General features: G+C 70.3%; 54 protein-coding genes, 1 tRNA gene and 3 pseudogenes (2 of these 58 running past the window's edge). 40 read left to right on the top strand and 18 right to left on the bottom strand.

What is annotated here, in order from left to right; translation table 11 throughout:
- Together ACWDEN_RS25020 and ACWDEN_RS25015 are read right to left on the bottom strand one after the other, a co-directional pair.
- Positions 1-425: the beginning of an alpha/beta hydrolase gene (locus ACWDEN_RS25020; RefSeq protein ID WP_450860163.1), read on the bottom strand. It extends 1405 nt beyond the left edge of the window; the window shows 425 of its 1830 coding nt (coding positions 1-425); it begins with the start codon at positions 423-425; its stop codon lies beyond the left edge, outside the window.
- A 9-nt stretch (positions 426-434) separates the two neighbouring features.
- Complete coding sequence (locus tag ACWDEN_RS25015; protein ID WP_450860162.1) at positions 435-875, bottom strand: hypothetical protein; 441 nt, start codon at positions 873-875, stop codon at positions 435-437.
- Positions 876-1150: 275 nt separating this feature from the next.
- Between ACWDEN_RS25015 and ACWDEN_RS25010 the strand changes: the two are divergent.
- Positions 1151-1274: pseudogene (locus ACWDEN_RS25010) on the top strand (IS5/IS1182 family transposase); the annotation flags it as partial.
- Positions 1275-1760: 486 nt separating this feature from the next.
- A pseudogene (locus ACWDEN_RS25005) lies at positions 1761-2170 on the top strand (tyrosine-type recombinase/integrase); the annotation flags it as partial.
- 138 nt (positions 2171-2308) lie between these two features.
- On the opposite strand, the gene ACWDEN_RS25000 reads toward ACWDEN_RS25005, so the two are convergent.
- Positions 2309-3538, bottom strand: coding sequence for a S53 family peptidase (locus tag ACWDEN_RS25000; RefSeq protein WP_450860161.1), 1230 nt, complete (start codon positions 3536-3538; stop codon positions 2309-2311).
- A 788-nt stretch (positions 3539-4326) separates the two neighbouring features.
- Positions 4327-4398, bottom strand: a tRNA-Arg gene (locus tag ACWDEN_RS24995).
- 176 nt (positions 4399-4574) lie between these two features.
- Between ACWDEN_RS24995 and ACWDEN_RS24990 the strand changes: the two genes are divergently transcribed.
- The 26 genes from ACWDEN_RS24990 to ACWDEN_RS24865 all read left to right on the top strand — a co-directional run bounded on the left by ACWDEN_RS24990 (position 4575) and on the right by ACWDEN_RS24865 (position 32549).
- Positions 4575-5159 (top strand): response regulator, encoded by a 585-nt coding sequence (locus tag ACWDEN_RS24990; protein ID WP_450860160.1) that lies wholly within the window; start codon positions 4575-4577, stop codon positions 5157-5159.
- 119 nt (positions 5160-5278) lie between these two features.
- Positions 5279-6340 (top strand): ArgS-related anticodon-binding protein NrtL, encoded by a 1062-nt coding sequence (nrtL, locus tag ACWDEN_RS24985; protein WP_450860159.1) that lies wholly within the window; start codon positions 5279-5281, stop codon positions 6338-6340.
- 53 nt (positions 6341-6393) lie between these two features.
- Positions 6394-7785 carry a diaminopimelate decarboxylase gene (gene lysA, locus ACWDEN_RS24980; protein WP_450860158.1) on the top strand — a complete coding sequence of 464 codons (1392 nt, stop codon included), beginning with the start codon at positions 6394-6396 and terminating at the stop codon, positions 7783-7785.
- Between the two features lie 143 nt (positions 7786-7928).
- Positions 7929-9221, top strand: a complete 1293-nt coding sequence (locus tag ACWDEN_RS24975; protein WP_351612741.1) for a homoserine dehydrogenase — start codon at positions 7929-7931, stop codon at positions 9219-9221.
- A 6-nt stretch (positions 9222-9227) separates the two neighbouring features.
- The gene (gene thrC / locus ACWDEN_RS24970) at positions 9228-10286 is read left to right on the top strand and encodes a threonine synthase (protein ID WP_351612744.1); all 1059 of its coding nucleotides are present in this window, start codon (positions 9228-9230) and stop codon (positions 10284-10286) included.
- 239 nt (positions 10287-10525) lie between these two features.
- Positions 10526-11443 carry a homoserine kinase gene (gene thrB, locus ACWDEN_RS24965; protein WP_351612746.1) on the top strand — a complete coding sequence of 306 codons (918 nt, stop codon included), beginning with the start codon at positions 10526-10528 and terminating at the stop codon, positions 11441-11443.
- A 404-nt stretch (positions 11444-11847) separates the two neighbouring features.
- Entirely contained in the window at positions 11848-13830 is a 1983-nt protein-coding gene (rho, locus tag ACWDEN_RS24960) for a transcription termination factor Rho (RefSeq protein WP_450860157.1), read from the top strand.
- 116 nt (positions 13831-13946) lie between these two features.
- Complete coding sequence (locus ACWDEN_RS24955) at positions 13947-15869, top strand: trypsin-like serine protease (RefSeq protein WP_450860156.1); 1923 nt, start codon at positions 13947-13949, stop codon at positions 15867-15869.
- A gap of 196 nt (positions 15870-16065) precedes the next feature.
- Positions 16066-17193 (top strand): LCP family protein, encoded by a 1128-nt coding sequence (locus ACWDEN_RS24950; RefSeq protein ID WP_351616390.1) that lies wholly within the window; start codon positions 16066-16068, stop codon positions 17191-17193.
- Between the two features lie 177 nt (positions 17194-17370).
- Positions 17371-17595 carry a 50S ribosomal protein L31 gene (gene rpmE, locus ACWDEN_RS24945; protein ID WP_014675000.1) on the top strand — a complete coding sequence of 75 codons (225 nt, stop codon included), beginning with the start codon at positions 17371-17373 and terminating at the stop codon, positions 17593-17595.
- A 105-nt stretch (positions 17596-17700) separates the two neighbouring features.
- Entirely contained in the window at positions 17701-18768 is a 1068-nt protein-coding gene (gene prfA / locus ACWDEN_RS24940) for a peptide chain release factor 1 (protein WP_351616388.1), read from the top strand.
- 39 nt (positions 18769-18807) lie between these two features.
- Entirely contained in the window at positions 18808-19653 is an 846-nt protein-coding gene (gene prmC / locus ACWDEN_RS24935) for a peptide chain release factor N(5)-glutamine methyltransferase (protein WP_351616385.1), read from the top strand.
- A 61-nt stretch (positions 19654-19714) separates the two neighbouring features.
- Positions 19715-20362: an L-threonylcarbamoyladenylate synthase gene (locus tag ACWDEN_RS24930; protein WP_351616382.1), complete on the top strand. Its 648-nt coding sequence runs from the start codon at positions 19715-19717 to the stop codon at positions 20360-20362.
- The gene (locus ACWDEN_RS24925) at positions 20359-21036 is read left to right on the top strand and encodes an arsenate reductase/protein-tyrosine-phosphatase family protein (RefSeq protein WP_351616380.1); all 678 of its coding nucleotides are present in this window, start codon (positions 20359-20361) and stop codon (positions 21034-21036) included. Before ACWDEN_RS24930 ends, ACWDEN_RS24925 begins: the two co-directional genes overlap by 4 nt.
- Positions 21037-21119: 83 nt before the next feature.
- Positions 21120-22358, top strand: coding sequence for a serine hydroxymethyltransferase (locus ACWDEN_RS24920; protein ID WP_351616377.1), 1239 nt, complete (start codon positions 21120-21122; stop codon positions 22356-22358).
- Between the two features lie 151 nt (positions 22359-22509).
- Positions 22510-23829: an MraY family glycosyltransferase gene (locus tag ACWDEN_RS24915; RefSeq protein ID WP_351616375.1), complete on the top strand. Its 1320-nt coding sequence runs from the start codon at positions 22510-22512 to the stop codon at positions 23827-23829.
- Positions 23830-24131: 302 nt separating this feature from the next.
- On the top strand, positions 24132-24578 hold the full coding sequence (locus tag ACWDEN_RS24910) for a hypothetical protein (RefSeq protein ID WP_351616374.1): 447 nt from the start codon (positions 24132-24134) through the stop codon (positions 24576-24578).
- A gap of 225 nt (positions 24579-24803) precedes the next feature.
- Entirely contained in the window at positions 24804-25628 is an 825-nt protein-coding gene (gene atpB / locus ACWDEN_RS24905) for a F0F1 ATP synthase subunit A (RefSeq protein ID WP_351616371.1), read from the top strand.
- Positions 25629-25702: 74 nt separating this feature from the next.
- On the top strand, positions 25703-25927 hold the full coding sequence (gene atpE / locus ACWDEN_RS24900) for an ATP synthase F0 subunit C (RefSeq protein ID WP_228623583.1): 225 nt from the start codon (positions 25703-25705) through the stop codon (positions 25925-25927).
- A gap of 41 nt (positions 25928-25968) precedes the next feature.
- Entirely contained in the window at positions 25969-26514 is a 546-nt protein-coding gene (locus ACWDEN_RS24895; RefSeq protein WP_351616368.1) for a F0F1 ATP synthase subunit B, read from the top strand.
- A complete protein-coding gene (locus ACWDEN_RS24890) occupies positions 26511-27326 on the top strand; it encodes a F0F1 ATP synthase subunit delta (protein WP_351616365.1) in 816 nt (271 codons plus the stop codon). The genes ACWDEN_RS24895 and ACWDEN_RS24890 overlap by 4 nt, the downstream gene beginning before the upstream one ends.
- 157 nt (positions 27327-27483) lie before the next feature.
- On the top strand, positions 27484-29076 hold the full coding sequence (atpA, locus tag ACWDEN_RS24885) for a F0F1 ATP synthase subunit alpha (protein WP_351616363.1): 1593 nt from the start codon (positions 27484-27486) through the stop codon (positions 29074-29076).
- A gap of 21 nt (positions 29077-29097) precedes the next feature.
- Positions 29098-30015 (top strand): F0F1 ATP synthase subunit gamma, encoded by a 918-nt coding sequence (locus tag ACWDEN_RS24880; protein ID WP_450860155.1) that lies wholly within the window; start codon positions 29098-29100, stop codon positions 30013-30015.
- Positions 30016-31452, top strand: coding sequence for a F0F1 ATP synthase subunit beta (gene atpD, locus ACWDEN_RS24875; protein ID WP_450860154.1), 1437 nt, complete (start codon positions 30016-30018; stop codon positions 31450-31452).
- Positions 31453-31582: 130 nt separating this feature from the next.
- The gene (locus ACWDEN_RS24870) at positions 31583-31957 is read left to right on the top strand and encodes a F0F1 ATP synthase subunit epsilon (RefSeq protein WP_031171909.1); all 375 of its coding nucleotides are present in this window, start codon (positions 31583-31585) and stop codon (positions 31955-31957) included.
- 145 nt (positions 31958-32102) lie between these two features.
- Entirely contained in the window at positions 32103-32549 is a 447-nt protein-coding gene (locus tag ACWDEN_RS24865) for a DUF2550 domain-containing protein (protein ID WP_351616353.1), read from the top strand.
- Between the two features lie 75 nt (positions 32550-32624).
- On the opposite strand, the gene ACWDEN_RS24860 is transcribed toward ACWDEN_RS24865, so the two are convergent.
- From ACWDEN_RS24860 to ACWDEN_RS24850, 3 genes are all read right to left on the bottom strand, one after another.
- Entirely contained in the window at positions 32625-34445 is a 1821-nt protein-coding gene (locus ACWDEN_RS24860; protein WP_351616350.1) for a glycoside hydrolase family 18 chitinase, read from the bottom strand.
- A gap of 138 nt (positions 34446-34583) precedes the next feature.
- Positions 34584-35234 carry a response regulator transcription factor gene (locus tag ACWDEN_RS24855; protein WP_351616349.1) on the bottom strand — a complete coding sequence of 217 codons (651 nt, stop codon included), beginning with the start codon at positions 35232-35234 and terminating at the stop codon, positions 34584-34586.
- On the bottom strand, positions 35231-36403 hold the full coding sequence (locus ACWDEN_RS24850) for a sensor histidine kinase (RefSeq protein ID WP_351616346.1): 1173 nt from the start codon (positions 36401-36403) through the stop codon (positions 35231-35233). Before ACWDEN_RS24850 ends, ACWDEN_RS24855 begins: the two co-directional genes overlap by 4 nt.
- Before the next feature lie 162 nt (positions 36404-36565).
- Between ACWDEN_RS24850 and ACWDEN_RS24845 the strand changes: the two genes are divergently transcribed.
- From ACWDEN_RS24845 to ACWDEN_RS24825, 5 genes are all read left to right on the top strand, one after another.
- On the top strand, positions 36566-37108 hold the full coding sequence (locus ACWDEN_RS24845) for a hypothetical protein (protein ID WP_351616344.1): 543 nt from the start codon (positions 36566-36568) through the stop codon (positions 37106-37108).
- A gap of 280 nt (positions 37109-37388) precedes the next feature.
- The gene (locus ACWDEN_RS24840) at positions 37389-38084 is read left to right on the top strand and encodes a response regulator transcription factor (protein WP_351616342.1); all 696 of its coding nucleotides are present in this window, start codon (positions 37389-37391) and stop codon (positions 38082-38084) included.
- Positions 38081-39544, top strand: a complete 1464-nt coding sequence (locus ACWDEN_RS24835; RefSeq protein ID WP_351616341.1) for a HAMP domain-containing sensor histidine kinase — start codon at positions 38081-38083, stop codon at positions 39542-39544. Before ACWDEN_RS24840 ends, ACWDEN_RS24835 begins: the two co-directional genes overlap by 4 nt.
- 60 nt (positions 39545-39604) lie before the next feature.
- On the top strand, positions 39605-40009 hold the full coding sequence (locus tag ACWDEN_RS24830) for a hypothetical protein (RefSeq protein ID WP_450860153.1): 405 nt from the start codon (positions 39605-39607) through the stop codon (positions 40007-40009).
- Positions 40009-40215 carry a hypothetical protein gene (locus tag ACWDEN_RS24825; protein WP_351616336.1) on the top strand — a complete coding sequence of 69 codons (207 nt, stop codon included), beginning with the start codon at positions 40009-40011 and terminating at the stop codon, positions 40213-40215. Before ACWDEN_RS24830 ends, ACWDEN_RS24825 begins: the two co-directional genes overlap by 1 nt.
- Before the next feature lie 141 nt (positions 40216-40356).
- Here the strand turns inward: ACWDEN_RS24825 and ACWDEN_RS24820 are convergent, their stop codons facing one another.
- Genes ACWDEN_RS24820 through ACWDEN_RS24810 form a run of 3 tightly spaced genes read right to left on the bottom strand, consistent with a single transcriptional unit; the run spans position 40357 to position 42501 of the window.
- Entirely contained in the window at positions 40357-40932 is a 576-nt protein-coding gene (locus tag ACWDEN_RS24820) for a cob(I)yrinic acid a,c-diamide adenosyltransferase (RefSeq protein WP_351616334.1), read from the bottom strand.
- A 13-nt stretch (positions 40933-40945) separates the two neighbouring features.
- Complete coding sequence (locus tag ACWDEN_RS24815; RefSeq protein WP_351616331.1) at positions 40946-41695, bottom strand: ABC transporter permease; 750 nt, start codon at positions 41693-41695, stop codon at positions 40946-40948.
- A 20-nt stretch (positions 41696-41715) separates the two neighbouring features.
- Positions 41716-42501: an ABC transporter ATP-binding protein gene (locus tag ACWDEN_RS24810; protein WP_351616328.1), complete on the bottom strand. Its 786-nt coding sequence runs from the start codon at positions 42499-42501 to the stop codon at positions 41716-41718.
- 97 nt (positions 42502-42598) lie between these two features.
- Between ACWDEN_RS24810 and ACWDEN_RS24805 the strand changes: the two genes are divergently transcribed.
- Both ACWDEN_RS24805 and ACWDEN_RS24800 read left to right on the top strand, forming a co-directional pair.
- Positions 42599-43246, top strand: a complete 648-nt coding sequence (locus ACWDEN_RS24805; RefSeq protein ID WP_351616325.1) for a TetR/AcrR family transcriptional regulator — start codon at positions 42599-42601, stop codon at positions 43244-43246.
- A gap of 55 nt (positions 43247-43301) precedes the next feature.
- Positions 43302-43865: a dihydrofolate reductase family protein gene (locus ACWDEN_RS24800; RefSeq protein WP_351616322.1), complete on the top strand. Its 564-nt coding sequence runs from the start codon at positions 43302-43304 to the stop codon at positions 43863-43865.
- Between the two features lie 7 nt (positions 43866-43872).
- Here ACWDEN_RS24800 and ACWDEN_RS24795 read toward each other — a convergent pair whose 3' ends face one another.
- Both ACWDEN_RS24795 and ACWDEN_RS24790 read right to left on the bottom strand, forming a co-directional pair.
- Positions 43873-44142, bottom strand: a complete 270-nt coding sequence (locus ACWDEN_RS24795) for a DUF397 domain-containing protein (RefSeq protein ID WP_351616320.1) — start codon at positions 44140-44142, stop codon at positions 43873-43875.
- The gene (locus ACWDEN_RS24790; protein ID WP_351616317.1) at positions 44124-44966 is read right to left on the bottom strand and encodes a helix-turn-helix domain-containing protein; all 843 of its coding nucleotides are present in this window, start codon (positions 44964-44966) and stop codon (positions 44124-44126) included. Before ACWDEN_RS24790 ends, ACWDEN_RS24795 begins: the two co-directional genes overlap by 19 nt.
- Before the next feature lie 249 nt (positions 44967-45215).
- On the opposite strand from ACWDEN_RS24790, the gene ACWDEN_RS24785 reads away from it, so the two are divergent.
- The 3 genes from ACWDEN_RS24785 (at position 45216) to ACWDEN_RS24775 (ending at position 49274) form a co-directional block, all read left to right on the top strand.
- On the top strand, positions 45216-46064 hold the full coding sequence (locus ACWDEN_RS24785; RefSeq protein ID WP_351616315.1) for a 3-hydroxyacyl-CoA dehydrogenase family protein: 849 nt from the start codon (positions 45216-45218) through the stop codon (positions 46062-46064).
- 164 nt (positions 46065-46228) lie between these two features.
- Positions 46229-46552 carry an STAS domain-containing protein gene (locus tag ACWDEN_RS24780; protein WP_228623601.1) on the top strand — a complete coding sequence of 108 codons (324 nt, stop codon included), beginning with the start codon at positions 46229-46231 and terminating at the stop codon, positions 46550-46552.
- A 310-nt stretch (positions 46553-46862) separates the two neighbouring features.
- Positions 46863-49274, top strand: coding sequence for an ATP-binding protein (locus ACWDEN_RS24775; protein ID WP_351616396.1), 2412 nt, complete (start codon positions 46863-46865; stop codon positions 49272-49274).
- Positions 49275-49326: 52 nt separating this feature from the next.
- Here ACWDEN_RS24775 and nucS read toward each other — a convergent pair whose 3' ends face one another.
- Complete coding sequence (gene nucS, locus ACWDEN_RS24770; RefSeq protein WP_351616312.1) at positions 49327-49998, bottom strand: endonuclease NucS; 672 nt, start codon at positions 49996-49998, stop codon at positions 49327-49329.
- A gap of 276 nt (positions 49999-50274) precedes the next feature.
- Here nucS and ACWDEN_RS24765 point away from each other — a divergent pair, with 276 nt between their 5' ends.
- Positions 50275-50667 carry an SCO5389 family protein gene (locus tag ACWDEN_RS24765; protein ID WP_190188623.1) on the top strand — a complete coding sequence of 131 codons (393 nt, stop codon included), beginning with the start codon at positions 50275-50277 and terminating at the stop codon, positions 50665-50667.
- Between the two features lie 116 nt (positions 50668-50783).
- Here the strand turns inward: ACWDEN_RS24765 and ACWDEN_RS24760 are convergent, their stop codons facing one another.
- Positions 50784-51812, bottom strand: a complete 1029-nt coding sequence (locus tag ACWDEN_RS24760; protein WP_351616309.1) for an LLM class flavin-dependent oxidoreductase — start codon at positions 51810-51812, stop codon at positions 50784-50786.
- 222 nt (positions 51813-52034) lie between these two features.
- Here ACWDEN_RS24760 and ACWDEN_RS24755 point away from each other — a divergent pair, with 222 nt between their 5' ends.
- Positions 52035-52367, top strand: coding sequence for an ATP/GTP-binding protein (locus ACWDEN_RS24755; protein ID WP_351616307.1), 333 nt, complete (start codon positions 52035-52037; stop codon positions 52365-52367).
- Positions 52368-52386: 19 nt separating this feature from the next.
- Here the strand turns inward: ACWDEN_RS24755 and ACWDEN_RS24750 are convergent, their stop codons facing one another.
- The 4 genes and pseudogenes from ACWDEN_RS24750 to ACWDEN_RS24735 all read right to left on the bottom strand — a co-directional run.
- Positions 52387-53277 carry an ABC transporter permease gene (locus ACWDEN_RS24750; protein ID WP_351611909.1) on the bottom strand — a complete coding sequence of 297 codons (891 nt, stop codon included), beginning with the start codon at positions 53275-53277 and terminating at the stop codon, positions 52387-52389.
- Positions 53278-53672: 395 nt separating this feature from the next.
- A pseudogene (locus ACWDEN_RS24745) lies at positions 53673-54917 on the bottom strand (ATP-binding cassette domain-containing protein); the annotation flags it as partial.
- 96 nt (positions 54918-55013) lie between these two features.
- Positions 55014-55781, bottom strand: coding sequence for an ABC transporter permease (locus ACWDEN_RS24740; RefSeq protein WP_351611911.1), 768 nt, complete (start codon positions 55779-55781; stop codon positions 55014-55016).
- A gap of 5 nt (positions 55782-55786) precedes the next feature.
- Positions 55787-56104 carry the final stretch of an ABC transporter ATP-binding protein gene (locus tag ACWDEN_RS24735; protein WP_351611914.1) on the bottom strand. The gene runs 636 nt beyond the window's last position, so 318 of the gene's 954 nt are visible here — the last part of the coding sequence; the start codon falls outside the window, past its right edge — the gene reads right to left on this strand; it ends in the stop codon at positions 55787-55789.

Here is a 56104-nt window from a genome sequence, read left to right as displayed (position 1 = left end):
AACAGGCCGCCCGCCGTGCCGCTGACCGTGCCGCCGCCGGGGACCTTTCCGTCCGTATCCTTCTCCCCGCCCGCGGGATAGGTGATCGAGCCGTCGGCGTTCACGGTGAGCTTCGCCGCCTGCGCGCCGTCGATGGCCGCTTGAAGCTTCTTCTTGGCCGCTTCGATCTCGTACGAAAACGCCTCGAGAGCCGTACTGACCAGTCCGCATTCGATCTGGATGTAGTGGAAGTTCTTGCCCAGCTCCGACAGTTGGCCGATCGCCGCGGTCGCGGCCTCGCTGCTGAGGGAGTTCCTCATGGCCACGGAGATCTCGTTCTCGATGCGGTCCTTGGCCGCGCCGGCCATGTCACTGGTGCTGCGGTATCCGTCGGCCGCGTCCAGAAACTCTTTGGGGTCGAGCGCCTTCAGGGTTGCAAGGTCCATGACTTCTGGTCACCGCCCCTTGTCCTGGCCGCCGACCGCCGGCGTATCCGCGTAGTCCACCTTGAGGTTGCCGATCTCGGCCTTGACGGACTCATCGGTCTTCAACTGGTCATTGCCGACTTTGTCCAGCAGGTCCGAAAGCCTGCCGCAGCGCCCGCTCACAGCCTTGACGTAGCGATCCCACGAGTCGTGGACTTCCTTCTGAGCCCCGGACGTCTGGCAGCCGCTCTCCGCGACAAAGCCCTTCTGCCCGTCCGTCAGCTTTCCGAGCGCCGTGGTGATGGAGCCGCTGAGCGAGCCGACGGCCTGGCCTGCCTTGGACCAGGCCGGCTTGTTCGACACCAGAGTGCCGGATCCTCCCGGGTCCGACGGCACATGGTTCAACTGCATGTGCGCACCGTCCCCGTTGGCCGCGGCTGCTTTGAGCTGCTCCCACTCGTCCCACGCCATGCGTGTTTCCTCCCCCGTGTCCGCAGTGCCACAGTGCGGTGATCGACTCACACCGTAGCCGGAAGGTCGCCGTACCGCATCGGCGTCAGTCCCCACGGCGGCTGAGTATCCGTACTCATGTGTGTGGCGAGCGTGGCCGCGTTGCCTGTCGGGCCCTCAGTGAACCTCTTCGGCCTGTCCACCGATCGGGTGACGGCTTTTGGACCGTAACGAGCAGGGCCCCCGGCTGTTGGGCGAGATGTCTGACGTCTCAACCACCCGGCAAGGGAGCCCTGTTGGCCACTCATCCTTGCGCACTGGACCTCACGCATTGCCCTCGTTGAGTGGGTAACGATGCTGATTGTCACCCGCGAGGGTGACCGACGATGCAAGCTCCGCCCCTCCCAGCGGGCCCTGGTGGTCTCCTGACGATATAGCTCGCAAAACGGTCGGCATTACGCCCCGGTACCCGGACTACCCAGGAAAGCCGACCAACGGCAACGCCCTCGATGTCGAAGTCGTGAATGCCTTCCTCTCTCGACCAACTGAGATGGCGGAGGTGGCTCGGCAGATACGGCATGGCCTCACCACGGGTGAGTTTCAGGAAATGCTGCCGGAGGCCGACGAGGAAAGAAGACGACTACAGCGACCCCGAGGGCGGGTTGCTGATCCGCCGCCACAGAACTCGCGAACAGGACAAACGTTTGCGTAACGGAAAGATCGATTCCGTGTTGCGTCAAGGGCGCTGGCTCTTCTGTGAGGCCTGCGGCTGCGACTTCGAGGCGACGTACGGCCGGCGGGGCGTCGGATACATCGAGTGTCATCACTGGTGGGGGTGGCGGCGTGGAGCGGGAACTACTCGAACGGCTGCTGGTTGGCGACCACGAGGCGGCCGCGGCCGCTCTGGGTGCGAAGAATCGGCCGACTGAGGACGTTCGGCGTGTGCCCATTCCGCCTCAGCTTGTCACGGTGCTTCACGATCACTTCGCCACGTTCGGCACGGCGGAAGACGGGCGGCTCTTCTTCAGTGAGAAGGGCTCGGTGGTCCCGTCCTCGACCTACTACCGCGTGTGGCAGAGGCTCGGCTCCTGGCGCTCCCGCCGGCCGTCGCGGCCTCGCCGCTCGCGAGCAGGCCGTACGACCTTCGGCACTCGGCGCTGTCGACGTGGCTCAATGCCGGGGTCGACCCGACTGAGGTCGCCGAACGCGCCGGCAACAGCGTTGAGGTCCTGCTGACCCGGTACGCGAAGTGCCTCGACGGTCGGCAGGACGTGGCCAACCGGCGTATCGAGGACCTGCTTCGCGAGTACGAGTGAATCCGCTTGAACAAGTTCGAGGCCCCTGGAATCCGCCTTGCGTCCAGGGGCCTCGCCGTTGGTACTGCGCGTCAACGTGGCCCGGCGCCCTGGGCGCCGTGGTACGCCGGGCGCCCGCGCCTCGGGGACAGGATGCGGTCAGCCCGCCTTGGCGAGGGCCGGGACGAAGCGGGCCGCGTCGATCGTTCCGACGCCGGTCGCCATGTCGTAGCCCTTCACCGCGGTGTAGCCGGTGACTCCCGCGTAGCTGTTGTTCGTGCCGTCCTTCACGTCCACGATCCCGGTGGACGGGTTCGACGAGGACTTCGCGTACAGCGAGTACAGCGCCTTGTGGATGTCTCCCAGCCGGTGCCCGGCAACCTGGTCGGCCAGGGCCACGATTCCTGCGAAGAGCGGGCTGGCCTCGCTGGTGCCGACGTAGACCTCCCAGCCGACGCGCTTCGGGTCGTAGCTGGAGTACACCCATCCGCCGCCCTTCAGCGCGGCGGACATGGAGACGTCCGGGGTGCTGCGGTGATTGCCGACCACCCCGTTCTGATACGAGGGACGGGCGAAGACGTGGGACTGGCCGCCGCCGCTGGCGCCGTGGTCGTTGTAGACGCTGTCCGGCGCGATGCGGTTGCCGTTGGCGTCCAGGTGCAGCTGGGTGCCGCCGACCGAGACCACCAGGGGGTCGTCGGTCGGCCAGGCGTTGACCCTGTACGGATAGGTTGTCTGGCCGTTCGAGGTGGTGTCGGTGGGTCCGCTGTCGCCGGAAGCGTCGGTGACGGTCACACGGTGCTTGGCCGCGTCCTTGTAGGCGTACCGCAGGTTCTGGATGCTGGAGAAGTCACCCTTGCTGAAGCCGGGGAAGTTGTTCTCCGCCACGCCCCAGCTCTGGCTGATCACATCGCCCACGCCGCGGTCGATGAGCGACTTCTCGGCGTCCATGACCTCTCGCAGGCCGGTGGTGCCGTCCCCGATCCGGCCGACCCCGGTCTCCGCCAGGACGATGTGCGCGTCCGGGGCGACGGCATGTGCCATCTCCACGTCGAGGGTGGTCTCCCCGGCCCAGCCGAGCTGGTCGGAGTCGCTGGGGTCGAAGCGCGGGACGTTGCCCCACTTGACCACGTCGACATGGGTGCTCTTCATGCCGAACCGGGCGCTGTAGACATCCAGGTCCTTCTGGATGGTCGGCGAGCCGAACGGATCCACGATCACGATCGTGCGCCCCTTGCCGGTCACTCCTGCCTTGTACAGCGGGTTCAGGTTGTACGCCTGGCGGTACTGGAGCGCGTTGTAGCAGTCGAACCCCCACTTCTCCCGGCACTGCGCAGTGGTCATCAGGCTGCCGGGCGCGCTCTTCGATTGCTGTCCGGCCGCCGGCACGGGCTTGACTTCTTGCGCCGGTTGCCCGGGTGCAGCGACGGCGACGGAACCAGACAAAAGCCCTGTTATCGCTGCGAGACTGGTGAGGCTGGTGATCCAGGCTGCGGCGGCCGCGGTGCGCCGCCGCGCGTGAATCCTGCGCATAGATGCTCCTCGTAGTGGACTAGACCATGCTCGGCCGTGGTCTGCGATCCCACCGCGAGGCCGTCCGTGAGGCAAGGGATTGACCCTGTGTGGCTTGTCACTGCTTCGTCCGCTTCGATCACCTATGTCCATGCCGAGCGCGTCCCGCGCGGCCTGGGCAACCCATCGACGGCACGCATGCCGGCCTGGCTGTCGCACGGCTTCAGTCCAGGTGGCAGCGGGGCTTTCGCGTGTTGGGTTGTCTCCTGCGCAGTAGCGACTGGTTCGGTGCCCGCTGTGTCGGTTTTATGAGATAGCTCGGCTCTGACCGCTTCATGAGATACGTCACGGTCTGACCTCCGAAGAGGAGGCGACGCTTGAGCGGGATCGGGTGCCGCTGGAGCCGGGCCTGGCGCCACGCGCCCACTTGGTGCCGAGCGGAGCGGTTGGTGGCGTCCGAGCCCTCGGAGGGACGGCGGCCGGATGCAGCTGACGGTCCGTCGAATATGGCGGCTGACCTCGGTGGACGCTGCAAGATCCCGTCCACGCCTCGTCCACAGACCCCGACATGCGGCCGCTTCGGGCCGCATACGGCTGCACAAACGCGAAGACCCCGGCCTCAGCGTTTCCGCTGGTGACGGGGTCTTTGGGCACCTCATGCTGGGTGCCCCCGGCAGGATTCGAACCTGCGCACACGGCTCCGGAGGCCGTTGCTCTATCCCCTGAGCTACGGGGGCGTGTCGGTTGCGGAGCTCTTCGCTCGCGGCGACGGGTAGAACACTATCAGGTCGGGCGGGGTGATCAGGAACCCGTTTCCAGGGGGCGGGCAGGGTGGGCCGGGGCGGGTCCCCTGTACGGGGTGGAAGTGGGGAAAACCCGGACGCGGTGGCCGGTCCGGACCTACTCTCGAGTTGTGCCAGGCGCCTCGGGTCGGGTGCTTGTTGTGGACGACAACAAGGTCATCCGGCAGCTGATCAGGGTCAACCTCGAGCTGGAAGGTCTCGAGGTCGTGACCGCGGCCGATGGTGCCGAGTGTCTGGATGTGGTGCACCAGGTGCGGCCCGATGTCGTGACCCTCGACGTCGTCATGCCCCGGCTGGACGGCCTGCGCACCGCCGCCCGGCTCCGCGCCGATCCCCGTACGCATCATCTGCCCGTCGCCATCATCAGCGCGTGCACGCAGTACGAGGTCGACACCGGCCTCGACGTCGGCGTGGACGCCTTCCTCGCCAAGCCCTTCGAGCCTGCCGAGCTCGTACGACTCGTCAAGCACCTCATCGAGCGCGGGGGCGGGGGCGACGGGGGAGATGAGCGCGGGGGAGGGCAGGGAGGGCACCGCGGCGGTGGCGGTGGCGGGGGTGGTGGCAGTGACGGAGATGGTGAGGGGGGCGGGGGAGGGGACGGTGTCGATGGAGACGCGGGGGACGGCAGGGTTCCCGGGGGCTTCGGCGATGGGATCTCCGATGGCGTACCGGGTGGGATTTCGTCCGGTGGGTAGTTCGTCCGGTGGGTAAGTGGCCGGGTACGGATCCGTCGGGAGTCCGGGCCCATCGGAACGCCGTCCCACAGTGAGAACCACCTCGCCTCCCCACCTCCTTCCTCCCCTACGCTTGTCCCGTGACCCCCGTCGAGTTGTCCCGCACCGTGCTGCACGCGGTGCGTTGTGCTGTCGACGACGGGGAGCTGAGTGTGGCCGTGCCCGATCGGGTCGTGGTGACCGAGCCGGGGCCCGGGGGGTGCGGGGACTTCGCCACCAACGTCGCCCTGCAGCTCGCCCGGCCGGCCGGGCAGCCCCCGCGGCGGGTCGCCGAGATTCTGCGGCCCCGGCTCATCGGTGCCGATGGCATCCGGGACGTCGTCGTGACCGGGCCGGGGTTTCTCAACATCCGGCTCGACGAGCGGGCCGACCTCGTCGCCGGGCTCGTCCGGGAGATCCGGGACCGTGGTGCCGCCTACGGGCACGGGGACGCCCTCGCCGGGCAGGTCGTCGCGCTGCGGGTGCCGTACGAGGTGCGGGCCGAGGTCGTCGCGGACGCCGTCGTGCGGATCATCGCCACGCAGGGCGGGCGTGCCACCGTCGAGCACGGTGAGCCCGTCAATCTGCGGCCCGTGCCCGCGCCGGAGGATCCCGCGCCGCTGGGCCACGACGCCTCCCAGTGGGCCCTGCTGCATCCCGCCCCGCACGACCGGCCCCGGATCACCGCCGATCATCTGATCCAGCGGGAGAGCAATCCGCTGTTCCGGGTGCGGTACGCCCATGCCCGTATCCGGTCCCTCAGCCGCAACGCCGACCGCCTGGGCTTCGCCGCCGAGCCCGGCCCGCTCGACACCAGCCCCTTGGCTGACGCCGCCCTGCCCAACGCCCGCCAGGACCACACCCCCTCGGCCACCCCCGCCGAGGCCGACGGCAATCGCACCCCCCGCGACCTCCTCACCCCCCTGGCCGACCACCCCCGCATCCTCACCGCGGCCGCCACCCACCGTGCCCCGGACCGGCTTGCCCGGCATCTCGTCACCGTCGCCGATGCCGTGCTGCCCTTCCTGCCCTCCGTGTTGCCCTGCGGCGAGGAGAAACCCTCGGCCGCCCACCGCGCCCGGCTCGCCCTCGCCGAAGCCGCCGGGACGGTGCTGGCCGGTGGCCTGTCCCTGCTCGGCATCGACGCACCCGAACACCTCTGAGGCCTCTCGCGAGAGATGCCCGGAGAGAGACAGAGAGTCTGAGAGTCACCGTCATGAGCCGTTCCGCCCATCCCGCCGGGCCCCGCCACGCCGACGTGCTGCCCGAGGGGCACTACTCCGCGCCGCCCGCCGACCTCAACGTCCTCGACCACAAGGTGTGGTCCCAGACCGTCGGGCGCAACGCCGACGGGGTCGTCACCGTCGGCGGCGTGGATGTGAAGACCCTCGCCGAAGAGCACGGCACCCCCGCCTACATCCTCGACGAGGCCGACTTCCGGGCACGCGCGCGTGCGTGGCGTACCGCCTTCGGGGCCGACGCCGACGTGTTCTACGCCGGGAAGGCGTTCCTGTCCCGGGCCGTCGTGCGGTGGCTCCATGAGGAAGGACTCAACCTCGACGTGTGCTCCGGGGGTGAGCTGGCCACCGCCCTGTCCGCCGGTATGCCGGCCGAGCGCATCGCCTTCCACGGCAACAACAAGTCCGTGGAAGAGATCGAACGGGCCATCCGCGCCGGTGTCGGGCGGATCGTGCTCGACTCCTTCCAGGAGATCGTGCGCGTCGCCCACATCGCGCAGTCCCTGGGCAAGCGGCAGAAGGTCCAGATTCGGATCACCGTCGGGGTCGAGGCTCATACGCACGAGTTCATCGCCACCGCCCATGAGGACCAGAAGTTCGGGATCCCGCTGGCCGGGGGGCAGGCCGCGGAGGCCGTGCGGCGGGCGCTGCAGCTCGACGGGCTCGAGCTGATCGGGATCCACTCGCACATCGGGTCGCAGATCTTCGACATGTCCGGCTTCGAGGTCGCCGCCCATCGTGTCGTCGGGCTGCTGAAGGACATCCGCGACGAGCATGGCGTCGAGCTGCCCGAGATCGACCTGGGAGGCGGGCTCGGCATCGCCTACACCAGCGACGACGACCCCCGCGAGCCCCACGAGATCGCCAAGGCGCTCACCGAGATCGTCACGCGCGAGTGCGAGGCCGCCCGGCTGCGCACCCCGCGCATCTCCGTCGAGCCCGGGCGCGCCATCGTCGGGCCGACGGCCTTCACGCTCTACGAGGTGGGCACCGTCAAGCCGCTGGACGGGCTGCGGACGTACGTGTCCGTCGACGGCGGTATGTCCGACAACATCCGCACCGCCCTGTACGACGCCGAGTACAGCGTCGCCCTCGTGTCCCGGACCTCCAGTGCCGAGCCCATGCTCGCCCGCGTCGTCGGCAAGCACTGCGAGAGCGGGGACATCGTGGTCAGGGACGCGTTCCTGCCGGCCGACCTGGCGCCGGGGGATCTCATCGCCGTACCGGCCACCGGTGCGTACTGCCGGTCCATGGCCAGCAACTACAACCATGTGCTGCGACCGCCGGTGGTCGCCGTGAAGGACGGCGAGGCGCGGGTGATCGTGCGGCGTGAGACGGAGGAGGACCTCCTGCGTCTCGACGTCGGATAGCCCACCGACGGGGCTGGAAGATCTCCGGTCTTCCGGCCCCGTGCCCATGAAATACATGTCTCACGATCCGGACGAAGGGTAGAAACTCCCGTCCGGTGAGTGAGACTGGTCCAACCGTAGACGGTATGAGGAAACGAGGTCGGATGATGCGTACGCGTCCGCTGAAGGTGGCGCTGCTGGGCTGTGGGGTTGTCGGCTCAGAGGTGGCGCGCATCATGACGACGCACGCCGACGACCTCGCCGCCAGGATCGGCGCTCCCGTGGAGCTGGCGGGGGTCGCCGTACGGCGGCCGTCCAAGGTCCGCGAGGGCATCGACCCCGGCCTCGTCACCACCGACGCCACCGCCCTCGTCAAACGCGGGGACATCGATGTGGTGGTGGAGGTCATCGGGGGTATCGAGCCCGCGCGGACGCTCATCACCACCGCCTTCGAGCACGGGGCCTCCGTCGTCTCCGCCAACAAGGCCCTGCTCGCCCAGGACGGGGCCGCCCTGCACGCCGCCGCCGAGGAGCACGGCCGGGACCTCTACTACGAGGCCGCCGTGGCCGGCGCCATCCCGCTGATCCGCCCGCTGCGCGAGTCCCTGGCCGGGGACAAGATCAACCGGGTGATGGGGATCGTCAACGGTACGACCAACTTCATCCTCGACAAGATGGACTCCACGGGCGCCGGGTACCAGGAGGCGCTCGACGAGGCCACCGCGCTCGGGTACGCGGAGGCCGACCCGACCGCCGACGTCGAGGGCTTCGACGCCGCCGCCAAGGCCGCCATCCTCGCCGGGATCGCCTTCCACACGCGCGTGCGCCTCGACGACGTCTACCGCGAGGGCATGACCGAGGTCACCGCCGCCGACTTCCGCTCGGCGAAGGAGATGGGCTGCACCATCAAGCTGCTGGCCATCTGCGAGCGCTCGAAGGACGGGGCGTCCGTCACCGCGCGCGTGCATCCCGCCATGATTCCGCTGACCCACCCGCTCGCCTCCGTGCGCGGCGCGTACAACGCCGTCTTCGTGGAGAGCGATGCCGCCGGGCAGCTGATGTTCTACGGCCCCGGCGCCGGCGGTTCCCCGACCGCCTCCGCCGTGCTCGGCGACCTCGTCGCCGTGTGCCGCAACCGGCGGGGCGGCGCGACGGGCCCCGGTGAGTCGGCGTACGCCGCCCTGCCCGTCTCGCCCATGGGCGAGGTCGTCACGCGCTACCACATCAGCCTCGACGTCGCGGACAAACCTGGTGTTCTCGCCCAGGTCGCGACCGTGTTCGCCGAGCACGGGGTGTCGATCGATACGGTGCGCCAGCAGGGCAAGGACGGCGAGGCCTCCCTCGTCGTCGTCACCCACCGTGCGTCCGACGCCTCCCTCACCGGGACCGTCGAGGCGCTGCGCAAGCTCGACACCGTGCGGGGTGTCGCCAGCATCATGCGGGTTGAAGGAGAGTAACCAGCAATGACCCACCAGTGGCGCGGAATCATCGAGGAGTACCGGGACCGGCTGCCGGTATCCGACAGCACGCCGGTCGTGACGCTCCGCGAGGGCGGCACGCCCCTCGTACCCGCGCAGGTGCTCTCCGAGCGCACGGGCTGCGAGGTCCACCTGAAGGTGGAGGGCGCCAACCCCACGGGGTCCTTCAAGGACCGCGGCATGACCATGGCCATCTCCAAGGCGAAGGAGGAGGGGGCCAAGGCCGTCATCTGCGCCTCCACCGGCAACACCTCGGCCTCCGCCGCCGCTTACGCCGTGCGGGCCGGCATGGTTTCGGCCGTTCTCGTCCCGCAGGGCAAGATCGCCCTCGGCAAGATGGGCCAGGCCCTCGTGCACGGCGCGAAGATCCTCCAGGTCGACGGCAACTTCGACGACTGCCTCACCCTCGCGCGCTCGCTGAGCGAGAACTACCCGGTGGCGCTGGTCAATTCGGTCAACCCGGTGCGTATCGAGGGCCAGAAGACGGCCTCCTTCGAGATCGTGGACATGCTCGGGGACGCCCCCGACATCCACGTCCTGCCGGTGGGCAACGCGGGCAACATCACCGCCTACTGGAAGGGCTACAAGGAGTACGCCGCCGACGGGATCGCCACGAAGACCCCGCGCATGTGGGGCTTCCAGGCCTCCGGCAGCGCGCCGATCGTGCGCGGCGAGGTGGTCAAGGACCCGTCGACCATCGCCACCGCCATCCGCATCGGCAACCCCGCCTCCTGGCAATACGCCCTCGCCGCGCGCGACGAGTCGGGCGGCGCCATCGACGAGGTGACGGACCGTGAAATCCTGCGCGCCTACCGCCTGTTGGCCGCGCAGGAGGGCGTCTTCGTGGAGCCCGCCTCCGCGGCCTCCGTGGCCGGTCTGCTGAAGGCCGCCGAGCAGGGCAAGGTCGACCCGGGGCAGCGCATCGTGTGCACCGTCACGGGCAACGGCCTGAAGGACCCCGACTGGGCGGTCGCCGGAGCCCCGCAGCCGGTCACCGTCCCGGTCGACGCGACGGCCGCCGCCGAGCGCCTCGGCCTGGCTTGAACCCCGGAAAACCCTGACAGGGTGCACAGGGGGCTTGCGACACGCATCGTGCGCCTCCTGTGCGCCCTATGTCGCCACAGAACCTTCCTTCGATAGGCTGTACTGAACCCGCCCGCTGCATATGCCTGGCATATGGCTGCGCATATGGGCGACGCCGCGCCGTCTGCGCGGCCGGAGGGTCTCCACGTACGTATCGAATGTCTTCGACAGTCACGCAGCTCAAGGAGAGTCAACGAGCGATGGCCGGTCCAGCGTTCCGCGCCGCCGCCGTCCGGGTGCGCGTTCCCGCCACCAGCGCCAACCTCGGCCCGGGCTTCGACGCCCTCGGCCTCGCGCTGGGGCTCTACGACGACGTGGTCGTCCGGGTGGCCGACTCCGGGCTGCACATCGACATCGCGGGGGAGGGCAGCGAGACCCTTCCGCGTGACGAGTCTCACCTTCTCGTCCGCTCCCTGCGCACCGCCTTCGACCTGCTGGGCGGTCAGCCCCGCGGCCTGGAGATCGTCTGCGCCAACCGCATCCCGCACGGCCGCGGCCTCGGCTCCTCCTCCGCCGCCATCTGCGCCGGCATCGTCGCCGCCCGCGCGGTGACCATAGGCGGCGAGGCCCGCCTCGACGACGCGGCGCTGCTGGAGCTGGCCACCGAGATCGAGGGCCACCCGGACAACGTGGCCGCGTGTCTGCTCGGCGGCTTCACCCTGTCCTGGATGGAGGCCGGCGCCGCCCGGGCGATCAGGATGGAGCCCGTCGATTCCATCGTTCCGGTGGTTTTCGTGCCCGGAAAGCCGGTCCTGACCGAGACCGCGCGCGGCCTGCTCCCGCGCACCGTGCCGCACGTCGACGCCGCCGTCAACGCGGGCCGTGCCGCCCTGCTCGTCGAGGCCCTCACCCGGCGCCCCGAGCTGCTGCTGCCCGCCACCGAGGACCGCCTCCACCAGGAGTACCGCGCCCCGGCCATGCCGGAGAGCGCCGCGCTGGTGGAGCGGCTGCGCGCCGACGGCATCCCGGCCGTCATCTCGGGCGCCGGGCCCACCGTCATGGCGCTGGCCGACGCCGAGAGCGCCGACAAGGTGGCCCACCTCGCGGGTGCGGGCTGGGCCGCGAACCGGCTGGACCTCGATGTCCAGGGAGCGAGCGTGCTGCCGCTTGCGACCTGACACACGGTTGCCGGATTTGGAGAGGGGGAATGTTTGTTGGATCCGGTAGTGTTAACCTCAAGTCTGCACCCGACCCCACCATGGCGAGGTGCCTCGTGTCCCAGTCCGGGACAGACATTCTTCCGGGAGCCCCCCACGCCACTCCGTGTTCCGTACGCCGTACCTGGGCAGTACGTCGTATGCGGGCACTGAGCGGGCCGCCGGGCACGCTCCGGAATCGGTGCTACCACGCCACGTGACACTCGGTGCCACGGCTCGCGGAAGCGCCAATCACCGCACATTTCCTCCGCCGCTTTGGCGGACCACCGCCCCGGCACGGTTCACGGAAGACAGGACCGTAGCCGGACAGCACAACCGGTCGCCGAGCCAGACAGGCCGACGTCCGCTCCAGGGAAGGACCCTTCGTGAGCGACACCACCGATCTGATGGGCGCACGTGTCGAGGAGACCGCTGCCGCGCCCGCCACGGACGCCTCCGCGCCTGCCACCGGTGCCGGCTCCCGGCGGCGCCGCGGTACCGGCCTCGAGGGCATGGTGCTGGCCGAGCTGCAGCAGGTCGCCTCGGGCCTCGGCATCAGGGGCACCGCGCGGATGCGCAAGAGCCAGCTGATCGAGGTCATCAAGGAGGCGCAGGCCGCCGGGGGTGCCGCCCCCAAGGCCGAGACCGCCGCCGAGGCCAAGCCGAAGCGCCGCGCCACCTCCAAGGCCCGTACCGGCGAGGACGCCGAGAAGAAGGCGGAGGCCAAGACCGAGGCCCCCGCCGAGAAGGCCGTAGCCCAGCAGCAGATCGAGATCCCGGGCCAGCCGGCCTCCGACGACGCCCCGACCGAGCGCCGTCGCCGCCGCGCCACCGCCGAGGCCGGCAGCCCCGCCGCGAGCAGCGCCGAGACCGTCGCCGCCGAGGCCAAGGCGGAGCCCAAGGCCGAGACGCCGGCCCAGCAGCCGCAGGCGCAGGGCGAGGCCGCCAAGGGCGACGCCGGTGACGGCGATGGCCGTGGCCGCCGCGACCGCCGTGAGCGCGGCCGGGACCGCGACCGGGACCGTGACCGCCGTGGCAAGGGCGACGAGCAGGGCGGCCAGCAGCGCCAGCCGCAGGGCCAGCCGCAGGGCGGCCGCCAGGACCGCCAGGACCGCCAGCAGGACGACGACGACTTCGAGGGCGGCCGCCGGGGCCGTCGCGGCCGCTACCGGGACCGCCGTGGCCGCCGTGGCCGCGACGACGTCGCCGAGCCGCAGCTCGCCGAGGACGACGTCCTGATCCCGGTCGCGGGCATCCTGGACATCCTCGACAACTACGCCTTCATCCGGACCTCCGGCTACCTGCCGGGCCCGAACGACGTGTACGTCTCCCTCGCCCAGGTCCGCAAGAACGGCCTGCGCAAGGGCGACCACGTCACGGGTGCGGTCCGTCAGCCGAAGGAGGGCGAGCGCCGCGAGAAGTTCAACGCGCTGGTCCGCCTCGACTCCGTCAACGGCATGGCGCCCGAACACGGCCGTGGCCGCCCGGAGTTCAACAAGCTGACCCCGCTCTACCCGCAGGACCGGCTCCGTCTGGAGACGGACCCGGGCGTGCTCACCACCCGCATCATCGACCTGGTCTCGCCGATCGGTAAGGGCCAGCGCGGTCTGATCGTGGCCCCGCCGAAGACCGGCAAGACCATGATCATGCAGGCGATCGCCAACGCGATCACGCACAACAACCCCGAGTGCCACCTGATGGTCGTCCTCGTCGACGAGCGTCCGGAAGAGGTCACCGACATGCAGCGGTCGGTCAAGGGCGAGGTCATCTCCTCGACCTTCGACCGTCCGGCCGAGGACCACACCACGGTCGCCGAGCTCGCCATCGAGCGCGCCAAGCGCCTGGTGGAGCTGGGCCACGACGTCGTCGTGCTGCTCGACTCGATCACGCGTCTGGGCCGCGCCTACAACCTGGCGGCTCCGGCCTCCGGCCGCATCCTGTCCGGTGGTGTCGACTCCACCGCGCTGTACCCGCCGAAGCGGTTCTTCGGTGCGGCGCGGAACATCGAGGACGGCGGTTCGCTGACCATCCTGGCCACGGCTCTCGTGGACACCGGGTCCCGCATGGACGAGGTGATCTTCGAGGAGTTCAAGGGCACGGGCAACATGGAGCTGAAGCTCGACCGCAAGCTGGCGGACAAGCGGATCTTCCCGGCCGTGGACGTGGACGCCTCCGGTACCCGTAAGGAGGAGATCCTGCTGGGTGCCGAGGAGCTGGGCATCGTCTGGAAGCTGCGTCGTGTGCTGCACGCGCTCGACCAGCAGCAGGCGATCGAGCTGCTGCTGGACAAGATGAAGCAGACCAAGTCGAACGTCGAGTTCCTGATGCAGATTCAGAAGACGACGCCGACACCCGGCAACGGCGACTAATCGGTAGAGACCGGGCAGGAGAGAGGGCCGCCCCCCGTCAATCGGTGACGGGGGGCGGCCCTTTGGCGCTGAGAGGTACGGGTGCGCATCACGTGCCCCTTCTGACTCATCGCTCCATGGGGGACTCTTTGTCCACACCTCTGCCCCGCGCCGGTCGGCACAGACGCCGGATACGCATCGGCCTGCCCGTCGCCGCCGCCGGTGTCGCCGCGGCCGTCGCCGCCGCGCTGCTGACCACCTCCGCCGGTGCCTCGACGGCCTCGGCCTCGCCGACCGTCAAGCCGGCCACCAGCTCCGCCTCGCTCACCGAGCTGACGGACCGCGTCGCGGGCGCGCTCGCCACCGACAAGGACTTCAAGAAGGCCTCGAGGACCAAGGACACGAAGACCGGCGGGACGGCTTCCGCGTCTTCTTCGTCGGCCTCGTCTTCTTCGTCGGCCTCGTCTTCTTCGCCGTCCCCGTCGGCCCCGTCGTCCTCGTCCACGACGTCCGGCACCGGCACCGTCAGCCCGATGATCATCGGTGGTACCACCACGACCATCACCTCGGCGCCGTGGATGGCCCAGCTCTGGTACTACGACGACAAGGGCACCACCGACACCTCTGACGACGTCGGCTTCTTCTGCGGCGGTGCCGTGGTGGCGCCGACGAAGATCCTGACCGCCGCGCACTGCGTCAAGGGCTTCGACTGGCACGCCCACGGGTCCATCGTCACCGGCACCGACCAACTGCCCACCACCGACACCTCCGGCAACACCGACCTGCACGGCGGCACGGTCTCCGGTGTCTGGCGGCAGTGGAACCACCCGTCGTACAACGCGACGGCCATCGACAACGACATCGCCGTACTGACCCTGGCGAACCCGGTCAGGGCCACGCCGATCCGCATGACGACGTCGACCGACACGGCGTCCTACGCGGCCGGCACGAGCGCCAAGGTCTACGGCTGGGGCCGCACCAGCTCCACCAGCCAGGACATCTCGCAGACGCTCAGGACGGCGACCCTGCCGATCCAGTCCGACAGCACGTGCTCCGGCGCCTACGGCAGTGAGTTCATCGCGGGTCACATGGTCTGCGCGGGCAACCCCGCGACCGGCAGCGACTCGGGCACCACGGCCACCTGCAACGGCGACTCCGGCGGCCCGCTGATCGTGAACAACCGCATCGTCGGCATCGTCTCCTGGGGCGTGCAGAACTGCGTCGCCAAGGGTGCCTACAGCGTGTTCAGCAAGGTGAAGACGTACGTCGGCGCCGCCTACCCGCGCATCGACGACACCAACCTCAGCGGCGACCACAAGGCAGACCTGTTCATCCGCAGCCAGTCCACGTCCACCGGGTACGAGAAGGACTCCCAGGGCACCTCGTTCGGGGCCCGCATCTCCTGGGGCAGCTTCTCGGGCTACAACACGATCCTGCAGACGGACCTGGACCGGGACGGCTACCAGGACTTCGTCCTGCGCCGCAGCAGCGACGGGGCGGTCTTCTGGCCGCACTACATCCCGGCCACCCAGAGCTGGAGCAAGAAGGAGATCTTCAGCAACTGGTCCACCCGGAAGTTCACCGTCGCCCCCGGTGATGTCACCGGCGACTACCTGCCCGACCTGCTCTCGGTCGACTCCTCCGGCAACCTGTGGATCTACCCGGGCAAGGGCGACGGCTCCTTCGCCACCCCCGTCAAGGTCGGCTCCGGCTGGGGCCAGTACAACTCCCTGCGCGGCCACGGCGACTTCGACGGCGACGGCAGGGCCGACCTGATCGCCCGCCAGAGCAGCACCGGCGACGTCTACCTGTACCGGGGCACCGGCACGGCCGGCTCGGGCGCCTTCGCCCCGCGGATCAAGGTGCGCAGCGCCTGGACCGGCTACAACGCCTTCGACGCGGTCGGCGACGTCACCGGTGACGGCAAGGCCGACTTCCTGGCCCGCAACACCGGCGGCACGCTCTACCTGTACCCGGGCACCGGCAAGGCGACCAGCGAGATCTTTGCCACAAGGATCTCGGTCGGCACCGGTTTCCAGGCCTACGACATCTGGGGCTGAAACCCCAGGTGAGCGAGGCTCACCGGCCGTACATCGATGACGCACAGTGCCCATCGCGCCACGCGATGGGCACTGTGCGTTGTGCAACCCTTGCCCGGGTTTCTCCGTCTGCCCTTACGGGGCGACGATGGAGCGGTAGCGACCGCGCCTGACCCTGAAAGCAGGGGGTAACCGACCGACGAGACCTAGGAGTGATGTGTCCGCCGAGAGCACGCCGGAGCCCGCCATAACCACGCCGGGCGAGGACGGCCCCCGCCGCAGTGGCAAGGGCCGCCGCAGGGCCCGCGGCAAGAGCCGCAAGGCCGTGCGCGTCGCCGCCTGGACGGCCGCCGGTGTGGTGGTGCTGGCGGGTACGGGCGCGGGGTACCTGTACTTCAAGCTCAACGGCAACATCCGCAGCGTCGACATCGACCAGGCCCTCGGCAACGACCGGCCCTCGAAGATCGACAACGGCTCCGAGAACATCCTGGTCCTCGGCTCGGACACCCGCTCCGGCTCCAACAAGAAGCTCGGCGGCGGCACCGACGACGGCAGCGCCCGCTCCGACACGGCGATGATCGTCCACGTCTACGAGGGCCACAAGAAGGCCAGTGTGGTCTCCGTCCCCCGGGACACCCTGATCGACCGCCCGGCCTGCACCGACACCAAGGGCACCACGCACCCGGCCGCGAACGGCACCATGTTCAACGAGGCCTACTCGACCGGCGGTGCGGCCTGCGCGGTGAAGACCGTCGAGTCCCTCACCGGTATCCGCATGGACCACTACCTGGAGGTCGACTTCGCGGGCTTCCAGAAGCTCATCGACGACCTCGGCGGCGTCCCGGTCACCACGTCCAGGAGCATCGACGACCCGCAGAGCCACCTGAACCTCCAGGCCGGCACCCACACCCTCGACGGCCGGCAGGCCCTCGGCCTGGTCCGCACCCGGCACGGCGTGGGCGACGGCTCCGACCTGGGACGCATCCAGCTCCAGCAGGCCTTCGTCAAGGCGCTGCTCAACCAGGTCAAGCACGTCGGTGTCCTCACCAGCCCCAAGAAGCTGTACGACCTCGCCGACACCGCCACCAGGACGGTCACCACCGACTCCGACCTCGGCTCGGTCAACTCCCTGATCGACTTCGCGGACGGCCTCAAGGGCATCGGCGCCAAGAACATGACCATGATCACCATGCCGGTCCAGTACGACCCGGCGAACCCCAACCGCGTGCTCATGGAGAAGCGGAAGGCCCAGCTGGTCTGGGACGCCCTGAAGAACGACCGCCCGATCCCGAGGTCGGCCACGGCGGGCACGGCCACGGGCGAGGCCCAGGGCGTGGTGAGGTAGCCGGCGGCACTCCCGCTCACCCGCGGGAACACTCCGGCTCACCCGCAGGAATAGAACAACCGCACCCCCGGTTTGGGTGGATGGCCCCAGTCCTGGCAGACTGGTACGTCGGCTCCGGTTCACGCTCCCGCACCCCGCGGCAGCGACCCGGCGCCCTCCCGGAACCTAGGAGACACCTTGAAGCGCGACATCCACCCCGCGTACGTCGAGACGCAGGTCAGCTGCACCTGTGGCGCGTCGTTCACCACCCGTAGCACCATCGAGTCCGGCACCATCCGGGCCGAGGTCTGCTCCGAGTGCCACCCGTTCTACACGGGCAAGCAGAAGATCCTCGACACCGGTGGCCGTGTGGCCCGCTTCGAGGCCCGCTTCGGCAAGGCTGCCGCCGGCTCCAAGAAGTAGCGAGCCCCATTTCGCCGGTCCACGGTCACGCCCTCGTGGGGGTGTGCCCGGGACCGGCGTTTTTGGTCGCCCGCCCTTCCCTTCACCGCAGTACAGGAGCCCAAGATGTTCGAGGCCGTCGAGGAACTCGTCGCCGAGCACGCCGATCTGGAGAAGAAGCTCGCCGACCCGTCGGTCCACGCCGACCAGCAGAACGCGCGCAAGCTGAACAAGCGCTACGCCGAGCTCACCCCGATCGTCGCCACGTACCGCTCCTGGAAGCAGACCGGCGACGACACCGAGACCGCGCGCGAACTGGCGGCCGACGACCCCGACTTCGCCGCCGAGGTCAAGGACCTGGAGAAGCAGCGCGAGGAGCTCACCGAGAAGCTTCGCTTCCTGCTGATCCCGCGCGACCCGAGTGACGACAAGGACGTCATTCTGGAGATCAAGGCGGGCGCGGGCGGCGACGAGTCGGCCCTCTTCGCCGGCGACCTGCTGCGCATGTACCTGCGCTACGCCGAGCGCGTCGGCTGGAAGACCGAGATCATCGACGCCACCGAGTCCGAGCTGGGCGGCTACAAGGACGTCCAGGTCGCGGTGAAGGCCCGCGGTCAGCTCGAACCCGGCCAGGGCGTGTGGGCCCGGCTGAAGTACGAGGGCGGCGTGCACCGCGTGCAGCGCGTGCCGGCCACCGAGTCCCAGGGCCGTATCCACACCTCCGCCGCCGGTGTCCTCGTGACCCCCGAGGCCGAGGAGGTGGACGTGGAGATCAACCCCAACGACCTCCGCATCGACGTCTACCGGTCCTCCGGCCCGGGCGGCCAGTCGGTCAACACCACCGACTCCGCGGTGCGCATCACGCACCTCCCGACCGGCGTCGTGGCCTCCTGCCAGAACGAGAAGAGCCAGCTGCAGAACAAGGAGCAGGCGCTGCGTATCCTGCGCTCCAGGCTGCTCGCCGCGGCGCAGGAGGAGGCCGAGCGGGAGGCCGCCGACGCCCGCCGCAGCCAGGTCCGCACGGTCGACCGCTCCGAGAAGATCCGCACCTACAACTTCCCGGAGAACCGCATCTCCGACCACCGCGTCGGCTTCAAGGCGTACAACCTGGACCAGGTCCTGGACGGCGACCTCGACGCGGTCATCCAGGCCTGCGTCGACGCCGACTCGGCGGCGAAGCTGGCGGCCGCGTAAGACACCTACGCAACGACGAGCACGACACGGAGGACTTGCGTGAACCTGCTGCTCGCGGAGGTGGCCCAGGCCACCCAGCGGCTGGCCGACGCCGGCGTGCCCTCGCCGCGCACCGACGCGGAGGAGCTCGCCGCGTTCGTGCACGGTGTGAAGCGCGGCGAACTGCACTCCGTGAAGGACTCGGACTTCGACGCCCGGTACTGGGAGGTCATCGCCCGGCGCGAACAGCGCGAGCCGCTGCAGCACATCACCGGGCGGGCCTACTTCCGCTACCTGGAACTCCAGGTCGGGCCGGGCGTCTTCGTGCCCCGGCCCGAGACCGAGTCCGTGGTCGGCTGGGCCATAGACGCCGTGCGCGCCATGGACGTCGTCGAGCCGTGCATCGTCGATCTGTGCACCGGCTCCGGCGCCATCGCGCTCGCCCTCGCCCAGGAGGTCCCGCGCTCCCGAGTGCACGCCGTGGAGCTGTCCGAGGACGCCCTGGTGTGGACGCGGAAGAACGTGGCGGGGTCCAGGGTCGACCTGCGGCAGGGGGACGCCCTGTCGGCCTTCCCCGACCTCGACGGGCAGGTCGACCTGGTGATCTCCAACCCGCCGTACATCCCGCTCACCGAGTGGGAGTACGTGGCCCCGGAGGCCCGTGACTACGACCCCGAGATGGCGTTGTTCTCCGGCGAGGACGGCCTCGACCTGATCCGGGGCATCGAGCGCACCGCGCACCGGCTGCTGCGCCCGGGCGGTGTCGTCGTGATCGAGCACGCCGACACCCAGGGCGGCCAGGTGCCGTGGATCTTCACCGAGGAGCGGGGCTGGGCCGACGCGGCCGACCACCCCGACCTCAACAACCGCCCCCGGTTCGCGACCGCCCGCAAGGCGCTGCCGTGACCACCCCGACCACAGTCTTTTCCGAAGTCCCGCAGCACGTGTACGAGGAGGCCCGCTAGACATGGCACGGCGATACGACACCAACGACGCGACCGACCGCGTGACGGGTCTGCGCGAGGCCGCGTCCGCCGTCCGCCGGGGCGAGTTGGTGGTCCTGCCGACCGACACGGTGTACGGCCTCGGCGCCGACGCGTTCTCCTCGGAGGCGGTCGCCGACCTCCTCGCCGCCAAGGGCCGTGGCCGCAACATGCCCACCCCTGTCCTCATCGGCTCCCCGAACACGCTGCACGGCCTCGTCACGGACTTCTCCGAGCTGGCGTGGGAGCTGGTCGACGCGTTCTGGCCGGGCGCCCTGACGCTCGTCGCCAAGCACCAGCCGTCCCTCCAGTGGGACCTGGGCGACACGCGGGGCACGGTGGCCGTCCGCATGCCGCTGCACCCCGTCGCCATCGAGCTGCTCACCGAGGTCGGCCCGATGGCCGTCTCCTCCGCCAACCTCACCGGCCACCCGGCGCCGGAGGACTGCGACGCCGCGCAGGAGATGCTCGGCGACTCCGTCTCCGTCTACCTCGACGGCGGCCCGACCCCGGGCAACGTGCCGTCGTCCATCGTGGACGTCACCGGCCGGGTGCCGGTGCTGCTGCGCGAGGGCGCGATCTCCCCGGAGGAGCTGCGCAAGGTCGTACCCGACCTCGAGGTGGCCAATTGACGGCCCCTGAAGCGGGGCGTGGCATAGGCATCGGGGAACGTGCGGCGGAACAGACGACGACGTTCGGCTTTCCGCGCGACACCTTCCGCATCCTCCACGTCAGCACCGGCAACGTGTGCCGCTCGCCCATCACCGAGCGGCTGACCCGCCATTTCGTGGCGGAGCGGCTCGGCGTGCTCGGCGGCGGGCTGATCGTGGAGAGCGCGGGCACCTGGGGCCACGAGGGCGCCCCGATGGAGGCCAACGCGGAGGCCGTGCTGGCCGACTTCGGCGCGGACGCCTCCGGCTTCACCGGCAGGGAGCTACTCGACGAGCACGTCATCATGGCCGACCTGGTCCTCACCGCGACCCGCGACCACCGCGCCCAGGTCATCTCCATGGGCCATTCGGCGGGCCTGCGCACCTTCACCCTGAAGGAGTTCACCCGCCTGGTCCGCGCGATAGACCCGGCCACGCTGCCGCCGCTGGAGGACGGCGTGGTCATGCGCGCCCGCGCCCTGGTCCGCGCGGCGGCGGCGCTGCGCGGGTGGCTGCTCGCGCCCACGGTGGAGGCGGACGAGGTCCACGACCCGTACGGGGCACCCCTGACGTTCTTCCGGTCGATCGGGGACGAGATACACCAGGCGCTGGATCCGGTGGTGACGGCGCTGACCGGGCTACCGGCGCGTACGTAGACGTTCGACGTCGATACCGGGCATACCGCACATCCCCGGCCTACATTGGTCATACGTCACCGTCGACCGCCCGGGAGCCCGCCATGTCGGTCACCCCTACCCTCGAGACCGACGTCCTGCGGCGGCAGGACCCGGCGATGGCCGAGATCCTCCTCGCGGAGCTGGACCGGCAGTCCACCACCCTGCAGCTGATCGCCGCCGAGAACTACTGCTCGCCGGCCGTGCTGGCCGCCCTCGGCTCCGCGCTCGCCAACAAGTACGCCGAGGGCTATCCCGGCGCCCGGCACCACGGTGGCTGCGAGCTCGTCGACCTCGCCGAACGCGCCGCCATCGACCGGGCCAAGGAGCTGTTCGGCGCCGAACACGCCAACGTCCAGTCCCACTCCGGCTCCTCGGCCGTCCTGGCCGCCTACGCCGCCCTGCTGCGCCCCGGCGACACCGTCCTCGCCCTCGGTCTGCACTACGGCGGCCATCTCACCCACGGCTCGCCCGCGAACTTCTCCGGCCGCTGGTTCGACTTCGTCGGGTACGGGGTGGACGCGGAGACCGGGCTCATCGATCACGACCAGGTGCGTCACCTGGCCCTGGGCCACCGTCCCAAGGCGATCGTGTGCGGCTCGATCGCCTATCCCCGGCACATCGACTACGCCTTCTTCCGCGAGGTCGCCGACGAGGTCGGGGCCTATCTGATCGCCGACGCCGCGCACCCGATCGGGCTGGTCGCCGGCGGCGCGGCGCCGAACCCGGTGCCGTACGCCGACATCGTCTGCGCGACCACGCACAAGGTGCTGCGCGGTCCGCGCGGCGGGATGATCCTGTGCGGGAGCGAACTGGCCGAGCGCGTCGACCGGGCGGTGTTCCCGTTCACCCAGGGCGGCGCGCAGATGCACACGATCGCCGCGAAGGCCGTCGCGTTCGGTGAGGCGGCGACGCCGGCCTTCGCCGTGTACGCCCATCAGGTGGTCGCCAACGCACGGGTGCTCGCCGGTCACCTGGCCGCCGAGGGCCTCACTGTCACCACCGGCGGCACGGACACCCACCTGATCACCGCCGACCCGGCACCGCTCGGGGTGGACGGCCGCACCGCGCGCGGCCGGCTCGCCGCCGCCGGGATCGTCCTGGACTGCTGCGCGCTGCCGCACGGGGACGGCCGGGGCCTGCGCCTGGGCACGGCCGCGGTGACCACGCAGGGCATGGGGGAGCCGGAGATGGTGCGGATCGCCGCGCTGATGGCGGCCGTGCTGCGCGACGAGCGGGACGCGGCCGGGGCCCGGGAGGAGGTGCGCGTTCTCACAGGAGGTTTTCCGCCGTACCCGGGCTGAACGGGGGTAGGCGCTGCCCCGTACATCCCGATGTGCGCCAGGATCCACAGCCAGGCGTGCAACCATCGTGGCTACCCGGAAGTCCCCATCCGTATACGTCCATCGCTAGGGTATGGGGCTGTGATGGCCAGCGAGACCCGTGGGGAAGCCTGTGCGTGAATACCTGCTGACGCTCTGCATCACGGCCGCGGTGACGTACCTGCTGACAGGGCCGGTACGGAAGTTCGCGATCGTGGCCGGGGCGATGCCGGAGATCCGGGCGCGTGACGTGCACCGCGAACCCACTCCGCGTCTCGGCGGTATCGCCATGTTCTTCGGCCTGTGCGCGGGCCTGCTGGTCGCGGACCACCTGACCAACCTCAACGAGGTCTTCGCGAAGTCGAACGAGCCGCGGGCCCTGCTCTCCGGCGCGGCCCTGATCTGGCTGATCGGCGTCCTGGACGACAAGTTCGAGATCGACGCGCTGATCAAGCTGGGCGGCCAGATGATCGCCGCGGGCGTGATGGTGGTCCAGGGTCTGACGATCCTGTGGCTGCCCATCCCCGGCGTCGGCAACGTGGCGCTGACCCAGTGGCAGGGCACGCTGCTGACCGTGGCGCTCGTCGTCATCACGATCAACGCGGTGAACTTCGTGGACGGCCTGGACGGTCTGGCGGCCGGCATGGTCTGCATCGCGGCGGCCGCGTTCTTCCTGTACTCGTACCGGATCTGGTACTCGTACGGCATCGAGGCCGCCGCCCCGGCGACCCTGTTCGCGGCGATCCTGATGGGCATGTGCCTGGGCTTCCTGCCCCACAACATGCACCCGGCGCGGATCTTCATGGGTGACTCCGGCTCGATGCTGATCGGCCTGGTGCTGGCGGCGGGCGCGATCTCGATCACCGGTCAGCTGGACCCGGACGCGCTCGCGCTGTTCACGGGGTCGGAGAAGGCGGCGGTGCACCAGACGGTGCCGGTGTACATCCCGCTGCTGCTGCCGCTGACGATCATCGCGGTGCCGGCGGCCGACCTGGTCCTCGCGATCGTACGGCGCACCTGGCGCGGCCAGTCCCCGTTCGCGGCCGACCGCGGCCATCTGCACCACCGGCTGCTGGAGATCGGCCACTCGCACAGCCGGGCGGTGCTGATCATGTACTTCTGGTCGGCGCTGATCGCCTTCGGCGCGCTGGCCTACTCGGTCAACTCGGCCTCGATGTGGATCGTGCTGGGCGTGGTCTTCCTCAGCGCGGTGGGACTGGTCCTGCTGCTGCTCCCGCGCTTCACGCCGCGGGTGCCGGTGTGGGCCCAGCGGTTCGTGCCGCCGCGCTACCGGCTGCGCCGCCGTGCGGCCCGGGCCGCCGTGGCGAGGGAGGCCGAGGAGCCTCAGGAGACGCAGGAGGCCGAGGAACGGGCCCCTGTCACCGCCGGGATCTCGGGCGTCAACGGAGCGACCGCGATCGGCGCTCGTTCGCGTTTCCTTGACCGACACTGAGCCAGTCCAAGGTAAGAATCTAACGAGAGCATTGCCCGCTCATGGGGGAGCAAAGTCCCCTAATACCAGACAAGTGGGTGCCGTTTCTGCACAGACGGGCACTGTCACTCTCATGTGTGACAGCAAGCACACCCACCGGGTAAAGACCTCATCAAATAGTTTGTGATACGGTTCACGAGAACCCGGAGACAGTCGAAGGACCCAAGTGCGTGGGCCCCTCGACCTGAGGATTCGATCACTCAGCCCGGGACTACGCTCGTCCATGACGACACCCTGCCCCCTGTGAAAGCGGAGTTGCCGCCATGCCGTCCAATGACGTCCGGATTCTGGCCCAGGCTGCCGTGCCCACGGCTGCCGTCGGCGCGATTGCCGCCGTCGTCAGCGGTGTGGTCGCGGGCGGCAAGGGAGCGATCGGGGCCGTCGTCGCGACGCTGCTGGTGATTCTCTTCATGGGGCTGGGCCTCTACGTGCTCCAGCGCACCGCCCGATCGCTTCCGCATCTCTTCCAGGCCATGGGACTGATGCTCTACGCGGCCCAGATCCTGCTGATGTTCGTCTTCGTGGCCGCGTTCAAGAACACCACGCTCTTCAATCCCAGGGCCTTCGCGCTCACGCTCGTCGCCGGCACGCTCGCCTGGATCGCCGCACAGACGCGTGCGCACATGAAGTCCAAGATTCTCTATGTCGAGCCCGATTCGACGTCCTCCTCGAGCAGCGAAAAGTCCCACAAGTCGGGGCACTCGTCGTGAGGGGTAGGGCCGGGATAAAGACGCCAGAGAGACCCTGCTATCGTCCGGTGCCAACTGCGGCATCGCGGGCGCGGGCATCCGAGCTGACGCCTGCTCAATCGCGAGGCGAGATGCCCCCCAGCCGCCCCCACATCCGTAACACCAGTCCCGTGCCGAACCGCGGCCGTGCGCCGCGCCGACACAACGAGGTTGCCGTACCTATGCGCCACGCTGAAGGAGCCCGCGGTGAGTGCTGACCCGACGCAGACGCTCGCTTTCGACTCGAGCTGCCACCTGTTCTCCGGGTGCGGTTTCGACACCGTCGCTCCGGGCCTGCACTCGTTCCTCTTCAAGCCGCTCTGGGGCAATACGAACGGCATCTACTTCAACAAGCCGATGCTGCTTGCCCTGCTGGGCTCCATCATCGTGGTGGGCTTCTTCTGGGCCGCGTTCGCCAGGCCCAAGGTCGTCCCGGGCAAGCTCCAGATGGTCGCCGAGGCCGGCTACGACTTCATCCGCCGCGGTGTCGTCTACGAGACCATCGGCAAGAAGGAAGGCGAGAAGTACGTCCCGCTGGTCGTCTCGCTGTTCTTCTTCGTCTGGATGATGAACCTCTGGTCGATCATCCCGGTCGCCCAGTTCCCGGTCACCTCGATCATCGCCTACCCGATGGTCCTGGCCCTGATCGTCTACCTCGTCTGGGTTCCGCTCACCTTCAAGCGGCACGGTTTCGTCGGCGCGTGGAAGAACATCACCGGCTACGACAAGTCGCTCGGTGCGGTGCTCCCGCTGGCCATGACCATCGAGCTGTTCTCGAACCTGCTGGTCCGCCCGTTCACGCACGCGGTGCGACTCTTCGCGAACATGTTCGCCGGTCACACGCTGCTCGTGCTCTTCACGGTCGCCAGCTGGTACATGCTGAACGGCATCGGCATCGCCTACTCCGCCGTCTCCTTCTCGATGACGATCGTCATGACCGCCTTCGAGCTCTTCATCCAGGCTGTCCAGGCGTACGTCTTCGTCCTGCTGACCTGCTCCTACATTCAGGGCGCGCTCGCCGAGCACCACTGAGCTGCCCCGCTCCGCACCCCCTGGTCGTCCGGTGGCCAACCCCCACCGGTCCGTAAAGAAAAGGAAGAACTGGCATGTCCCAGACCCTTGCCGCTGTCACTGGCTCGCTCAGCTCCGTCGGTTACGGCCTGGCCGCCATCGGCCCCGGCGTCGGCGTCGGCATCATCTTCGGCAACGGCACGCAGGCCCTCGCCCGCCAGCCCGAGGCGGCCGGTCTGATCCGCGCCAACCAGATCCTCGGCTTCGCGTTCTGTGAGGCGCTGGCCCTGATCGGCCTCGTCATGCCGTTCGTCTACTAAGACGAACGTCAGCGACAGCCCATTCGACGAAAGGCACTGAGATGACCCACTCATGGGTTCAGTTTGCGGCGGAGAAGGAGAATCCCCTCCTTCCGCCGTGGCCGGAGCTCGTCATCGGCCTGATCGCCTTCGTCATCGTCTTCGGCTTCCTCGCCAAGAAGCTCCTCCCGAACATCAACAAGGTTCTGGAAGAGCGCCGCGAGGCCATCGAGGGCGGTATCGAAAAGGCCGAGGCCGCGCAGACCGAGGCTCAGAGCGTCCTTGAGCAGTACAAGGCCCAGCTCGCCGAGGCCCGGCACGAGGCCGCGCGCCTGCGTCAGGAGGCGCAGGAGCAGGGTGCCGCGCTCATCGCCGAGATGCGGGCCGAGGGCCAGCGGCAGCGCGAGGAGATCGTCACCGCCGGTCACGCCCAGATCGAGGCCGACCGCAAGGCCGCCGCGCAGACGCTGCGTCAGGACGTCGGCAAGCTCGCCACCGAACTGGCCGGCAAGCTCGTCGGTGAGTCCCTCGAGGACCACGCCCGCCAGAGCCGTGTGATCGACCGCTTCCTCGACGAGCTCGAGGAGAAGGCCGAGGCCACGCGATGAACGGAGCGAGCCGCGAGGCCCTGGCAGCCGCACGTGAGCGTCTCGACGCGCTGACGGACTCCACGTCCGTCGACGCCGCTTCGCTCGCCGACGAGCTGGCGGCCGTCACCGCGCTGCTCGACCGCGAGGCCGGCCTGCGCCGGGTCCTCACCGACCCGGCGCAGCCCGCAGAGGCCAAGGCGGAGCTGGTCCAGCGTCTGATCGGTGGCCAGGTCAGCGGCGCGACCGCCGACCTGGTGGCCGGGACGGCGCGCTCCCGCTGGTCGCAGCCCCGCGACCTGGTGGACGCGCTGGAGGAGCTGGCGAGCATCGCCGACCTCACGGCCGCGGAGAAGACGGGCACCCTCGACGACGTCGAGGACGAGCTGTTCCGGTTCGGCCGGATCGTCTCCTCCAGCACCGAGCTGCGCGCCGCGCTGACCGACCGCGCCGCCTCCGCGGCGGCCAAGACCGAGCTGCTGCACCGGCTGCTCGGCGGACGGGCCAAGCCGATCACCGAGCGTCTGGTGACGCGCCTTGTGACCGCGCCGCGTGGACGTAGCCTGGAAGCGGGACTGGAGTCCCTGTCCAAGCTCGCCGCCGACCGCCGGGACCGGATGGTCGCTGTCGTCACCTCGGCGGTGCCGCTGAGCGACGGCCAGAAGCAGCGCCTCGGCGCCGCCCTCGCCAAGCTCTACGGCCGCCGGATGCACCTCAACCTGGACGTGGACCCCGAGGTCATCGGCGGTATCCGGGTGCAGGTCGGTGACGAGGTCATCAACGGCTCGATCGTGGACCGCCTGGACGACGCCGCCCGCCGCATGGCGAGCTAGCAGCAACTCGATATTCGAGACAACTCGATATTTCGAGAAAAGCAGTACGTAATTACGGCCCTGGTTGGGCCGTGCAGAGGATTCACCTCTTATAGGGGGGAGTCCCCATCCCCCCCAAGTGAAACTTCGGGCCCAACAAGGAGAGCAGGGAACCCAGATGGCGGAGCTCACGATCCGGCCGGAGGAGATCCGGGACGCGCTGGAGAACTTCGTCCAGTCGTACAAGCCGGACGCGGCCTCGCGCGAGGAGGTCGGTACGGTCACCCTTGCCGGCGACGGCATCGCGAAGATCGAGGGTCTTCCCTCGGCCATGGCCAACGAACTGCTGAAGTTCGAGGACGGCACCCTCGGCCTCGCCCTCAACCTCGAGGAGCGCGAGATCGGTGCCATCGTCCTCGGTGAGTTCAGCGGCATCGAGGAGGGTCAGCCGGTCACGCGTACCGGTGAGGTCCTCTCCGTCGCGGTCGGCGAGGGCTACCTCGGCCGCGTTGTCGACCCGCTCGGCAACCCGATCGACGGCCTCGGCGAGATCGAGACGTCCGGCCGCCGTGCGCTGGAGCTGCAGGCCCCCACGGTCATGCAGCGCAAGTCGGTGCACGAGCCGATGGAGACCGGCTACAAGGCCGTCGACGCGATGACCCCGATCGGCCGCGGTCAGCGTCAGCTGATCATCGGTGACCGCCAGACCGGCAAGACCGCCCTGGCCGTCGACACGATCATCAACCAGCGCGACAACTGGCGCTCGGGCGACCCCAAGAAGCAGGTCCGCTGCATCTACGTCGCCATCGGCCAGAAGGGCTCCACCATCGCCGGCGTGCGCCGCGCGCTGGAGGAGAACGGCGCCCTGGAGTACACGACCATCGTCGCCGCCCCGGCGTCCGACCCGGCCGGCTTCAAGTACCTGGCGCCGTACACCGGTTCGGCCATCGGCCAGCAGTGGATGTACGAGGGCAAGCACGTCCTCATCATCTTCGACGACCTCTCGAAGCAGGCCGACGCCTACCGCGCCGTGTCCCTGCTGCTGCGCCGCCCGCCGGGCCGTGAGGCCTACCCGGGTGACGTCTTCTACCTGCACTCCCGGCTGCTGGAGCGCTGCGCCAAGCTCTCCGACGACATGGGTGCCGGTTCGATGACCGGTCTGCCGATCGTCGAGACCAAGGCCAACGACGTCTCGGCGTTCATCCCGACCAACGTCATCTCCATCACCGACGGCCAGTGCTTCCTGGAGTCGGACCTGTTCAACGCCGGTCAGCGCCCCGCGCTGAACGTCGGTATCTCCGTCTCCCGAGTCGGTGGTTCCGCGCAGCACAAGGCGATGCGCCAGGTCTCCGGCCGTCTCCGTGTGGACCTCGCCCAGTTCCGTGAGCTGGAGGCCTTCGCCGCCTTCGGTTCCGACCTGGACGCGGCCTCGAAGGCCCAGCTGGAGCGCGGTTCGCGCATGGTCGAGCTGCTGAAGCAGGACCAGTACCAGCCGATGGCCACCGAGGACCAGGTTGTCTCCGTCTGGGCCGGCACCAACGGCCGTATGGACGACGTGCCGGTCGGTGACATCCGCCGCTTCGAGAAGGAACTGATCGACTTCCTGCACCGGAAGTACCAGGGCCTGATGACCTCCATCAAGGAGGGCGCGAAGATGTCGGACGACACGATCCAGGCGATCGACGACGCGGTGGCGGAGTTCAAGAAGCAGTTCGAGACGAGCGACGGCAAGCTGCTCGGCGAGGACACCCCTGCCGCTGCCGCCAAGTGACGTAAGGAAGGGACCTGACTCATGGGAGCCCAGCTCCGGGTCTACAAGCGTCGCATCCGATCCGTCAGCGCGACCAAGAAGATCACCAAGGCGATGGAGATGATCGCCGCCTCGCGCGTCGTCAAGGCGCAGCGCAAGGTGGCGGCCTCCACGCCGTACGCGAACGAGCTGACGCGTGCGGTCACGGCGGTCGGCACCGGCTCGAACACCAGGCACCCGCTCACCACGGAGGCGGAGAACCCGACCCGTGCCGCGGTTCTGCTCCTCACGAGCGACCGCGGCCTGGCCGGCGCCTTCAACTCCAACGCCATCAAGACGGCGGAGCAGCTGACCGAGCGCCTGGAGCGCGAGGGCAAGCAGGTCGACACGTACATCGTCGGCCGGCGCGGTGTCGCCCACTACAACTTCCGTGAGCGCAAGGTCGCGGAGTCGTGGACGGGCTTCACGGACGAGCCGTCGTACGCGGACGCCAAGAAGGTCGCGGCGCCCCTGATCGAGGCCATCGAGAAGGAGACGGAGAACGGCGGCGTGGACGAACTCCACATCGTCTTCACCGAGTTCGTCTCGATGATGACGCAGACGGCGCTCGACGCCCGGCTGCTGCCGCTGCGCCTCGAAGAGGTCGCCGAGGAGGCTCACCCCAAGGGGGAGATCCTCCCGCTGTACGACTTCGAGCCCTCGGCGGAGGACGTCCTCGACGCCCTGCTGCCGCGCTACGTGGAGAGCCGTATCTACAACGCGCTGCTCCAGTCGGCCGCTTCGAAGCACGCCGCCACGCGGCGCGCGATGAAGTCGGCCACCGACAACGCCGGTGAGCTCATCGAGACGCTCACCCGGCTTGCCAACGCGGCCCGTCAGGCCGACATCACCCAGGAAATCAGCGAGATCGTCGGTGGCGCGAGCGCCCTGGCCGACGCGACCGCGGGGAGTGACCGATAAATGACCACCACTGTTGAGACCGCGACGGCTACGGGCCGCGTCGCCCGGGTCATCGGCCCGGTCGTCGACGTGGAGTTCCCCGTCGACGCGATGCCCGAGATCTACAACGCCCTGCACGTCGAGGTCTCCGACCCGGCGAACGCGGGCGAGAAGAAGACGCTGACCCTGGAGGTCGCCCAGCACCTGGGTGACGGCCTGGTCCGCACCATCTCCATGCAGCCCACCGACGGTCTGGTCCGCCAGGCCCCGGTGACCGACACGGGCGCGGCGATCTCCGTCCCCGTCGGCGACTTCACCAAGGGCAAGGTGTTCAACACCCTCGGTGAGGTGCTGAACGTCGACGCAACCTACGACGGCGAGCGCTGGCCGATCCACCGCAAGGCCCCGAACTTCGACGAGCTCGAGTCCAAGACCGAGATGTTCGAGACGGGCGTCAAGGTCATCGACCTGCTGACCCCGTACGTCAAGGGCGGCAAGATCGGCCTGTTCGGCGGCGCCGGCGTCGGCAAGACGGTGCTCATCCAGGAGATGATCTACCGTGTCGCCAACAACCACGACGGTGTCTCCGTGTTCGCCGGTGTCGGCGAGCGCACCCGTGAGGGCAACGACCTGATCGAGGAGATGTCCGACTCGGGCGTCATCGACAAGACCGCGCTGGTCTTCGGTCAGATGGACGAGCCCCCGGGCACCCGTCTGCGCGTCGCGCTGGCCGGCCTGACCATGGCCGAGTACTTCCGTGACGTCCAGAAGCAGGACGTGCTGTTCTTCATCGACAACATCTTCCGCTTCACGCAGGCCGGTTCCGAGGTCTCCACGCTGCTCGGCCGTATGCCGTCCGCGGTGGGTTACCAGCCGAACCTGGCCGACGAGATGGGCCTCCTGCAGGAGCGCATCACCTCGACCCGCGGTCACTCGATCACCTCGATGCAGGCGATCTACGTCCCCGCCGACGACCTGACCGACCCGGCCCCGGCCACCACCTTCGCCCACCTCGACGCGACGACGGTTCTGTCCCGTCCGATCTCCGAGAAGGGCATCTACCCGGCCGTGGACCCGCTGGACTCCACGTCCCGGATCCTGGACCCGCGTTACATCTCCGCGGACCACTACAACGCCGCCATGCGCGTGAAGACGGTCCTGCAGAAGTACAAGGACCTCCAGGACATCATCGCGATCCTCGGTATCGACGAGCTCGGCGAGGAGGACAAGCTCGTCGTCCACCGTGCCCGTCGCGTGGAGCGCTTCCTGTCCCAGAACACCCACGTCGCCAAGCAGTTCACCGGCGTCGACGGGTCGGACGTGCCGCTGGACGAGTCGATCGCCGCGTTCAACGCGATCATCGACGGTGAGTACGACCACTTCCCGGAGCAGGCGTTCTTCATGTGCGGTGGCCTGGAGGACCTCAAGGCCAACGCCAAGGAGCTGGGCGTCTCCTGAACTCCCTGAGTTCGTGTGAGAGGGGCGCGGGCGCACCCTTCCGGGGTGTGTCCAGCCCCTCTCTCCACGCCCACTAGAATTGACCCCAACACCCGGCGCCCCTGCCGGGTGGTGACCCGAGGAGCCACCCTTGGCTGCTGAGCTGCACGTCGAGCTGGTCGCCGCCGACCGCCAGGTCTGGTCCGGCGAGGCCACCCTGGTCGTCGCGCGCACCACGTCCGGCGACATCGGCGTCATGCCCGGTCACCAGCCGCTGCTCGGTGTGCTGGAGTCGGGCCCGGTGACCATCCGTACGAGTGATGGTGGAACGGTCGTCGCCGCGGTGCACGGCGGTTTCATCTCGTTCGCGGACAACAAGCTGTCCCTGCTGGCCGAGATCGCCGAGCTGTCGGACGAGATCGATGTCCAGCGCACGGAGCGGGAGCTGGAGCGCGCGAAGGCGGAGGGCGACGCCGCCGCCGAGCGCCGCGCGGACGTCCGCCTCCGCGCGGCGGCGGCGCGCTGAGTCCAGCGCGCGGTATGACGTCACTCAGCCGCGGTCGGCCCGGAGCAATCCGGTGCCGGTCGCGGCTGAGGCAGATGTGGGTGTTTTTTCCGTTTCATTACTCAGTAACAGAAGCAGTTCCTAGGAGACGAGGAGGTCGGTGCCGATGGTCCTCGCTCTGACTGTGTGCGGGATCGTGGTCGCGCTCGTGGTGGTGGGACTGTTCCTGTTCGGCCTGCGCCGCAGGCTCATCCAGCGCTCCGGCGGCACCTTCGACTGTTCCCTGCGCTGGGACGTCGCCGAGAACCCCGACGCCAGCGGCAAGGGCTGGTCCTACGGCGTCGCCCGCTACAACGGCGACCGCATCGAGTGGTACCGCGTCTTCTCCTACGCCTTCCGCCCCCGCCGCACCCTGGAGCGCGCGCAGATCGAGGTGGCCGGCCGCCGGCTGCCCGAGGGCGAGGAGGAGCTGGCGCTGCTCTCCGACGCGGTGGTCCTCGCCTGTACCCATCGGGGCACGCGCCTCGAACTCGCCATGAGCGAAGACGCGCTGACCGGATTCCTCGCGTGGCTGGAAGCAGCCCCGCCCGGACAGCGAGTGAATGTGGCGTAGCCACATTCACTCGCTGGGTGGGGGTCCCCCCGGACGAAGTCTGGGGGAGCGTCAACGTCGCTTAAGAGCTCTTTTTCACAGGTTGCTGCTGATGGCGTTCACCAGTTCACCGTCGCTGGTGTCGCCGCTGAACTCCCAGAAGAACGCGCCGCCGAGCCCCTGGGACCTGGCCCAGCTCATCTTCCCGGCGATGGTCGACGGGGTGTCGTAGGACCACCAGTTGCTGCCGCAGTGGGCGTACGCGGTGCCGGCGATCGTGCCGGTGACCGGGCAGGACGTCTTGAGCACCTTGTAGTCCTCGATGCCCTGCTCGTAGGTGCCGGCCGCGGGTCCCGTGGCCGTGCCGCCCGGGGCGTCCTGGGTGACGCCGGTCCAGCCGCGGCCGTAGAGGCCGATGCCGATGAGCAGCTTCGAGGCGGGCACACCGACGGACTTGTACTTGGCGATCGCGTCGGCCGTGTCGAACCCGGCCTTCGGGATGCCGTTGTACGAGGTGAGCGGGGAGTGCGGGGCGGTCGGGCCCTGCGCGTCCCAGGCGCCGAAGAAGTCGTACGACATCACGTTGTACCAGTTGACGTAACTCGAGGCGCCCGCGTAGTCCGCCGCCTCGATCTTGCCGCCGGAGGAGCCGTCCGCGGTGACGGCCGCGGTGACCAGGGCGCTGGAGCCGAACTTGGCGCGCAGCGCGGCCATGACGTTCTTGAAGGCCGCGGCCCCGCTGGTGTCGCAGGACAGCCCGCAGGCGTTCGGGTACTCCCAGTCGATGTCGATGCCGTCGAAGACGTCGGCCCAGCGGGAGTCCTTCACCAGGTTGTAGCAGGAGTCCGCGAAGGCGGTCGGGTTGGCCGCGGCCTGGGCGAAGCCGCCGGACCAGGTCCAGCCGCCGAAGGACCACAGCACCTTGATGTTCGGGTACTTGGCCTTCAGCTCGCGCAGCTGGTTGAAGTTGCCGCGCAGCGGCTGGTCCCAGGTGTCGGCGACGCCGCTGACCGACTGGTCGGCGGTGAACGCCTTGTCGTAGTCGGCGTAGGAGTCGCCGATCGCGCACTGGCCGTTGGTCACGTTGCCGAAGGCGTAGTTGATGTGCGTGATCTTCGACGCGGAGCCGGACGTCACCAGGTTCTTGACGTTGTAGTTGCGGCCGTAGATGCCCCACTCGGTGAAGTAGCCGAGCTTGACCTTGTCGCCGGTGGTCGGGGGAGTGGTGGTGCCGCCGGTGGTGTGCACCTTGACGGCGCCGCTGACCGGTCCGGTCTGGTCGGCGGTGTCGCGGGCCTGCACGGTGTAGGAGTAGTCGGTGCCGGCGGTCAGGCCGCTGTCGGTGTACGAGGTCGTCGTCACCGTGCCGACGACCTTGCCGTCGCGCAGGACGTCGTAGTTCTTCACGCCCTTGTCGTCGGTGGCGGCGCCCCAGGAGAGGTTGACCGAGGTGTCGGTGATGTTCGAGGCGGTCGGGGTGCCGGGCGCGGAGGGCGGCGCGTCACCGGGGGCCGTCGTACCGTCGCAACTGCCGCCGTTCAGCCTGCAGTTGGAGGGGGAGCCGGGGCCCGCGCCGTTGAAGCCGAAGGAGACCGAGGCACCGGGGGCGATGGTGCCGTCGTAGGACTTGTTCTTGGCGGTCCAGTGGGTGCCGGAGCTGGTGACGTCCGCGTCCCAGGCCGAGGTGACGGACGTCCCCGAGGGGAAGTCCCACTCGACGGTCCAGGAACTGATGCTGGTGCTGCCCGTGTTCTTGATGGTCCACTGGCCGCCGAAGCCGGTTCCCCAGTCGCTGGTCTTGGTGAAGCTCGCCGTGGCGTTCGTCGCGGCCTGGGCGGGGCCCGCGAGACCGACGAGGCCGGCCAGGGGGAGCAACAGGGTCGCGAACCCTGCCGCGGCTCTGTGTCTGAAGCGCATGCTGCGCCTCCTCGTTATGGGGTTGTGGGGATGGGGATGACAGGGGCATGACTGAGCCTTCACGCCCACGGTGCTGCGAGAGTAGAAAGGTCTGGACCACGGGTCAATAGGTCTGGACCAATTCTCTGGCGACCGCCGCTAGATCCCCAACTCCTGTGCCAGCACCGCCGCTTGGACCCGGCTGCGCAGCTCCAGCTTGGCCAGCAACCGGCTGACGTGCGTCTTCACCGTGCCCTCGGCCATCCCCAGCCGCTCGGCGACCTCCGCGTTCGACAGCCCCTGACCGACGCAGGACAGCACCTCACGCTCGCGCCGGGTCAGACCCTCGAGGACGGCCGGATCGGCCTTCGCCTCCCGCACCGGTACGGCCGCGAACTCGGCGATCAGCCGCCTCGTCACGGCCGGCGCGACGATCCCCTCGCCGCGCGCCACCGTACGGACGGCGGTCACGAGGTCCTTGGCCTCGGCGTTCTTCAGCAGGAACCCGGCGGCTCCGGCCCGCAGGGCCCCGAAGACGTACTCGTCGAGGTCGAAGGTGGTCAGTACGAGGACGTCCGCGAGTCCTTCGGTGACGATCCGCCGGGTCGCCGACACCCCGTCCAGACGTGGCATCTGTACGTCCATCAGCACGACGTCGGGCCGCAGTTCCCGGGCCAGCTCCACCGCCCGCTCACCGTCCGCGGCCTCGCCGACCACCTCGATGTCCGGTGCGCTGCGCAGGATCAGGACGAGCCCGGCGCGCACGGCGGACTGGTCCTCGGCGACGAGGACATGGACGGGCCGGTTCATACGGGGGCTCCTTCGGTGAGCGGAAGACGGGCGTGTACGGCCCACAGCCCGGCCTCGGGTCCGGCCGCGAAGCCGCCGCCGAGCAGCGTCGCCCGCTCCCGCATGCCGGTGAGCCCGGAGCCCGAGCCGGGGGCGCGCGGCCTGTCACCGGGCCGGTAGGGGCTCGTGACCTCGACGTGCAGAGTGCCGTCGGCCTGCCGCAGGGAGACCCGGACGGGCCCCGGCGCTGCGTGCTTGAGCGCGTTGGTCAGCGACTCCTGCACGATCCGGTAGGCGGCCAGCTCCACCGGTGCCGGCACCCGGCCGTGCCCGGCGTCGAGCCGGACGTCCAGACCGTTCGCGCGGGCGCCCTCGACCAGCGCGGCCAGGCCGTCCAGGGTCGGCGTGGCGGCCGGCTCCAGGTCGCCGCTGCTGTCCCGCAGGATGCCGATCAGCCGGCGCATCTCGGCCAGCCCCTCCACGCTGTTCTCCCGGATCACGGTCAGGGCCTGCCGGGAGGTCCCCGGATCGTCGAGGGACAGCGCGGCCGTGGAGTGGATGGCGATCGCCGACAGGTGATTGGCGACCATGTCGTGCAACTCCCGTGCCATCCGGGCCCGTTCCGCCGTCACCGCCTGGGCACGGTCCATCTCGGCGAGCAGCGCGGTCTGTTCGGCGCGCAGCCGGGCGGCCTCGGCGGCGTCACGATGGTTGCGCACCACCCAGCCGGTCGCGGCGGGCGCCAGCGCCACCACGCCGACGCCCACACCGATCAGCAGCGCGGCCGGGTCCCGCCAGACAGCCGCGGGTACGACTCCGCCGAGCACCGTCAGCAGTCCGGTGATCCAGGGGAGGCGGCGGGCCGAGGACGGGGTGCCGTACAGGACGGCCGCGTAGACCAGGTCGGTGTACAGCAGGACGGTGACGACGTTGCCGACCGTCACCGTGTCCACGGCCAGCGCGAGGGTGCCGGCGAGCAGACCGAACCGGGGCCGGGTGCGGCGCAGCGGCTCGCACGCCGCCGTCACCGCCAGCGGCACCAGCGGGGCCCAGGGCGCCGCCCACAGCACGACCGGGGCCGAGGGCACGCGGGGGTGGAGCCCGAGCGCCCACAGCAACACCCCGCCGAGCAGCCCGCCCACGGCGATCCGAACGTCGTCGCGATGGGGGCGGGGGAGTGCGAGGGCCATGCCCCCATCCAACACGGCCCGCTGCCGTGTTGGCCTGCACCCCGGGAAGGGTCCTGAACCGCCCGCGCTGCAACTTTCGCTTACGCCGGGTCTCGCCCGCACCGACGACGATCGGCGCCCCGGGTGCCGGGAGCCTGGAAGGGTGAGCGAGGGGAGTGAACCGTGATCGTCGGGTTGGTCATCGCCTGCGAGGTGGCGTTCTGGGTGCTTCTCGCGGCGGCACTGACCACGCGTTACCTGCTTAAGTGGCGCCGCACGAGCGTGGCGTTGCTGTTGTGCGAGCCCCTGCTGGAGCTGGTGCTTTTCGTCGTGACCGCAATCGACCTGAAGAACGGCGCGCAGCCGGACTGGCGCCATGGCCTGGCCGCCGTCTACATCGGCTTCACGGTCGGCCTCGGCCACTCCACGATCAGATGGGCGGACGCCTGGGTCGCCCACCGCTTCGCCAGTGGCCCGCGCCCGCCCAAGCCCCCCAAGTACGGCACGGCCCGCACCGTGCACGAATGGAAGGTCGCCGCCCGCTGGATCCTGGCCGCGTGCGTCGCCCTCGCGCTGCTCCAGGCCGCCGCCTGGTACGTCGGCGACGGCGACACCAGCTCCCTGCGGACCTGGCAGCGGAGCATGCTCTGGGTGATCGGCATCAACCTGGTGATCGCCGGGAGCTACACCTTGTTCCCCAAGCGCGAGCCGACCGGCCAGCGCTGAGCCCCCCGGGCCGGTGCCGGCATCCGTACGCTGATGGCGTGGACGACTCGGCGCCGCCGCACGTCCTGCACCGCCCGGGTGTCAGCGTGTACGTCGCCGAGGTGGTCCGTCGCCGGGAGAGCCACCGCCGCCGCTGAGCCGCGCCGCCGAGGCGTCCATCGCGGCCCGCTGCCCCGCGAGCCCGGCAGCGCGCCGAGGTGGCCGCGACAGCCCCCCGCCCGCACTGCCGCGCGCCCGGTGCCGGGTCGTACGCTGACCGGCGACGAGGAGGGGGCGGCGTATGACGGACACGGCGAGCCGCGGTGCGGTGCTGGTCGTCGACGACGACGCGGCGATCCGGCGGGCGCTGGAGCGTGGGCTCAGGCTGAGCGGGTTCGCGGTGCGCAGCGCCGGTGACGGGGCGGAGGCGCTGGCGGCGATAGCGGACGCGCCGCCCGATGTGCTGGTGCTCGACGTGTCGATGCCCGGCATGAGCGGCATCGAGGTGTGCACCCGGCTGCGCGCCGAGGGCCGGGACCTGCCCGTCCTGATGCTGTCCGCGCTGGACGAGACCGCCGACCGGATCGCCGGGCTCCAGGCGGGCGGCGACGACTACCTGGTCAAGCCGTTCGCCCTGCAGGAACTGGTGTTGCGGCTGCGCGCCCTGCTGCGCCGCCGCCCGCCCACGGGCCACGCCCAGGTGCGGGTCGCGGACCTGGTGATCGACCCGGACGCCCGCACCGCCGAGCGGGACGGCAGGCCCCTGGACCTCACCCGGCGCGAGTTCGAGCTGCTGGAGGTGCTCGCCCGCAACGCCGGACTGGTCCTCACCCGCGACCAGCTCCTGGAAAGAGTCTGGGGCTACGACTTCGACGTGCGCACCGACGCCGTCGACACCTTCGTCAGCTATCTGCGGCGCAAACTGGAGGCGCAGGGGCAGCCTCGGCTGATCCACACCGTGCGCGGAGTGGGCTTCGTCCTGAGGGAACAGTCATGAGGCTGTCCACCCGTATCGCCCTTGCCGTCGGCTGCACCGTCCCGCTGCTGGTCCTGGCCTGCGGCTGGCTGCTGCTGAACCTGGTCGCCCGCGATCTGCACCGCACCGAGGACCAGCACCTGCGGCAGCGCGCGGTGGCCGTCGCCCCCGAGGCCCGGGCACTGCTGCGGGCCACGGCGAACGGCCGGCCCAAGGCGGCCGACACCCGGGAGAGGGAGCTGTTCAGCGCCGCGCTCGACGTCGGCGTCCGCGTCGTCGGGCCCGGCGCGGACTTCAGCGGCGGACCCCAGCCGGGCCTCGCCGTGGCCCTGCCCGAGAAGTCCTCCGGCTTCGCCACCGTCCGTGACGGCGGGCGCAGTTGGCGCGTCCTGGCCCGGCCCCTGAAGGGCCCCACCGTCTCCGGCACGCTGTGGGTCTTCTCGCCCGACACCGCCGACCGCACCCAACTCCAGCTCGTCCGGCGCCGGGTGAACCTCACCGCCCTACTCGCCGCACCCCTGTCCGGGCTGCTCGCCTGGGGTCTGGCCACCGGTGTGAGCGCACCGCTGCGCCGCCTCACCCGCCGTACCGCCGGCCTCGACCCGCGCACCAGTGCGGCCCGGCTCCCTGAGGAGCGGACCGGGGTGCGGGAGGTGGACGAGCTGGCCGCCACGCTGCGGACCGTGCTCGCCCGCTACGACGAGCAGGCCGCCCGCACCGCCGAGGCCCTCGACACCGCCCGGTCCTTCTCCGCCGCCGCCGCGCACGAACTGCGCACCCCGCTGATGAGCATGGGCACCAACCTGGACATCCTCGCCGACCACCCCCGCCTGCCGGACGCCGACCGCAGCGAGGTGCTCGCCGATCTGCGGCGCGAGCACGCCCGGCTGCTGGGCCTGCTGGTGATGCTGCGCGAGCTGGGGCGCGGGGACCTGGTGGAGGCGGAGGCGTTCCGGGACGTCGACCTGTCCGAGGTCGCCGACGCGGCCGTGGCCGAGGCCCGCCGCCGTGCCCCGGACGCCGACATCACCCTGGACGCGGCACCCGGGCTCACCGTGCACGGCTGGGAACCCGGCCTGCGTCTGCTGCTCGACAACCTGCTCGGCAACGCCCTCGCCCACGGCCGGGACGCGGCGGGCCGGGCACGGGTGCGGGTCGGGGTGCACGGCAGCGCCGACCATGTCCGCATCACGGTGGACGACCACGGGCCCGGCGTACCGGCCGACGCCCGCGCCCGGATCTTCGAACGGTTCCAGCGCGGCCCGGACAGCACGGGTTCCGGGCTCGGCCTCACCCTGGTCGCCCAGCAGGCCGCACTGCACCGGGGCAGCGTCACCGTGTACGAGGGGCCGGACGGCACCGGGGCGCGCTTCGAGGTACGGCTGCCGTCGGGCGGCGCGGTCCTGCCCGGCCGCCGGGACTGGCTGATCGGTACAGCCGGGGCAAACCGGTCACAGAGTTTCCCCAAAGACCCTTCCTAGCCTGACGTCTCGTCGGACGGACGGACGACCGTCACGTCCGGAAAGGGAAGGGAGACACCGATGAACGCACGTCGACGTACGCGCACCCTGCTCGCCGGGTGCGCCGTGGCGGCCGTACTGGCGGGAACCGCCGGGGTGGCCTCGGCCGACACCAGCACCCCCGCGCCCGGGCCCACCGGTGACGGGGCGCACGCCCTGTGCAAGCGGGTGCCGAAGATCGACCGCCGGATCGAGCGCGCCCTGAAGCGGCTGGACGCCGGGCCCGGCACCCGTGGCTCGATCGCCCGCCTGCAGCAGCGCGTGGACAACGCCAAGAAGGCGGGCCACACCCAGGTCGCGACCTTCCTCCAGGACCGGCTGGACTTCCGCAAGTCGCTGGTCATCAACCTGAAGCAGCGCCAGAAGGACCTGAACGACGTGAAGACGTGGTGCCAGGCGGGCGGTGGCGGCAAGGCGGCGAGCTGATGCGGGCACGCCGGGCGGCGCTGCCGGCGGTGGCGCTGCTCGTGGCGCTCACCGCGGGCTGCGCGCACCACGACGGGGCGTCCCCGAAGACGCCGGCGGGGTCCGGCACGCCCTCCGGATACGCGCAGATGCAGAAGAAGGTGAGCGCGGCCGAGTCGGCCGCCGCCGCGGCCGACCGGGACGCGACGAGCGGCACCGACCGCTGACCCGACGGGTCCCCGGGCGGGGGCGCTCAGCGCTCCCCGCCGGGGACCCACAGCACGTCACCGAGGTCCTTGTTGGCGATACGGGCCAGGATGCTGCATTTCCCGGGGGACAACCCCCGGACCCCCGGCCGGGAGGGTGTTTCAGCCACGTTCGCCGCCTGGCACCCACAGGACATCGCCGAGTTCCCCGTTCGCCACCCGGGCCAGGATGAACAGCAGGTCGGACAGCCGGTTGAGGTAGGTCGCCGTGAGCGGGTTCATCGTCTCGCCGTGCACGTCGAGGGCCGCCCAGGTGGAGCGCTCGGCGCGGCGTACGACCGTGCAGGCCTGGTGCAGCAGGGCCGCGCCCGGGGTGCCGCCGGGCAGGATGAAGGAGCGGAGCTTCTCCAGCTGCTCGTTGAAGCGGTCGCAGTCCGCCTCCAGCTTGTCGATGTAGAACTGCTCGACCCTGAGCGGCGGGAACTCCGGGTTCTCCACCACCGGCGTCGACAGGTCGGCACCCACGTCGAACAGGTCGTTCTGGACGCGCGTGAGGACCTTGACCACCTCCGCGTCCAGACCGCCCAGCGCGATCGCGGTGCCGATCACCGCGTTGGCCTCGTTGGCGTCGGCATAGGCCGAGATCCGGAGGTCGGTTTTGGCGACCCGGCTCATGTCACCGAGCGCGGTGGTGCCCTTGTCGCCGGTCCTGGTGTAGATACGCGTCAGATTGACCATGTGGCCAGCGTAGTTACGCTCCGGCCGTACGGAACACTCGTGTGCCCACCGTCACCGCGAGCGCCGCGAAAGCGACGGCGACGAGGACGCCGTAGAGCATGTGCGCGCTCGTGTAGTGCCCGACATATGCGTCACGCACCGCGTCCACCAGGTAGCGGAACGGGACGAAGTGCGACAGGACGTTCAGCCAGGTGGGCGCGAGGGTCATCGGGAGCATCAGGCCGGACAGCAGCATCGACGGCATCGACACCATGTTGATCAGCGGGCCGAACTCCTGCGGGGTGCGGACCTTCATGCCGAGCGCGTACGACAGCGAGGCCAGCGAGAGCGTGAGCAGGGCGACGAAGGCGAAGCCGATCAGCACCCCGGCGAGCGGCGCGCGCAGGCCCAGCACCAGCGCGGCCAGCACCAGCAGCACCGCCTGGAACACGAAGACCGTGGCGTCGCGGAGCACCCGGCCGAGGAGCAGGGCGAGCCGGCTGACGGGAGTCACCCGCATCCGCTCCACCACCCCCTGCCCCTTCTCCACGATGACCGTGAACCCGGCGAACAGCGCGCCGAACAGACCGAGTTGGAGGAGCAGCCCGGGAACCAGCACCTGCCAGGAGCTGCCCCCGCCGCCCAGGGGGAGACCGGTCAGCAGCGGGCCGAAGAAGAGCAGATAGAGCAGGGGCGTGAGCACCCCGAAGAGCAGGGCGAAGCGGGAGCGCAGGGACTGGCGCAGATAGCGGCCGTAGACGAGCGCGGTGTCGTGAAGAAGCATCTGTGGGTGTCCTCTGCGGCTCATACGGCGGCGGGGGCGGAGTCGGCCGGGGCGGGCCCGCGGCCGGTGATGGCGAGGAACGTGTCCTGGAGGGTCGCGTCGATCGAGCCGCCGTGCCGCAGCTTCAGCGCGCTCGGCGTGCCCTCGGCGGCGACCGTGCCCCGGTCGACGATCACCAGGCGGTCGGCGAGGGCGTCGGCCTCGTCCAGGTAATGGGTGGTCAGGAAGACGGTCGTACCGTGCTCGTCGCGCAGCCGCCGGACCAGGTCCCACAGGTCGGCCCGGCTGCCCGGGTCGAGGCCGGTCGTCGGCTCGTCCAGGAACAGCACTTTCGGCCGGTGCGTGAGCGCCATCGCGATGTCCAGCCGCCGCCGCTGACCGCCGGAGAGCGCGCCGGCCTTCCGGTCGAGGAACCCGGTGAGACCCAGTTCGCGCGCCAGCTCCTCCGCACGCGCGACGGCCGCGCTCCTGGTCAGGCGGTACATCCGCCCCTGGGTGACCAGCTCCTCCCGCACGCTGATCTGCGGATCGACTCCGCCGGACTGGGCGACGTACCCGCTCACCGCGCGCACCCCCACCGGATCGGTCGCCAGGTCGTGCCCGGCGACGGTGGCGGCGCCACCGGTCGGTTTCAGCAAGGTGGTGAGCATGCGCAGGGTGGTCGTCTTTCCGGCGCCGTTGGGCCCGAGGAAGCCGAGGATCTCGCCCTCCTGTACGGCGAGGTCGATGCCGCGCACCGCCTCCACGGGGCCGGCCTTGGTCTGGAAGGTGCGGGCGAGTCCCGCCGCGTTGATGACTGCTGCCATGCGGAACAGAAAAGCAGAGTCCCTGAAATTTTGCAATGAGACCAAGTTTTCATGACACCCAAGTTTTCATGGCCCCCAGCGAAGCTAGGATGCGGGCATGGCAGAGGGGCTCAGGGAGCGGAAGAAGCGGCAGACCAGGCAGTACATCTCGGATGTCGCCACGGGTCTGTTCGTCGAGCGCGGCTTCGACGCGGTCACGGTCGCGGAGATCGCGGAGGCGGCGAACGTCTCCGTCAACACCGTGTACAACTACTTCCCCGCCAAGGAAGACCTCTTCTTCGACCGCTCCGCCGGCATGATCGACCGCCTCGCCCGCTGGGTCCGCGGCCGCCCCGAGGGCGAGTCGGCCGCCGCCGCCGTCCTGCGCGAGCTGCGCGAGGAGGTCGAGTCCGTCTCCCCCCGGGTCGGCCTGCTCCCCGGCTACGCCGCGTTCATGAAGGTCATCGAGGAGGCCCCCGCCCTGCGCTCCCGCCTCTGGGCCCTCGCCCAGGAGGTCCAGGCCAACCTGGAGCAGGTCCTGCGTGAGGAGACCAGCGCACCGGCCGACGACGAACTGCCCCACCTGATGGCCGGTCAGATCAGCTGGATCCACGGCACGGTCATCGCGGTCATCGGCCGCGAGATGGTCAAGGGCCGCGACCCGCGCGAGGTCTCACGCGAGGTACTCGTCCTCCTGGACGACATCGAGAGCCTGCTGAGCGAGAGGGTTCTCGGTTACGCGGTCCGGGTGACCGGGCCGCGATGAGTCCTGCGGCGTCCGGCGGTCGTACTGTCGAACCCGTCAGCGAGGAGGACCCCTGATGCGCAGCGTGACCTATTCGATGAACGTCTCACTCGACGGCTACATCGTCGGGCCGGACGGCGACTTCGACTGGACTCCGCCCGACGAAGAGGTCTTTCGCTTCTGGACCGACGAGATTCGACAGGTCGGCGTCCACCTGTTGGGACGACGGCTGTACGAGACGATGCTGTACTGGGAGACCGCAGACCAGAATCCGTCGCCCGGCTTCTCGACGCTCGAGTTTGCCGCGATCTGGAAGGCGCTCCCCAAGGTGGTGTTCTCCACCACGCTGTCGGCAGTACAGGGCAATGCCCGCCTGGCTTCCGGCGGCCTCGCGGAGGAGATCGAGCGGTTGCGAGCCGAGCCGGGGGAGGGCGACATCGCGATCGGCGGCGCGACTCTCGCCGCCGAGGCGGCCGTGTCGGGTCTGATCGACGAGTACCGGGCCGTGGTCCACCCGGTGCTGGTCGGCGGTGGCATTCCGTTCTTTCCCCGACGCGAGCGCCGGGTGGATCTCGAACTCGTCGAGACCCGCACCTTCAGCTCGGGAGTCGTCTGCCTCCGCTACCGCGTGGCGCGGTGAGCCGGAACTAGCCGCCGAGCACCCCGCCCATGACGGCCGAGACGAACGACGACCAGGAGCGGTCCGCGAAGAGCAACACCGGGCCGTCGGGGGCCTTGCTGTCGCGGACGGGGACGGCGGAGGGGAGCATGTCGCAGACTTCGAGGCACTCACCGCCGTCGGGGTTGCTGTAGCTGCTCTTGCGCCAGGTCAGTCCGGCTTCGAGGCAGTCGCCGCCGCTCGTGTTGCTGTAGCTGCTCTTGTGCCAGGTCACGCCGCTCAGGTCGATGGCTCGCACGGCACTTCCTCCAACATCCGCAGGATGAACTTCCGCGACTCGGCTGGGTTCAGTGCCTGGTCGCGCATGGCATCGTAAGCACGTTGCAGTTGCTCAACTGCAGCGTTTTCTTCGATCAGTTCACCACGGTATGCGTTCTCCGTGTACGCCACCGTAGTACCGTTCGGCAGCCGCAGGAACATGACGGCAGTGCTCACCAAGCCGTGCAGACCGGCAGTGTCCGGTAGTACCTGAAGGGCGATGTCCGGGCGCTCCGACGCCTCCAGGAGGTAGTCCAACTGCTCCCGCCACGCCCCTGTGTCGCGCAGCCGGGTGCGCAGCACCGCCTCGGCGATGAGGGCGCGGAACGGCGGGGCGTCCTCGCCCTCCAGGAGCATCCGCCGCCCGGTGCGCGCCGCGACCTGTTGGTCGAGTTCCTTGCCCTTGAAGCCGCCGAGTGCGAGCACCTCGCGGGCGTAGGAATCCGTCTGGAACAGGCCAGGCAGGATGCTCACTCCGAAGTGCCACAGGCTCACCGCCTCGGCCTCCAGAACCATGTACCGCCGGTACTGCTCCTTGAACTGCGTCGGATCCCCCACCGCCATCTCCCACATCGCCAGCAGCAGTCCAGGCGTGCCGTAATGCTCGTCCAGCGCCTCGGCGACCTCCGGACTGCCCAGGGTCTCCCCGCTCTCCAGCTTCTTGAAGAGCGACGGGTCCCAGCCGACCGCGTTGGCCAGTCCGCGCAGGCTCAAGCCTCTGGAGGTGCGCAGGCGGTGGAGTTCCTCCGCGTAGCGCCGGCGGGGTTCCTGGCTGCGTCCCGTGACCACCTTCCGCGCCGGCATGGCGTGCCCCCTTCGTGCTGCATGTGCTGCGGTCTGGACACGGAGCGTAGCGGTCAGATCGTGGCCAACGTGCCGGTTCTGTGAGAAAAGGTGCCGTCAACCGACGCGCGTCCGCCAGGAATTGGTGCTCAGTGACGGGCGTCTCAGTCCCTGAGACCGTGACACGCGTTACTAACCGCTCACACACCGCCGCCGGAGCGCTATGGTCCGCCGGAGAAGCAGACTTGAAGCGCGTTCAAGGGAGTCGGAGTGGCACGGAAGCTCGCCGTCATCGGGGCCGGTCTCATGGGGTCCGGGATCGCTCAGGTCGCCGCGCAGGCGGGCTGGGACGTCGTCCTGCGGGACGTCACCGACGAGGCACTGGGGCGTGGCACCGACGGCATCAAGGCCTCGTACGACAAGTTCGTGAGCAAGGGGAAGATGGCGGCGCAGGACGCCGAAGCCTCCCTGGCCCGCATCACCCCGACCACCGACCTGGACGCCGCCGCCGACGCCGACATCGTGGTCGAGGCCGTCTTCGAGAAGCTGGAGGTCAAGCACGAGATCTTCCGCGCGCTCGACAAGATCGTGCGCCCGGAGGCCGTGCTCGCCTCCAACACCTCCGCCATCCCGATCACCAAGATCGCGGCGGCCACCGAGCACCCCGAGCGGGTCGTCGGCGTCCACTTCTTCTCGCCGGTGCCGATGATGCAGCTCGTCGAGCTGGTCCGCGGCTACAAGACCAGCGACGAAACCCTGGCCACCGCGCGGGAGTTCGCCGAGTCCGTCGGCAAGACCTGCATCGTCGTCAACCGGGATGTCGCGGGGTTCGTGACCACCCGGCTCATCTCCGCCCTCGTGGTGGAGGCGACCAAGCTCTACGAGTCCGGCGTCGCCACCGCCGAGGACATCGACCTCGCCTGCAAGCTGGGCTTCGGCCACGCCATGGGCCCGCTCGCCACCGCCGACCTCACCGGCGTGGACATCCTGCTCCACGCCACCAGCAACATCTACACCGAGTCCCAGGACGAGAAGTTCGCCCCGCCGGAGCTGATGCGCCGGATGGTGGACGCCGGTGACATCGGCCGCAAGAGCGGGCAGGGCTTCTACAGGTACTGAGCACCAGCTGTACGGACATTCGCCGGATCTCACCCCCGGGGGTATCACTCCCCGGGGTGAATTCGGTATCGGTTCGCTTACAAGCAGCAACCGCACCACCACTCGCACAGTCAGACGGTGCAACGTCACGGAGTACGCCAAACCGCAGTCCACGGGGAGCGCATATGCATATCAGGGGCGACCACGCCGAGCTGGTCGTCGGGGGCCGCCTCGACGTCCGCAGCGCGGCGGACGCCCGTACGGCCCTGCACTCGGCCGTCGACGACGGCGTCGGCGACCTCGTCCTCGACCTGTCCGAGCTGGACTCCTGGGACGCCACCGGACTCGGGGTGATCATGGGGGCCCACCGCCGGGCCGGCCGCCGCGGCCGCCGTCTGGTGCTGCGTGGCGTACCGCCGCAGATGCAGCGTCTGCTGGTGGCCACCCGGCTGCACCGCATCCTCGCCATCGAGGGCGGCATCGGGGTGGAGTCGCTGCCGCGCGTGTGAGGTTCGTGCGGGGGTGAGGCATGTACGGATGTGAGCCGGGCGGAGACTCCTGCGGCCGGCGAGAGACGGGCAGAGCCGTCGAAGCGCACACGACGAGGGCAATCCTCACCGGACTGTGATGTCTCGGACCGCACGGCACCCCGCCCTGTCGGAGATACTGAGCGAAGGTTTAGGGTTCGGTCGCCCGCCGCCTCGCAACCCTCGACCGAGCGGGCCCGGACCAGAAGCGACAGCGCGGTGTGCGACAAGGCCGGGAGGGGCCGGAATCCGGGCACACGACGCTTTTGGGGGGTTTGAACCCATGGAACCCATGGACCCGATCAACCGGGAACCCGAGGAGCACGGTCAGGCGGCGAGCCGCCGTCCGCCCCGGGAGTCCCTCACCTCGGACTTCGGCCAGAGCACGCCCGCGCTCGCCCGTACGGCACACGTCGTGGCCGGCGACCTGCTGCTGACCGTGAATCCCGTCGACGGCAGCGAGATAGAACCCTGCCCGCCGCTCGAGCGGCCGGGGCGGCCCCGCAAGCGCACCGCCGCCGAGCGCGCCGAGACCGAACGCGCCGCCCGGCCTCCCGTGCCGCCCGGCCCCGCCCAGCCGGCGCACTCCCTGCTGGAACGCCAGGACGAGCGCGAGCGCCTGGTCCGGCTGCTGGCCCGCGGCCGTTCCGTACGGCTCACCGGTCCCGGCGGCTCCGGCCGCACCGCCCTGCTGGACCTGGTCGCCGAGGACTGCCTGGACCTCGCCCCCGACGGCGTGGTCCGGCTCACCGGCTTCCACCGCACGGCGAGCGACCTCCTGTACGACCTCTGCCATGCCGTGTACGACGCCCCGCGCCACCGTCCCGATCCGGACGAACTGCGCGCGCTGGTCCGCGAGATCGGCGCGGTCGTCGTCCTGGACGACATCGAGTTCGGCGGCGCCGCCCTCGACGAGCTCCTCGACGCCACCCCCGAGTGCGCGTTCCTGATCGCCGCCACCCCCGACGTGCCGGCGCCCTCCGACGCCTCCGGGGTCGAGGAGGTCTACCTCGGCGGCCTCGACCGCGCCGCCGGCGTGGAGATCCTGGAGCGGACCGTCGGCCGCGTCCTCACCGAGGAGGAGGCCAACTGGGCCGGCGACCTGTGGTTCGAGTCCGAGGGGCTGCCGCTGCGGTTCGTCCAGGCCGGCGCCCTGCTCCGGCAGCGCGACGAACTGCGGGCCAGCACGGGGGCCGTGGACGAGTACGGCGTCTTCGAGAACGTGCGCGAACCGGCCGAGCCGGCCCTGGAGCCGGCGGACGAGGTTCCTCTGCCGTCCCTCGGCGAGGCCGCCGCGCCCGCCCCGCTGCTCGCCTCCCGGCTCAGCGTCTCCGCGCGCGCCGCCCTGCGCTTCGCCGTCGCCCTCGGCGGCGAGGTGCCGCACCAGGCGCATCTGCCGGCGCTGATCGGCGACACCCACGCCGACGCCGCCCTCGGTGAGCTGGCCGCCTGCGGACTGGTCTCGCCGGTCGGTGCCCGCTTCCGGCTCGCAGCCGGGGTGCAGACCCAGCTGGAGGCCGCCGGGTACGCCGACGACGCCCCGGCCCAGGCACTGGCCGCCGCCGAGCACTACACCTGGTGGACCGGGCATCCGTCGGTCGCTCCCGAGCGGGTGTGCGCGGAGGCGGACGCGGTCCTGGCCGCGCTCGCCGCGATCGTTCCCGACTCGGCGCCGTCCGCCGAGGGGGAGGAGAGCTGCGCGGTACGGCTCGCCCGCACGGCCGCGCCCGCGTTCGCCGCCGGGCTGCACTGGAGCGCCTGGGAACGCGCCCTGCGCTCCGGCGCGGAGGCCTCCCGGCTCACCGGTGAGGTGTCCGAACAGGCCTATTTCCACCACGAGTTGGGTGTCCTCGCGCTCTGCTTCGGCCAGCTCGACCGGGCCCGCGCCGAGTTGGAGGCGTCCATCGGGCTGCGCGGGGCGCTCGCCGACAAGCGGGGCACGACCGCCGGGCGCCGGGCGCTCGCGCTGGTCGCCGACCGCTCCGGCGACGTACCCGGAATCGCCGTGACGGCGGGGGAGGAGCTGCCGGAGGTACGGCACGAGGAGTCGGCGCCACCGCCGTACGTGCCCTTCGGTGATCCCCTGGTCACGACCCGGCTCCCGGCCGCCACGGAACGCGGCGGGGGCGTCCTGCAGCTGGCCCGCCGCAACCTCGTCGCGGTCGGCTCCGGGGCGCTGCTCGCCGCCGTGCTGGGGACGGTCGTCACGCTCGGCATGACGTCCAACGAGAACGCCGACAAGAATCCGGCCGGCAAGGTCGACGTCAACCCCTCGGCAAGCCAGGGCACGGACAACGGCACACTGGGCGCCGACCCGAAGGACGGCGGCGGCAACGGCGGTGGCGGCGCCACGCGCACGAGCACCGCCCACCCGACGAACCCGGGCACCTACGGCACGACGGACTCCCCGACCCTGCCGTCGGCCACGACGAGCCCGTCGGCCGACCCGACCGGTACGCACGGCACGGGCGGCGGCGGTACGTCTCCGACGCCGTCGAGGTCGAGGACGACGAAGCCGGGCACACCGACGCCGACCAAGACGACTCCGTCGGGTACGCCGACCTCGCCCTCGCCGACGTCCGGCACGCCCACCCCCACCCCGACCCAGACGAACACGAGCCCGTCCACGACGAACACGGCGAGCGGTCCGACGACGCCGAACAGCTCGGGGAGCGCGTCGCAGTCTTCCGGCTCGGTGATCTAGGTCACGTCCCGCCGCCGGATGGCGCGGCGGGACACAGATCGACGATTGCCGCTCAGAACAGGCGGAGCTTGTCGTCCTCGATGCCGCGCAGGGCGTCGTAGTCGAGGATCTGGCAGTTGATGCCGCGGTCGGTGGCGAGGACGCGGGCCTGGGGCTTGATCTCCTGGGCGGCGAAGACGCCGCGGACCGGGGCCAGATGGGGGTCGCGGTTCAACAGGTCGAGGTAGCGGGTGAGTTGCTCGACGCCGTCGATCTCGCCCCGGCGCTTGATCTCCACCGCGACCGTCCCGCCGTCCGCGTCCCGGCACAGGATGTCCACCGGGCCGATGGCCGTCATGTACTCGCGGCGGATGAGGGTGTACCCCTCGCCGAGCGTCTCGATGCGGTCGGCGAGCAGCTCCTGCAGGTGCGCTTCCACGCCGTCCTTGATCAGACCCGGGTCCACGCCGAGTTCGTGCGAGGAGTCGTGGAGGATCTCCTCCATCGTGATGATCAGTTTCTCGCCCGCTTTGTTGACGACGGTCCACACGCCCTCGTCCTCACCCGCGCCCTCCTTCAGCGTGCAGGGCGGCGACATCCAGTTGAGGGGCTTGTAGGCCCGGTCGTCGGCGTGGATGGAGACGCTGCCGTCCGCCTTGACCAGGATCAGGCGGGGCGCCGAGGGCAGGTGGGCGGTGAGCCGGCCGGCGTAGTCGACCGAGCATCGGGCAATGACGAGACGCATGGTCGGCAACGCTACTCGACGCCCCGAGGTGCGCGCGATTCGCCCGTCCTGCTCCCGATCGATCGTCCCAATTGTCCCTGGAAACTCTTGTTCATCCCTGGCCGATTGTGCCCGTAACGGGACCGTTCCATATACGCATTCTGCTGGTGTGGTCACCGACGGTTGCCTACCGTAGTGAACGGGAGGTCGCCGCATATGTACTGAGCGTGTTCGAAATAGCGAACTCCCTTATCTGTCCGGCAACCCCTGCTCTTCGGGGGTGCGAGAGGAGTACCCATGTCGCTCGACGTCTCACCGGCCCTACTCGAACAGGCCGAGCGAGGCGAGGTCGACGAAGCTGCCTTCGTCGACTGCGTCCGGACCTCCCTGCCCTACGCATGGGAGATGATCAGCTCCCTGGTGGCCCAGCTGAAGGTCGACGGCGGAGCGTTCGCCGACAACCAGACGCCCCCGCCGGACGAGCAGGCACGCGGTCAGCTGCTGCGTGCGCTCGCGAGTGACGCCATCCGCGGCGCCCTGCAGCGGCACTTCGGTGTGCGGCTGGCCTTCCAGAACTGCCACCGGGTGGCGGTGTTCCCGCTGGACGCCTCGGTGGACGAGACGTTGGCCCGCTTCACGTCGGTACGCAGCCAGTTGCTGAACCAGTCGCCGGAGCTTCGGGACTGCTGACGGGGCGGTCCCGGTACGGCGGACGTTGTGAGCCGCTTGCTTGCCGCTCCACCCGCGGGAGGTGCATTCAGTGCTGGGGCGGCAAGCCCTCATGCCGGCCGGTGGGCTGAGGTCGGTCAGCGCAACTGGGGCAGGACGTCGGCGCCCAGCCGCCGCAGGTTCTCCTCCGTCGCGGCGAGGTCGCCCGAACCCTCCACCAGGAGGGCGAAGCGGGAGATGCCGGTGCGCTCCGAGGTGGCCGCGAGCCGGTCGGCGGCCAGCCGCGGGGTGCCGACCGGGTGCAGTCCGCAGAGCAGTTCGGTGTAGGCGTAGGGGTCGCGCATCGCACGCGCCCGGCCGTCCACGGTCACATGCGCCTCCAGGCCCTGCTTCAGCCAGCCCGGCATGGCCTTCAGCAGCGTCTCCACCGCGTCCGTGCGCCGGTCGGCGAGCTGGCACACCCCGGCCGAGACATGCGCGGCGCCCGCGATCTCCTCGGCCGGCCGGCCCGCCGCGCGGGCGCAGCGCCGCCACAGGGCCACCATCTCGGCCTTTTCCTCGTCCCCGACGTGCATGCCGAGCAGCATCGGCAGCCCGCGCTCGGCGGCCAGCCGGACGCTCGCCGGGGAGGTGCAGGCCACGACGACCTCGGGGCCCGGGGTCTCCGTCAGTGCCTCCGACGGGCGGGGTACGACCGGCACCTCGCGGAAGCTGAACCTTTCGCCGGACGCCGACACCCGGGGCTCGCGCAGCCAGCGCAGCAGCAGATCGAGTGACTCCGGGAATCCGTGTTCGTACGCCTCCAGGCCCGCGCCGAAGACCTCCAGGTCCACCCAGGGCCCGCCGCGGCCCACGCCGAGGGTGAACCGTCCGCCGCTCGTCAGGTGCAGCAGCGCGGCCTGTTCGCCGAGGGCGACGGGATGGGCGGTGGGCAGTACGCTGACCGCCGTGCCGACCCGGATGCGGCGGGTGCGGCCGAGCAGCAGCGCGGCCAGTGTGACGGCGGACGGGCATGTGCCGTACGGCACGAAGTGGTGCTCGGCCAGCCACACGGCGTCAAGACCGGCCTCCTCGGTGACCTCCGCCGAGCGGACCGTCCGGTGCAGGGCCTCCCCGGGGCCCTGGCCCGGGAACTGGGCGCCCAGCACAAAACTACCTACGTACATCGCATTTCCTGCTTCCTTGGCTCCGGCTCGGAGCTCCCCCACCCGGCATAACCGTCTGACACGTGCCCAGGACACGGCCTGGCGGAGAGATTTGCGGATTGTCTGCAGAATGGGCGGCCCTGGAGGGGGACTTGTGCGGGTTGGTTCCGTACGCGTACCCCACACGGCGGCGCGTAGGCTGGATACAGCCCGTGCTTCCTGTATAGCCCCGAGAGGTGTCCCGTGTCCCCGCGTCACAACCGACCGAAGGCCGCCGGATCGTCGGGCCGGAGCGCCGAGGACGATCGCACCGGCCGGTACGGCGGCTGGCAGTCGACCGAGAACTGGCAGGGCGAGGACTGGAGCGTGCGCCATGTCGCCGGGGCGAGTTCCGAGGGCAAGACCTACCGCTGCCCGGGCTGCGACCAGATGATCCCCTCCGGGGTCCCGCACGTGGTGGCCTGGCCGGAGTACGCGGGCGTGGACGACCGCCGCCACTGGCACAAGGCGTGCTGGAACGCGAAGGACCGCCGCACCACGCGGGTGCAGCGGTCCCGTAACGCGCCGAGGTTCTAGCGGCCGTCCGGCAGCGGTCTCACACGTCCCGCTTCTGCAGCAGCGCGAAGGCACCGGCGAGCGCTGCCGCCGACAGGCCCAGCATGATCCACAGCGGGTCCCAGCCCGTGGGGCCGGAGCGGCTCAGGGAGTTGTCGTAGAAGCAGCTCATCTGGCTCGGGATGGAGTACTCCAGCAGCCACTGCCGCACCTTCTCCAGGGACTGCGAGGCCATGAACAGCGCGATCACCAGCGGGGCCAGCACCGCGCCGATCATGATGGTGATGGCGCCCGCGGAGTGCCGGATGACCGAACCGACGAGCAGCGAGAACAGCCCGAGCAGCGCGAGGTAGAGGCTGATGCCGACGGTCGCCTTGAGCCAGTCGCCGGTGGAGGGGGTACGGGCACCGCCGACGCCCTTCAGCATGGACGCGTGGACCATGGCCACGAAACCGGACGTGGCGAGGGTGACGACGAAGGCGACGACGAAGAACACGATCGCCTTGGCGGCGAGCACCCGGCCCCGGCTCGGGCACGCGACCATCGTCGTACGGATCATGCCGGTGCCGTACTCCGAGGCCGTGGTCAGCACGCCGAGCGTGATGATGCACATGCTGCCGAGGAGCAGGCCGAAGAACCCGAACTGCAGCGGGTTCTGGCCCGACATGCTCTCCGCGCCGGAGTTGGACTTGACCACCGAGGCGGAGAGCAGGCCGATCGCGAGGACGAGCACGACGAACACGCCGAGCGTCCACATCGTCGACCGCACCGACTTGATCTTGGTCCACTCGGAGCTCAGCGCGTGCCCGAGGTGGGTGCGCACGACCGGGATCGGCGAGGTGTAACCGGGGTACGAACCACCGGGCGCCGCTGCCTGCCAGTCGGGCGCGGCAGCAGGGGCCTGCGGCATCGGGGGCTGGTGGGTGCTCATCGGGCGTCCTCGGGCTTGGTCAGGTCGGCGGGGGCGGTGGCCGGGGCCGGGGCAGCGGCGGCGGGCGCCTGCTGCGGCGGGACAGGGGCCGACGGCTGCTCCCGCGGGGCCGGAGCGGCTGAGGGAGCCTGCGGGGCGGCGGGGGCCGGAGCGGCAGCGACGGGCGCCTGCTGCGGTGCCTGGACCGGCGGCTGGCCCTGCGGGGCCGGAGCGGCGGGCTGGGGCTGCGGCGCCGGAGCAGTCGGCTGGGGCTGCAGCCCAGGAGCGGCCTGTGGGACGGCGGGGGGCGACGGGTGCGCCTGCGGAGCCTGCGGGGCGGCTGCGGGAGCCGAGGCTGCGCCCAGCGCCAGCGTCTGCGGGGCCTGCGAGGCCGGGGCGGGCGTCTGGGCCTGCTGGGCGGCGGGAGCCGACGGCTGCGCCTGTGGAGCCTGGGGGGCGGCTGGGGCGCCCGAGGCCGCGCCCAGCGCCAGTGTCTGCGGCGCGGGGACGCCCTGCGGGGCGGAGCCGGGCTGCGGGGCCTGCTGGGCGTACGGGTTGGGGGTGCCGTGGCCGGGTGCCTGTGGGGCGCCGTACGGGCCTGCGGGCGTCTGGGGCATCGCGAACGGCTGACCGCCCTGCTGGGGCGGCGGTGGGGCGTACCAGCCGGGCTGGCCCTGGCCGGGCACCGGCATGGGCGGCTGGGCGCCCGGCGGCAGCGGCTGCTGCAGGCCCGCCTTCTGGTCGATGGTCGAGCGGTAGTCGACCGCGCCCTGCGTCATCCGCATGTACGCCTCCTCCAGCGAGGCCTGGTGCGGCGACAGCTCCCACAGCCGGACGCCCGCCTCGTGCGCGAGGTCGCTGATCCGGGGCAGCGGCAGCCCGGTCACGCGCAGCGCGCCGTCCGGCTCCGGCAGCACATGGCCGCCCGCCTCGGCGAGCGTGGTGCCGAGCTTCTCGCGCAGCTGCGGCTCGGTGTCAGGGGTGCGCACCCGCGCGAAGTCGGCGGAGTTGGCGGAGATGAAGTCCCTCACGCTCATGTCGGCGAGCAGCTGGCCGCGTCCGATGACGATGAGGTGGTCGGCGGTCAGCGCCATCTCGCTCATCAGGTGCGAGGAGACGAAGACCGTACGGCCCTCGGCGGCCAGGGCCCGCATCAGGTTGCGGACCCAGAGGATGCCCTCGGGGTCGAGGCCGTTGACCGGCTCGTCGAACAGCAGCACCTGCGGGTCGCCGAGCAGCGCGGCGGCGATGCCGAGGCGCTGGCCCATGCCGAGCGAGAAGCCCTTGGAGCGCTTGCGTGCCACGTCCTGCAGACCGACGACGCCGAGCACCTCGTCCACGCGCCGGGCCGGGATCCCCGACAGCTGGGCGAGGCTCAGCAGGTGGTTGCGGGCGCTCCGGCCGCCGTGCACGGCCTTGGCGTCGAGCAGCGCGCCGACCTGGCGGGGGGCGTTGGGCAGCTTGCGGTACGGGTAGCCGCCGATCGTCACCGACCCGGACGTGGGGTTGTCCAGCCCGAGGATCATCCGCATCGTCGTCGACTTGCCCGAGCCGTTCGGCCCGAGGAAGCCGGTGACGGCACCCGGCCGCACCTGGAAGGAAAGGTTGTACACGGCGGTCTTGTCGCCGTAGCGCTTGGTCAGGCCGACAGCCTCGATCATGCTCCGCACCCATCGAAAGGTTCAGGCGGGGACCCGCCCCCGTAAGGGTTAGGAGGATATCGGGGCGCTGACGGTTCCGCCCAAGAGAAAGTAAAGCTATGCGTCCCGGCTCTTGAGCACTGCGTAACCGCCGGCGAGCGCGGCGATCACCCACAGCACCATGATCCCGAGCCCGCCCCAGGGCCCGTACGGCGTGTCGTCGGCCCTCGGGACCACCTGCATGATCCGGCTGCCCGCCTGGTCCGGCAGGAACTGGCCGATCCTCTTCGTGGCGTCGACGTTGCCGAGGACGGTGGAGATCAGGAAGAAGAACGGCATCAGGATGCCGAGCGACAGCATCGGCGAGCGCAGCATCGCGGCGACGCCCATGGAGAACATCGCGATCAGCGTCATGTAGAGCCCGCCGCCGAGCACCGCGCGCAGCACGCCCGGGTCGCCGATCCGGGCCCCGTGCGGGCCGAGCATCGCCTGACCGAGGAAGAACGCGGCGAAGCTCGTGGCCATGCCGACCACCAGCGCGAGCGCGCCGGCCACCGCGATCTTGCCGAACAGGAAGGTCGCGCGCTGCGGCACGGCGGCCAGCGAGGTGCGGATCATGCCGGTGCTGTACTCGTTCGAGACCACCAGCACACCGAACACGATCATGGCGAGCTGGCCCAGGCTCATGCCCGCGAAGCTGACGTAGGTCGGATCGAACGACAGCCGGTCCTGCACCGGCATCGAGTCGAACTGGTTCCGCGAGAGAGCGGAGATGAGCATCCCGAGGGCGATGGTGACCACCACGGCCAGCGACAGCGTCCACACCGTGGACGCGACCGACCGGATCTTGGTCCATTCGGACCGGATGACCTGCACGGCCGCCATGGCTGTCAGGCCCCCTTCCACTCGGTGCCCCAGTCCTGCGGGGCGGGACCCGGCTCGGCGTGCGCGTGGTACTCCACCGCCTGGGCCGTCAGCTGCATGAACGCCTCCTCCAGCGAGGCCTGCCGGGGGCTCAGCTCGTGCAGCACGATCCCGTTGCGCGCCGCCAGCTCACCGATCCGCCCGGCCTTGCCGCCCGCCACCTCCAGCGCGTCCCCGCCGGCCTCCACGACGGTGATCCCGTCCTCGTGCAGCACATCGAGCAGCCGCTCGCGCTGCGGGGAGCGGATCCGGACGTACGACCGCGCGTTCTCCCGGATGAAGTC

Source organism: Streptomyces sp. NPDC001153 (genome assembly GCF_053598315.1).
Note: the sequence above shows the minus strand (reverse complement) of the source record. Positions and strands in the feature narration are given on the sequence as shown.

What these genes read in the sequence shown, in the direction of transcription:
- ACWDEN_RS25015 (WP_450860162.1), bottom strand. Translation starts at nt 875, where the DNA reads ATGGCGTGGGACGAGTGGGAGCAGCTCAAAGCAGCCGCGGCCAACGGG.
- lysA (WP_450860158.1), top strand. Translation starts at nt 6,394, where the DNA reads ATGAGCCGTTCCGCCCATCCCGCCGGGCCCCGCCACGCCGACGTGCTG.
- ACWDEN_RS24975 (WP_351612741.1), top strand. Translation starts at nt 7,929, where the DNA reads ATGATGCGTACGCGTCCGCTGAAGGTGGCGCTGCTGGGCTGTGGGGTT.
- thrC (WP_351612744.1), top strand. Translation starts at nt 9,228, where the DNA reads ATGACCCACCAGTGGCGCGGAATCATCGAGGAGTACCGGGACCGGCTG.
- thrB (WP_351612746.1), top strand. Translation starts at nt 10,526, where the DNA reads ATGGCCGGTCCAGCGTTCCGCGCCGCCGCCGTCCGGGTGCGCGTTCCC.
- ACWDEN_RS24955 (WP_450860156.1), top strand. Translation starts at nt 13,947, where the DNA reads ATGGGGGACTCTTTGTCCACACCTCTGCCCCGCGCCGGTCGGCACAGA.
- prfA (WP_351616388.1), top strand. Translation starts at nt 17,701, where the DNA reads ATGTTCGAGGCCGTCGAGGAACTCGTCGCCGAGCACGCCGATCTGGAG.
- ACWDEN_RS24930 (WP_351616382.1), top strand. Translation starts at nt 19,715, where the DNA reads ATGGCACGGCGATACGACACCAACGACGCGACCGACCGCGTGACGGGT.
- ACWDEN_RS24920 (WP_351616377.1), top strand. Translation starts at nt 21,120, where the DNA reads ATGTCGGTCACCCCTACCCTCGAGACCGACGTCCTGCGGCGGCAGGAC.
- ACWDEN_RS24910 (WP_351616374.1), top strand. Translation starts at nt 24,132, where the DNA reads ATGCCGTCCAATGACGTCCGGATTCTGGCCCAGGCTGCCGTGCCCACG.
- atpE (WP_228623583.1), top strand. Translation starts at nt 25,703, where the DNA reads ATGTCCCAGACCCTTGCCGCTGTCACTGGCTCGCTCAGCTCCGTCGGT.
- ACWDEN_RS24895 (WP_351616368.1), top strand. Translation starts at nt 25,969, where the DNA reads ATGACCCACTCATGGGTTCAGTTTGCGGCGGAGAAGGAGAATCCCCTC.
- ACWDEN_RS24890 (WP_351616365.1), top strand. Translation starts at nt 26,511, where the DNA reads ATGAACGGAGCGAGCCGCGAGGCCCTGGCAGCCGCACGTGAGCGTCTC.
- atpA (WP_351616363.1), top strand. Translation starts at nt 27,484, where the DNA reads ATGGCGGAGCTCACGATCCGGCCGGAGGAGATCCGGGACGCGCTGGAG.
- ACWDEN_RS24880 (WP_450860155.1), top strand. Translation starts at nt 29,098, where the DNA reads ATGGGAGCCCAGCTCCGGGTCTACAAGCGTCGCATCCGATCCGTCAGC.
- atpD (WP_450860154.1), top strand. Translation starts at nt 30,016, where the DNA reads ATGACCACCACTGTTGAGACCGCGACGGCTACGGGCCGCGTCGCCCGG.
- ACWDEN_RS24865 (WP_351616353.1), top strand. Translation starts at nt 32,103, where the DNA reads ATGGTCCTCGCTCTGACTGTGTGCGGGATCGTGGTCGCGCTCGTGGTG.
- ACWDEN_RS24860 (WP_351616350.1), bottom strand. Translation starts at nt 34,445, where the DNA reads ATGCGCTTCAGACACAGAGCCGCGGCAGGGTTCGCGACCCTGTTGCTC.
- ACWDEN_RS24855 (WP_351616349.1), bottom strand. Translation starts at nt 35,234, where the DNA reads ATGAACCGGCCCGTCCATGTCCTCGTCGCCGAGGACCAGTCCGCCGTG.
- ACWDEN_RS24850 (WP_351616346.1), bottom strand. Translation starts at nt 36,403, where the DNA reads ATGGCCCTCGCACTCCCCCGCCCCCATCGCGACGACGTTCGGATCGCC.
- ACWDEN_RS24840 (WP_351616342.1), top strand. Translation starts at nt 37,389, where the DNA reads ATGACGGACACGGCGAGCCGCGGTGCGGTGCTGGTCGTCGACGACGAC.
- ACWDEN_RS24835 (WP_351616341.1), top strand. Translation starts at nt 38,081, where the DNA reads ATGAGGCTGTCCACCCGTATCGCCCTTGCCGTCGGCTGCACCGTCCCG.
- ACWDEN_RS24830 (WP_450860153.1), top strand. Translation starts at nt 39,605, where the DNA reads ATGAACGCACGTCGACGTACGCGCACCCTGCTCGCCGGGTGCGCCGTG.
- ACWDEN_RS24825 (WP_351616336.1), top strand. Translation starts at nt 40,009, where the DNA reads ATGCGGGCACGCCGGGCGGCGCTGCCGGCGGTGGCGCTGCTCGTGGCG.
- ACWDEN_RS24820 (WP_351616334.1), bottom strand. Translation starts at nt 40,932, where the DNA reads ATGGTCAATCTGACGCGTATCTACACCAGGACCGGCGACAAGGGCACC.
- ACWDEN_RS24815 (WP_351616331.1), bottom strand. Translation starts at nt 41,695, where the DNA reads ATGCTTCTTCACGACACCGCGCTCGTCTACGGCCGCTATCTGCGCCAG.
- ACWDEN_RS24810 (WP_351616328.1), bottom strand. Translation starts at nt 42,501, where the DNA reads ATGGCAGCAGTCATCAACGCGGCGGGACTCGCCCGCACCTTCCAGACC.
- ACWDEN_RS24805 (WP_351616325.1), top strand. Translation starts at nt 42,599, where the DNA reads ATGGCAGAGGGGCTCAGGGAGCGGAAGAAGCGGCAGACCAGGCAGTAC.
- ACWDEN_RS24800 (WP_351616322.1), top strand. Translation starts at nt 43,302, where the DNA reads ATGCGCAGCGTGACCTATTCGATGAACGTCTCACTCGACGGCTACATC.
- ACWDEN_RS24790 (WP_351616317.1), bottom strand. Translation starts at nt 44,966, where the DNA reads ATGCCGGCGCGGAAGGTGGTCACGGGACGCAGCCAGGAACCCCGCCGG.
- ACWDEN_RS24780 (WP_228623601.1), top strand. Translation starts at nt 46,229, where the DNA reads ATGCATATCAGGGGCGACCACGCCGAGCTGGTCGTCGGGGGCCGCCTC.
- ACWDEN_RS24775 (WP_351616396.1), top strand. Translation starts at nt 46,863, where the DNA reads ATGGACCCGATCAACCGGGAACCCGAGGAGCACGGTCAGGCGGCGAGC.
- nucS (WP_351616312.1), bottom strand. Translation starts at nt 49,998, where the DNA reads ATGCGTCTCGTCATTGCCCGATGCTCGGTCGACTACGCCGGCCGGCTC.
- ACWDEN_RS24765 (WP_190188623.1), top strand. Translation starts at nt 50,275, where the DNA reads ATGTCGCTCGACGTCTCACCGGCCCTACTCGAACAGGCCGAGCGAGGC.
- ACWDEN_RS24760 (WP_351616309.1), bottom strand. Translation starts at nt 51,812, where the DNA reads ATGTACGTAGGTAGTTTTGTGCTGGGCGCCCAGTTCCCGGGCCAGGGC.
- ACWDEN_RS24750 (WP_351611909.1), bottom strand. Translation starts at nt 53,277, where the DNA reads ATGAGCACCCACCAGCCCCCGATGCCGCAGGCCCCTGCTGCCGCGCCC.
- ACWDEN_RS24740 (WP_351611911.1), bottom strand. Translation starts at nt 55,781, where the DNA reads ATGGCGGCCGTGCAGGTCATCCGGTCCGAATGGACCAAGATCCGGTCG.